Below are 57,154 nucleotides of genomic sequence, written 5' to 3' on the forward strand. Positions count from 1 at the left end.
CCCCCCTTACCCCGTTAGTCTCACTGCGCAGGAACCTTATCCAGAAACCCGGTGATGCTCTTCAGGCGGCCGTTCTCGATGATGCCGATATCGGTGCCTTCGATGACGGAAGGCGTGCCTTCCGGGCCGAGATTCCAGGAAAAGCGGATCTTGTCGGCAAACCCGTCCGGTGTGCCTTTCAGCGAAAAGCGGAAGCCGGCAAAGCGCTGCTGCACGCCGTCGATCAGCGCCGCCACGCCTTCATGGCCATCGCCTTGCATGATGGGATCGCGATAGCTGACGTCTTCGGTGAAAGTCGCCTTGAGCAGGGCCTGGCGGCGCGCGACGTCGCTCTCGTTCCAGGCGGCGATGTAGCTTTCGGCGATCTTGTTGAGATCGGTCATGATCTGTCTCCTTCGTTGGCTTTGACATGACCTTTTTCGCCCAATGGAAGAACGGAACCAATTACGCCTGAGGTAATCGGGCGGAACCATTTCGAAGAGGAAGGAAACCATGAGCAGCGGCTTTTTCGGCGACATCCAGAAGATCAAATATGAGGGGCCGGATTCGATCAATCCGCTGGCTTACCGGTTCTACAACCCGGACGAGCTGGTGGCCGGCAAACGGCTGGAAGACCATCTGCGCTTCGCCGTGGCCTACTGGCATTCCTTCGCCTGGCCGGGTGGTGATCCGTTCGGCGGCCAGACCTTCGATCGGCCGTGGTTCCCCAAGGCCGGCGGCGTCGATACGATGGAACTGGCAAAACTGAAAGCAGATGTAGCCTTCGAGATGTTCTCGCTGCTCGGCGCGCCCTATTTCTGCTTCCACGACGCCGACGTGCGGCCCGAGGGCAAGGATTTTTCAGAAAGTTCCGCCCGCCTCGACGAAATCGCGGACTATTTCGCCACCAAGATGAAGCAGACCGGCGTCAAGCTCCTGTGGGGCACGGCGAACCTGTTCTCCCACCGCCGCTTCATGTCGGGTGCCGCGACAAACCCCGATCCGGATGTGTTTGCCTATGCGGCGGCGACGGTGAAGAGCTGCATCGACGTCACCAAGCGGCTGAAGGGCGAGAATTATGTGCTTTGGGGCGGACGCGAGGGCTACGAGACGCTGCTCAACACCGACCTTGCCCGCGAGCAGGAGCAGGCCGGCCGTTTCCTCAACCTCGTCGTCGACTACAAGCATAAGATCGGCTTCAAGGGCACCATCCTGATCGAGCCGAAGCCGCAGGAGCCGACAAAACACCAGTATGACTACGATGTCGCGACCGTTTATGGTTTCCTCAAGCGCTTCGGCCTGGAGAAGGAGGTCAAGCTCAATATCGAGCAGGGCCACGCCATCCTGGCCGGCCATTCCTTCGAGCACGAGCTGGCGTTGGCCAACGCGCTCGGCATCTTCGGCTCGATCGACATGAACCGCAACGACTACCAGTCGGGCTGGGACACCGACCAGTTCCCCAACAACGTGCCGGAGATGGCGCTGGCCTATTACCAGGTCCTGCAGGCGGGCGGCTTCAAGACCGGCGGCACCAATTTCGACGCCAAGCTGCGCCGCCAGTCGCTCGATCCGCAGGATCTGCTGATCGGCCATATCGGCGGCATGGATGCCTGCGCGCGCGGCCTGAAAGCGGCCGCCAAGATGGTCGAAGACAAGGCGCTGTCGGCTCCGCTCGCCGAGCGCTACGCGGGCTGGAACAGCGCCGAGGCCAAAGCGATGCTTGCCGGCAAGCGCACGCTGGAGGACATCGCCGAGCGCGTCGTGAAGAAGAAGATCGAACCGCAGCCGCGCTCCGGCCGCCAGGAACTGCTGGAGAACATCGTCAACCGCTATGTGTGAGAAACGATTCGCCGGAAATCCTCACTGACAGCCGGATTTGATGCCTGGAATCGTTTGCGCTCGGGGCCAAGACCAACAGCAAGGTTTTGCCCCGCATCGCCCCTCAATAGCCTCGCTCTTGCCTTCAAACGGCCGTCACGAATCTCCTATAAGAAGGGCTCGTGGCGGGAGAGGAAGAAGGAGGCGAAACGATATGCAGCACGAACGTGAAATCGACGCCCTGCTCTCACATAGCGAGGCGGGATCGATCATCGACCGGCTGATGGCAATGCCGCATCCGAAACAGGGCACGCGCAGCACCAACGAATGGGATCGCGCCGTCGCCAGCCGTTTCGAGACTCATCTTGCAAGACAGATGCGCTCGCAGATCGATGGCGGCAGCGACCGCCAGAGCGCAGCCTGATTCGTATTGTTTGCGCATCCCTGACTGTTGCGCGATACACAGCTAACCCCGGCGCAGCCTGACCGGCGCCTCGCCGAAAGCTCTTGAAAACGCTCTCGAAAATGCCGCGGCGGACGAAAATCCCGTCCGCCCGGCAATGTCGGCCATCGCCACCCTGGTATCGACCACCAGCCGGCGTGCCGCGCCCAGGCGCAATCTGAGATAATAGGCGCCCGGCGTCTCGCCGATCGACTTGCGGAAGATGCTCTCCAGTGTCCGCGCCGTAACCCCGGCGCGCTTTGCCACCGCTTCTACGGTCAGCGGCTGGTCGACATGCGCTTCCATCAGTCGGATGGCTTGCGCCAGGCGCGGGTCATAGCCGTCGAGCCGGCCAAGCGAGACCAGCGGCTGTGCGTCGGTGGCCGCACGGGCCTGGTCGTAAATGAAGACGCTCGCCACATCGAGCGCCACGGCCATGCCAAGGCGGGTGCGAACGAGGTGCAGCATCAGGTCGAAGGTCGGCGAGGCGCCGCCCGAGGTGAAGACCGGCCCGTCGATGACGTAACGGTCCGGGCGGACGTCGACGCCCGGAAAGGCCGACGAGAAATCTTCCATGTCTTCCCAATGGGTGGTGGCGCTGCGGCCTTCGAGCAAGCCGGCTCGCGCGACCAGCCATGTACCGGCCTCGACGCCGCCGCACGCGCGGGCCATCCGCGCCGCACGGCGCAGGCCCGAGAGCAGAGCCGACGTCGCATAATTCTGCGTGCCGAAACCGGCGACGACGACAAGAACGTCGGTCGGCTCGGCCGCATCGAAGCGGCCGCTGACCGCCACCGGCAGGCCGCAAGTGGTGACCGGCGCCTCGCCGGTTACGGAAACCAGCTTGAAATCGAACAATGTCTCGCCGGATATGCGGTTGGCGGCGCGCAGCGGGTCGACCGCCGAGGCCACGCACATGATGGACGAGCCGGAAAACACCAGCAACGTCACCTTGAGCGGCGAGCGCTCGGCGCGAAAGATCGTCAATTTTTCGCCTTTAGTCATGGAAGCTTCGTAAAACGCAAAGCAGTTTTCGGCAAGCCGGGCGATGCTTGGCGCCTGTTTCGATTGGGAGGAGAGTTCCATGCCGCTTGCGATGAACCGTGAGGTCTTCATTACCTGTGCCGTGACCGGGTCCGGCGGCACGCAGGACCGCAGCCCGCATGTGCCGCGCTCGCCCAAAGAGATCGCCGATTCTGCCATCGACGCGGCCAAGGCGGGTGCGGCAATCGTCCACTGCCATGTCCGCGACCCCGAAACCGGCAAGCCCCGGCGCGACGTTCATCTCTACCGCGAAGTGACCGAGCGCATCCGCGAGGCAAATGTCGACGTGGTGCTGAACCTCACCGCCGGCATGGGTGGCGACATGGTGTTCGGCTCGCCCGAGGCGCCGCTGCCGCTGAATGAAAAGGGCACCGACATGGGCGGCGCCACCAACCGCATGGAGCATGTGCGCCAGTGCCTGCCGGAGATCTGCACGCTCGACTGCGGCACCATGAACTTCGCCGAGGCCGACTATGTCATGACCAACACGCCCGGCATGCTGCGCGCCATGGGCGGCATGATGACCGCGCTCGGCGTCAAGCCGGAGATCGAGGCCTTCGACACCGGCCATCTGTGGTTCGCCAAGCAGTTGGTCGAGGAAAAGGTGCTGAAGCCGGATGCGCTGGTGCAGCTTTGCATGGGCGTGCCGTGGGGGGCGCCTGACGACCTCAACACCTTCATGGCCATGGTCAACAACGTGCCCTCAAGCTGGAATTGGTCGGCCTTCTCGATCGGCCGCAACCAGATGGCCTATGCCGCGGCCGCGGTGCTGGCCGGCGGCAATGTCCGCGTCGGTCTCGAAGACAATCTCTGGCTCGACAAGGGCGTGCTGGCGACCAATGCGCAGCTGGTCGAGCGCGCCGCCAGCATCGTCACCAATCTCGGCGCCAGGATCCTCGGCCCGGAAGATGTGCGCAAGAAGCTGAACCTGACGAAGCGGGCGCCGCTGGCGGCATAAATTATTCGCAGGGAGGGTCGATGGCTACGGTAAAATTCACGGCGATGAAGGATGGCGACAGGGAAGACTACGAATTCCTGACCGCGCACGAGATCGACTATGCCGCCAGGACCGGCGAGCGGCTGCTCGACGCGCTGGTGCAGCTCGACGAGGGCCTGTCGGGCTACAAGATCACCCGGCTCGGCCATTCGCTGCAGGCGGCGACGCGGGCCTGGCGTGATGGCGCCGACACCGACTGGATCGCCTGCGCCTTGCTGCATGACATCGGCGATATCTACGCGCCCTACAATCACGACGAATATGCCGCCTCGATCCTGAAACCCTTCGTGCGCGAGCAATGCACCTGGGTGGTGGAAAAGCACGGCGACTTCCAGCGCCTCTATTATGCCCATCATCTCGGCGGCAACCGCCACGCGCGCGACCGCTTCGCCGGCCATGCCTATTTCGACGACTGCGACCAGTTTTGCGAGCGCTGGGACCAGTCGAGCTTCGATCCGGACTACGAGACGCTGCCGATCGAGTTCTTCCGGCCTTTCGTGCTCGAAGTCTTCGCCCGCAAGGCCTACGACCCATCGGTGATCCGTGCGGGCGAGCGCGTGCCCCTGATGGATCCACAGACAGCCAGCAAAAGAACCGGAGCCTGACAATGAGCATCATCAACAAGGCGGCCGCCATCGGCGGCGGTGTCATCGGCGCCGGATGGGTGGCGCGGCTGCTCCTCAATGGCATCGACGTGTCGATCTTCGATCCCGATCCCGAAGCCTCGCGCAAGGTCTCGGAAGTGATGAAGGGCGCGCGCCGCGCCTATAAGCAGATGGTTCCAGGCGGCCTGCCGAAGGAGGGCAGACTGACCTTCGCCAAGACCATCGCCGAGGCGGTCGCCGACGCCGATTTCATCCAGGAAAGCGTGCCGGAACGGCTCGACCTCAAGCACAAGGTGCTGGCCGAGATCGACACCCATGCGCCGGCCAACGCCATCGTTGGCTCGTCCACATCAGGCATCAAGCCGACCGATATGCAGGTGGCGATGAAGAAGCATCCGGAGCGGCTGGTCGTCGGCCACCCGTTCAACCCGGTCTATCTCCTGCCGTTGGTCGAGATCGTCGGCGGCGACCAGACCTTTCCCGAGGCGATCGAGGTCGCCAGGGAGATCTATGCCTCGATCGGCATGAAGCCTGTCGTCATTCGCAAGGAAATCGAGGCCTTCGTCGGCGATCGTCTGCTGGAAGCCGCCTGGCGCGAGGCGCTGTGGCTGATCAAGGACGGCATCTGCACCGTCGAGGAACTGGACGACATCATGCGCTATGGCTTCGGCCTGCGCTGGGCGCAGATGGGCATGTTCCAGGTCTATCGCGTCGCCGGGGGCGAAGCCGGGATGCGCCATTTCATGGCGCAGTTCGGCCCCTGCCTGAAATGGCCGTGGACCAAGCTGATGGACGTGCCGGAGTTCAACGACGAGTTGGTCGACCTGATCGCCACGCAGTCGGACGACCAGGCGCATGGCCTGTCGATTCGGGAACTGGAAAAGATCCGCGACGACAATCTGGTCGCCATCATGGATGCGCTCTCGAAGCAGAACAAGGGCAAGGGCTGGGGCGCCGGCGCACTGCATAAGGACTATACTAGGCAGTTGGCCAAGCTGGCGGCGAAAAAGCCGGCTGCGTCCAAGGCGGCCGAGAAGGCGAAGGCCTCCAAGCCGGTGAAGAAGGCGGAAAAGCCAAAGAAAAAGAAGAAAGGCTGAGACCATGGATTTCGGTCTGTCGGAGGAACAGAAGCTCATTGTCGAGACGACGCGCGCCTTCGTCGAGAATGAGCTTTACCCGCATGAGCGCGAGGTCGAGCGCACCGGCGTGCTGCGTCGCGAACTGATCGAGGAACTCAAGGCCAAGGCGATCGAAGCCGGGCTCTATGCCGCCAACATGCCGGCCGACGTCGGCGGCGCGGGGCTCGATACAGTGACCTGGCTGCTCTACGAGAAGGAACTCGGCCGCGCCAATTACGCGCTGCACTGGACCTGCGTCGCGCGCCCCTCCAACATCCTTTTGGCCGGCACGCCTGAGCAGCGCGAGAAATACCTGTTTCCCTGCATCCGCGGCGAGAAATGGGACTGCCTGGCGATGACCGAACCGGGCGCCGGGTCGGACCTGCGCGGAATGAAAGCGACCGCCGTTCAGGATGGCGGCGATTGGGTGCTGAACGGCACCAAGCATTTCATCAGCCACGCCGATCTCGCCGACTTCGCCATCGTCTTCATGGCTTCAGGCGAAGAGGATTCGCCGCGCGGCAAACGCAAAAAGATCACCGCCTTCTTCGTCGACAAGGGCACCAAGGGGTTCACGGTGCGCGACGGCTACCGCAACGTCTCGCACCGCGGCTACACCAACGCCATCCTCGAATTCGACGATTGCCGCCTTCCGGCAAGCCAGGTGTTGGGCGAAGTCCACAAGGGTTTCGATGTTGCCAATTCCTGGCTCGGCGCCACCCGCCTGCAGGTCGGCGCCACCTGTCTCGGCCGCGCGGAGCGGGCGCTTGGCCACGCGGTCGAATACGCCGCGCAGCGGCAGCAATTCGGCCAGCAGATCGGCAAGTTCCAGGGCGTGTCGTTCAAGCTCGCCGACATGGCGACGGAGCTCAACGCCGCCGACCTGATGGTGTTCGAAGCCGGCTGGAAGTACGATCAGGGCACCGTCACCGACCAGGACATGGCCATGGCCAAGCTGAAGGCCACCGAAATGCTTGCCTTCGTCGCCGACGAAGCCATCCAGATCCATGGCGGCATGGGGCTGATGGACGACCTGCCGCTGGAGCGCATCTGGCGCGATGCGCGCGTCGAGCGCATCTGGGAAGGCACGTCGGAGATCCAGCGCCACATCATTTCGCGGGCGCTGCTGCGCCCGTTCGGAGCCTGATCCATGCACAAGCTTGAACGCCTTCTGCGCCCTAAATCGATCGCCGTATTCGGCGGCGCACAGGCCGCCGCGGTCGTGGCACAGTCGATCAAGATGGGCTTTGCCGGCGAGATCTGGCCGGTGCACCCGAGCAAGGACGAGGTCGCCGGCCGCAGGGCGTATCGTTCGGTCGCCGACCTGCCCGGCGCACCGGACGCCGCCTTTGTCGGCGTCAACCGACACCTGACCATCGAAGTGATCAAGGCGCTGGCCGAACGCGGCGCCGGCGGCGCGGTCTGCTTTGCCGCCGGTTTCCTCGAAACCGAAGCCTATGACGCGGATGGCGAGCGGCTGCAGGCCGAGCTGGTTGCCGCCGCCGGCCAGATGCCGATCATCGGGCCGAACTGCTACGGTCTGATCAACTATGCCGACGGCGCGCTTTTGTGGCCCGACCAGCATGGCGGCATCAGGCTGGCCGACGGGGGCAAGGGGGTGGCCATCATCACCCAGTCGTCCAACATCGCAATCAACATGACGATGCAGAAGCGCGGCCTGCCGATCGCCTTCCTGATGACCGCCGGCAACCAGGCGCAGACCGGGCTCTCCGAAATGGCGCTCGGGCTGATCGAGGACGAGCGCGTCACCTCGCTCGGCCTGCACATCGAGGCTTTCGATTCGGTAGCCGGCTTCGAGCGGCTGGCGGCACGCGCGAGGGAATTGAAAAAGCCGATCATCGCCATGAAGGTAGGCCGCTCGGAACAGGCCAGGCAAGCGACCGTCTCGCACACCGCGTCACTCGCCGGCTCCGACGCAGCGTCCGGGGCCTTCCTGAAACGCCTGGGCATCGCGCGCGTCGATTCCATCCCCGCCTTCATCGAGGCGCTGAAGCTGCTGCATGTCACCGGCCCGCTGCCCGGCTACAGCCTTTCGTCGATGAGCTGTTCGGGCGGCGAGGCGTCGGTCATGGCCGACAGCGCCGAAGGCCGCTGGGTCAACTTCCCGGTGCTGACGGAAGAACACCGCGCCCATGTCAAGTCGACGCTCGGGCCACTGGTCGCGGTCGCCAATCCATTGGACTACCACACCTTCATCTGGAACAACGAACCGGCAATGACCGCCACCTTCACCGCCATGGTGTCGGGCGGCTTTGATTTGAACATGCTGGTGCTCGACTTTCCGCGCCCGGACCGCTGCTCGGTGACCGACTGGTGGGCGACGCTGCGCGCCTTCGAATCGGCGCTCAAGACCAACAAGGCGCATGGCGCGATCGTCTCGTCACTGCCCGAGAACCTGCCCGAGGAATACACCGCCGAGCTGATGGCGCGGGGCATGGTGCCGTTGTTCGGCATCTCCGAGGCGATGGATGCCGCCCAGGCGGCCGCCTTCATCGGCTGGGCCTGGCGCGAGCCGCAGGCGCAGCCGGTCGACACCTCCGCTTCCGGTGCTGCCGGCGGCGAGCATGTCACGCCCGACGAGGCGCAAGCCAAGGCGCGGCTGATCAAGGCCGGGCTGCCCGTGCCCAAGGGCGAGCGCGCCGGCAGTGCCGTCGAGGCGGTGATCTCGTCCATGGCGCTCGGCTTCCCCGTCGCACTGAAGGCGCTGGGTGTCACCCACAAATCCGAGGTCGGCGCTGTCAGGCTCAACCTCAGGGACGCCGAATCCGTCAGCACGGCGGCGCACGACCTTTTGCCGCTCGGCACGGGCCTCTATGTCGAGCGCATGGTGCGCGACGGCGTCGCCGAGCTGATCGTCGGCTTCACCCGCGATCCAATGTTCGGCGCTGTCATGACGCTGGGCACCGGCGGCGTCCTGGTCGAGCTCTTGCGCGACAGCGTGACGCTGATGCTGCCGGCGACGCGCGACGACATCGAGGCCGCACTTCGCGGCCTCAAACTGTTCCCGCTGCTCGAAGGCTACCGTGGCCGGCCCAAGGCCGATATCGCGGCCGCCATCGACGCCATCTCGGGCATTGCCGCCTTCGTGCAGACGAATGCCGGCGAGATCGAGGAACTCGACATCAATCCGCTGATCGTCTGCGCGGAAGGCAAGGGCGCCTGGATCGCCGACGCGCTTCTGGTGCTGGGAGAAAACAAGAATGCCTGACGTCATTTCGATCCGCCGTGAAGGTTCGATCCTCGAGGTCACGCTCGACCGGCCCAAGGCCAACGCCATCGACCTCAAGACCTCTCGGCTGATGGGGGAGACCTTCAAGGCGTTCCGCGACGATCCGGAACTGCGGGTCGCCATCGTCAAGACCGCAGGCGACAAGTTCTTCTGCGCCGGCTGGGACCTGAAGGCGGCCGCCGGCGGCGATGCGGTCGACGGCGATTATGGCGTCGGCGGCTTTGCCGGGCTGCAGGAACTGCGCGACTTGAACAAGCCGGTCATCGCCTGCGTCAACGGCATGGCGGTGGGCGGCGGCTTCGAACTGGCGCTGTCTTGCGACCTCATCTACGCCTCCGACCATTCCTCCTTCGCGCTGCCGGAGATCCGCGCCGGCACGCTTGCCGACGCCGCGACCATCAAACTGCCGAAGCGCATCCCCTACCATGTCGCCATGGACCTTTTGCTCACCGGCCGCTGGATGGACGTTGCCGAGGCGCATCGCTGGGGCTTGGTCAACGAGGTGCTGCCGAAGGAGAAGCTGGAAGACCGTGTCTGGGAGATCGCCCGCCTGCTCGCCAGCGGCCCACCGCTTGTCTTCGCCGCGATCAAGGAAACCGCGCGCGTGGCGGAAGCGCTCACCTTCCAGGACGCGATGAACAAAGTGACGCGCCGGCAGTTGGCGACGGTGGACGCGCTTTATGGTTCTGAGGACAACATGGAAGGTTTTCGGGCCTTCGCCGAAAAGCGCGACCCGGTTTGGAAGGGGAAGTGACTCTGCGGAGATGACAGCGCCAAGCACCCCCCTCTGCCCTGCCGGGCATCTCCCCCTCAAGGGGGGAGATTGGCAGCTTCAGGCTCGGCGCTTTTCCGGCGACGTAGAAGATTGGCGAAAGCCTTCGCGACATCCGATCTCCCCCCTTGAGGGGGAGATGGCCGGCAGGCCAGAGGGGGGCGCGCAGACTCGACGTTGGCAATTGGCCCAGTCAAGATGACCGATTACAAAATCCTCATCGACGCCGAGACCCGGGCCTTCATCGAGCGGACCAGTTCCTATTATCCGCCGGATACGATCGACTACACGATTGCCGAACAGCGCGAGATCTATGACCGCATGTGCCGGGAGTTCTTTGCCGGCTATCCCGAGGGGGTGACAGCGGAAACCACCGCTATTGCGGGGCCGGCGTGCAATATCCCGATCCGCATCTACCGCAGCGCATCGCAGGCCACGGCAACGGTGCTCTATTGCCACGGCGGCGGTTTCATCCTTGGCGGGCTCGACAGCCATGACGACGTCTGCGCCGAGCTTTGCGGCCGCACCGGCTATGAGGTGGTCTCGGTCGACTACAGGCTGGCCCCGGAGCATCTGCATCCGGCCGCCTTCGACGACGCGATGAACGCCTTCGAGTGGACGGCAGCTTCCTATGCGCAACCGGTCCTGCTGTGCGGCGACAGCGCCGGCGGCAATCTCTGCGCGGCGGTCAGCCATGCCACGCGCGGCCACGCGAAGAGGCCGATCGGGCAGGTGCTGATCTATCCAGGGCTCGGCGGCGACCATTCGCGCGGTTCCTATGTGAGGCACGCCGAAGCGCCGATGCTGACCACGCGCGACCTGGAATTCTATAAGCACATCCGTACCGGCGGCGTGGACCAGACCGGCGACATCACCTTGTATCCGCTCGCCGACGCCGATTTCGCCAACCTGCCGCCAACGGTGCTGATCACCGCCGAGTGCGACCCGCTGTCGTCGGACGGCGAGGCCTATCGCGACCGGATCGTTGCGGCCGGCGGGCGGGCCACTTGGTTGGAGGAGAAAGGGCTGGTGCACGGCTATCTCAGGGCGAGGCACACGGTCGGCCGCGCCCGCGCCAGCTTCACCCGCATCGTCGAGGCGGTGTCGGCGCTCGGCAAGGGCGAGTGGATCTGGTGAGAGCTCCTCGCATGGGAATTGCCAGAAGATGACCAAGCCAGCGAGTGCCGGAAATCCGTTTGGCCGGCCGGTCTGATCGCGCGGCTTATCCGCAACGCAATCCTGTCCCGAAATGCGGCTGTCCGGCGCTCAGGCCACCGAACGCGCCGCCGCCCGGCCGGCGCTGCGGCCGGAGAAGATGCAGCCTCCCAGGAACGTGCCTTCCAGCGCCGCATAGCCATGCACGCCACCGCCGCCGAAACCGGCGGCTTCGCCGACCGCATAGAGGCCCTGAACCGGCTCGCCATTGCTCCCCAGCACGCGGCTTTCGAGGTCGGTCTGCAGGCCGCCCAGCGTCTTGCGGGTCAGGATGTTGAGGCGGACCGCGATCAGCGGGCCGTTGGCGCGGTCGAGCATCTTGTGCGGCCTGGCGGTGCGGATCAGCCGGTCGCCGAGATAGGCCCGCGCACCCCGCAGCGCGGTGATCTGCATGTCCTTGGAGAAGGGATTGTCGAGCTGCCGGTCGCGGGCGCGGATCTCGCGCTCGACTTGCGCCACGTCGAGCAGCGGTTCGCCGCCGGCCAGCTTGTTCATGCGCGCCACCAGATCGGGCAGTTCGGCCTCGATGATGAAGTCCTCGCCCTTTTCCATGAACGCTTTGACCGGCCCCGGAATGCCTGATGTGGCGCGGCCGAGCACCTGGCGCCAGCTCTTGCCAGTCAGGTCCGGGTTCTGCTCGGAGCCCGACAATGCGAACTCCTTCTGGATGATTTTTTTGGTCAGGATGAACCAGGAATAATCGAAGCCGGTGCTCATGATGTGGCTGAGCGTGCCGAGCGTATCGAAACCGGGGTAAAGCGGCACCGGCAGGCGCTTGCCGCGCGCGTCGAGCCACAGTGAGGACGGACCGGGCAGGATGCGGATCGCATGGTCGGTCCAGATCGGCGCCCAGTTCCTGATGCCCTCGACATAGTGCCACATGCGATCGCGGTTGATGACGCTGCCGCCGGCGTTTTCCGTGATCGCCAGCATGCGGCCGTCGACATGGTCGGGCACGCCTGTGATCATGCGCTTCGGTGTCGCGCCCAGCCGTTTTGGCCAGTTTTCCCGGACCAACTGATGGTTGCCGCCGATGCCGCCGGAAGCGACGATCACCGCCTGCGCATGAAGCTCGAAATCACCTGATATCTCACGCGAGCTTTTGTGGCCGCGTTCCACGGTGCTCGGCTCGAGGATGTCACCTCGCACACCGGTCACGGCGTTGCCGGTCCGCGTCAGTTCGTTGACCCGATGGCGGAATTTGAAGCAGATCAATCCGCGCTTCTCGGCCTCGCGTACGCGCAGCACGAAGGGCTCGAGCACGCCGGGACCGGTGCCCCAGGTGATGTGGAAGCGCGGCACGGAATTGCCATGGCCGATGGCATTGCCGCCACCGCGCTCGGCCCAGCCGACCACCGGGAAGAATTTCATGCCGCGCTCGAGCAGCCAGGAGCGCTTCTCGCCGGCAGCGAAACCGACATAGGCTTCCGCCCATTGGCGCGGCCAGTGATCCTCCGGCCGGTCGAAAGCGGCGGTGCCCAGCCAGTCCTCGAGCGCCAGCTCGTGCGAATCGCGGATGCGCATGCGCCGCTGCTCGGGCGAATCGACGAGGAACAGGCCGCCGAACGACCAGAAGGCCTGGCCTCCCAGCGACTGTTCCGGCTCCTGGTCGACGATGACGACCTTCTTGCCGGCCTCGGCCAGCTCCGCGGCGGCAACCAGCCCGGCAAGGCCGGCGCCGACAATGATCACATCCGCGTCGTCAGCCAATTCCCCCTCCCCTTAGCTGGCTAATGTATGGGTCCCGAACCGGATTTATATCAATGCCGGTCAGACCGCCTCCCAACCGTCCTTGCCGCCGGCGCGGAAGATGGCGTCGATGACCTTCTGGTTGAGCACGGATTCCTCCAGCGTGAAGACGCGCTCCTTGCTGCCTTGGGCCGCGCGCGCAAAGGCCTCGACCTCCAGCCGGTACTGCTGCGTGCCGGGAAAGCGGAACACCTGCGCCTCGGTGTGGTTCTGATTGTGCAGCTCGATGCGGTGGTGATCGTAGAGCCCGGCATTGAAGGGCGAGAACACCTCGATGAACCCGTTCTCGCCATGGAACACCATCACCTGGCGCGCGGCCATCTGGGTCGAGAGATAGAAGGACAATTCAAAGTCGCCGAAATCGGCGCGGATCGAGGAATAGATGTCGGTGCCGAATTTTTTGTCGCGCTCGATCGTCGCTTGCACGCGCAGCGGTTCCTTGCCTGTGGAAAAGCGCGTCGACACGGTCGGGTAGACGCCGATGTCGGGCAGCGCGCCGCCGCCGAGATCGAGCTGGTTTCGCATGTTGTTGGGGTCGACATTGTAATAGGAAAACGCGCCTTGGACGTGGCGCAGCCGGCCGATGGCGCCGCTGGCGATGAGGTCGCGCACCTTGATCCATTGCGGGTGGTAGACGACCATGAAAGCTTCGCAGACCAGCACCTTCTTCTGGTCGCGCAGCTTGATCAGCGGCGGGATGTCCTTGGCGTCGAGCGCCAACGGCTTTTCGACCAGCACATGTTTTCCCGCCTGGATGGCCTTGGCCGTCCATTCGACATGCTGCGATGTCGGCAGCGGGATATACACGCCGTCGATCTCGTTCGAGGCGAGCAACTCCTCATAGGAACCGAAAGCATGCGGCGCGCCGAAGCGGTCGGCCAGCGCACGAGCCTTCGAGTGATCGCGGCTGGCGATGGCGGACAGCACGCCATTCTCCGCCTCCACGATCGCCGGCAAAAGCTGCTCGCGGCCGATCTTGGCCGTCGACAATACACCCCATCGGAACATCAGGCTTCTCCATGTCGATTATGTCGATGGAGGTGTGCCCTAATTCAGGGAAAAAGCCAATCTGCGCCGCCGTCATCTGCGCTGCATCGCTTCGTTTCTTGCTTCGCCTCGGCATGACCAACTCGCCAAGGCTAACTCCTCTTTCCCGTCAGCGTCATGTCGAAGTCGACGACATTGGAATAGAGCGGCGTGCCAACATCCATGCCGTAGCGCGACCGCAGCACCTTGCCGGTGACGTGGAATTTGATCGTGCCGGACTTGAGGCTGTCGAGTTCGGCGGTGAACTTTTCCGCAAACGTCTTGCCGCGCGCCGTCAGCCGGCCGGTGACCAGGGCCGTCTTATCGCCGGTGCGGGTCACGCTGGTCGAGCGGAACTGGATTTCAGGGCTGTTGGCCGCATCGAACACCGCGTCGGAGCGCAGGAAGGCGTCGATGCGGCCCTGGCCGGTGCCGACGCTTTCGGGAAAGATGGTGAGGTCGACCTTCGAGCGCCCGACATCGCTGTTGTCGATGCGGATCGTTCCCTTGAAGCGGGCGAAGTAGCCATCGAACCCGCCGCCGCCGGCCTTGCCGATGGTGAAGCGGATCGAGGAGGCAGCCTGGCTGATCATATAGCTGCCGGCGGCATCGCCAAGGACAACTGCTGCCCAGGCGGGCACGGCAAGGCAAGTGGCAAGGACCGCCGATCCGAGGATGCGCGCATACATGAGATTATTTCCTTTTTGGAGGCAACGCTCTTCGCGCCTCGCTTACAAACGAGGTCAAAACCCGTTCTATTCCCGGCCTGAGGAAGGCGTGACCATGCGCGCGAGCACATCGTCCTTCAGCCGGAAATGATGGCGCAATGCCGCTGCGACATGCAACGCCACGAGGGCGGCGGCGGCATAGGCGAGATACCAGTGCGCAGCCGCCCAGAAATTTTCGGCGGCATCGGATTCGGCAAGCGGCAGATTGGGCATCACGAACAGGTTGAACGGCATGCTGGGGATCTCCAGCGTCGAGACCGAGACCAGCGCCCAGCCGGACAGAGGCAGAGCAAGCTGGAAAGCGTAAAGCGCCAGATGAGCGAGCGGCGCCGCCCGGCGCTCCAAGGTTCCGACCGAGGAAGGCAAGGCCGGCGCCGCATTGCCGAGCCGCCAGGCGATGCGCAGGATGACAAGGCCGAGCAGCAGGAACCCCAGCGACTTGTGCAGTTGGATGAGCTCGAAAGCCGCGCGCTGGCTGCTGATGCGGACCATCACGAAACCGAGTGCGAACTGGCCGATGAAGACCAGCCCGATCAGCCAGTGAAGCAGGATTGCCGCCCAGCCGTAGCGGGTCGGGGTATTTATGATCGAAGCTCGCATGGAAGGCGAACGAATGCCGCGTCGGCTTTCTTCCACCCTCCCTACAAGGGAGAGGAGAGCCTATTCGCTCACCTTGAAGAAATCGACAAAAGCCCTGAGCGCCGGCCGCATCTGGCGGCGGCTCGGATAGTAGACGAAGAAACCGTCGAAGGATGGACACCAATCCTCCAGCACGCGAACGAGCCGGCCATCGCGGAGCGGCTCGCGGACATAATCCTCGAAGACGAAGGCAAGCCCGGTCCCGTCGACCGCCGCCTGGGCGATCAGTTGGTCTTCGTCGAGAATCAACGGTCCCTCGACCGCCAACTCGATCTCCTCGCCATCCTTGGCGAATTCCCAGCGATAGAGGATACCGCTCGAGAAGCGGAAGCGGATGCAGCGATGGTCGGACAAGTCACGCGGATGGCGCGGCCTGGGCATGGTGTCGAAATAGGAGGGAGCACCGACCACGGCGCCGCGGATATCGGGCCCGATGCGCACCGCGATCATGTCGCGTTGCAGGCTTTCGCCAAGCCGCACGCCGGCATCGAAACCGCCCTCCACCACGTCGGTGAAGCGGTCCTCGATGACGATCTCCAGCACGATATCGGGATAGGCTGATGCAAAGGCGCCGAGCCGTGGCGTCAGCACCAGGTGCGCTGCCGTGCGCGGCACGCTGAGCCGCAGATTGCCGGCCGGCCGGTCGCGCGCCTCGACCGCCGTCTCCAGGGCCAGGTCGATCTCCGACAGCGCCGGCCGCAATCGTTCCAGCAACCGCGCGCCCTCTTCGGTCGGGGCAACGCTGCGGGTGCTGCGTGCCAACAGCCGCACGCCAAGCCGCGCCTCAAGGCTGGATACGGCATGGCTGACCGCCGACGGCGCGATCGCCAGTTCCCTGGCCGCGCCGCGAAAGCTGCCGCATTGGGCAACAGTTGCCAGCACCGCAAGCTGTGAAAGATGTGCTCGGTTCATTGATCTATTTTCTAGAATGCCCCGTGCACATATGAGCCGATTATCGAACATAAGGCAAGGCGCTATCTCCTGAGCATCGCAACAAGGAGACGCGTGATGAAAACCCGCAAACTCGGTACTGAACTGGAAGTGTTCCCGGTCGGCCTCGGCTGCATGGGCATGAGCTTTGGCTATGGCGGCCAGCCGGAAGCCGAGGCGATCGCCACCTTGCATCGCGCCGTCGAGATCGGCGTCAATTTCTTCGACACGGCGGAGGTCTACGGGCCCTACGAGAACGAGATCCTGCTCGGCAAGGCACTGAAGCCGGTGCGCGAGAAGGTGACGATCGCCACCAAATTCGGTTTCAAGATCCTGGAGGAAGGCACCGGCACCGATCGGATGGCGGGCGTCGACAGCCGCCCCGAACACGTCAAGGCCGTCGCCGAGGCGTCGCTGAAGCGGCTGGGCACCGATGTCATCGATCTCTACTACCAGCACCGCGTCGATCCGAACGTGCCGATCGAGGATACGGTCGGCGCCATGGCCGAGCTGGTGCGCGAGGGCAAGGTGCGCGCGCTCGGCCTTTCGGAAGCGAGTGCCGCCACCATCCGCCGGGCGCATGCCGTGCATCCGATCGCGGCCGTCCAGAGCGAGTATTCGTTGTGGAGCCGTGACCCCGAGGACGATGTGTTCGCCGTCTGCCGCGAACTCGGCATCGGCTTCGTTCCCTACAGCCCGCTCGGCCGTGGCCTGCTCACCGGCACGATCGCCAAGCCGGAAACGCTTGATGACGACGACTGGCGCCGTGGCCTGCCGCGCTTCCAGGCCGATGCCATGGAAGCCAATGCCAAAGTCGTGGCCACGCTGGAGAAGATGGCGGCTGAAAAAGGCGTCACCTCGGCGCAGCTGGCACTCGCCTGGGTGCTGCACCAGGGCGATTTCATTGTTCCGATCCCCGGCGCGCGGAAAATCCGCCATCTGGAGCAGAACACGGCGGCGGCTGATATCGAGCTGAGTGCTGCCGAGGTTGCGGCTATCGGCGATGCCCTGTCGCCCGACAAGGTCATGGGCAAGCGCTACACCGAGGAATTGCTGGCATTGGTGAATGGGTAGCCAAAGAGAGGAAACGGGCGGCGCTTATGTTGAGAGGTCTGCGCGAGGCGCCCCCCCTCTGCCCTGCCGGGCATCTCCCCCTCCAGGGGGGAGATGGGCTATCATCGGCGATTTCGCCAATTGTCGACGTTGTGGGAATGAGCGAAAGGCCGAAACTGCCAATCTCCCCCCACGTGGGGGAGATGTCCGGCAGGACAGAGAGGGGCGCCTCGCGCAGACATTCTTGATCTATGCGCCCCTACCACGGCACTACCGTGATCTCCGGCCAGTTCGCCTTGGCTCGTGCCCCCTTCACCTCATGCGTTTGCTGATTGTCCATCGCCCGGTTCGGCGTGATGCGGAACGAGAAGACGTCGTCGAGACCGAACGGCGCCACAAGTTCCAGTTGACCATCCGCGTCGTATCGCAGCCCGACCGCATGCGTCTTCGACGCAAAGAACCGGACCGACTCGCTCGAACTCGTGTAGCGCGGACAGCGCCGCCCGAACTTCTGCGGGTACCACAAATGCACCCGCGCCTGGTTGCGCACCTCGACCGGCAGGGGCAGCCCCTGGAAATGCTTCGCCGCCCGGCGGATGACGGCGTCTTCGGCCTCGTAGGACAGGTCGCTGTCGTCGAAATAGAACAGGTCGACATCCTTGATGCCATAACCCGACGGCTTCCCCGTCAGATGGTTCCAGACCGAGTTGTAAAGCACGCCGGAGACCACCAGCCAGTCGGGCAGAGCAAGGCGACGTGCCCGAGCCAGAGCGTCATGGAGCAAGGCGTCCTTCGACACGACATCGAGAAACGCAGCACGCTGTGTTTCGAACGGGAGCCCGGAATAGCGCAGATGGTCCATCGCCCTTTGGAGGGCGATTCGCCACGTTCCCGCAATCCCGGAAAGAGGCTATGCCCTGAGCACGCCTCCGGTCTGCTTGCCGACATTCTCGACGATGCGCTTGGCCAGAGCCTCGAAATCCTCGTCGGTCAGCGTCTTCTCGACCGGCTGGATCGACACTTCGATGGCGATGGACTTCTTGCCCTCGCCCAGTGACGCACCCTCGAAAACATCAAAGACCGAGACGCCGGTGACCAGCTTCTTGTCCGCGGCGAGCGCCGCGCGTACCAGCGTGCCGGCCTCGACCGCCTTGTCGACGACGAAGGCGAAGTCGCGCTTCACCGCCTGGAAGGCGGAGAGATCCAGCCTGGGCTTCGTTTTCGTCGGCTTTGCCTTGGGCTCGGGCACGGCATCGACATACACTTCGAAGCCGCAGAGCGGGCCGGAGACGTCGAGGCCCTCCAGCGTTTTGGGATGAAATTCACCGAACGTGCCGAGCACCGTCTTCGGTCCGAGCTTGATCGTTCCGGAGCGACCAGGATGGTACCAGGACGGGCTGCCGGCCTCGATCTGCAGCCGCTCGACCGGCGCGCCGCAGGCTTCCAGTGCGGCGATGGCATCAGCCTTGGCGTCGAACACGCCGACCGGACCGGAATTGCCAGCCCAGTTGCGGCCGGAACCGTCGAGCTTGGCGGTGCCGCGCCGCACGCCGGCGGCGACGCGCCGTTGCTGGTCGGCGACGTCGCCCTCATAGGTGCCGGAGACCTCGAACAACGCCACGTCGCCAATGCCCTTGTCGGCATTGCGCTGGGCGGCTGCGATCAGGCCGGGCAGCAGCGAGGGCCGCATGTCGGACATGTCGGCGGCGATCGGGTTGGCGAGCTTGAGCGACGCCTGCCCGCCGCCGAACAGTTCGGCGTGCCTGGCGGGGATGAACGACCAGGTGACCGCCTCCATCATGCCGCGCACGGCCAGCGCCCGCTTGGCCGCGCGAGTGCGGATCTGCAGCGTCGTCAGGATCTTGCCGTTGACCGCGTCATGCGCACCGAGCGGCTGCGAAGCGATGTTGTCGACGCCGTGGATGCGCATTACCTCCTCGACCAGGTCGGCCTTGCCGTCGACATCGGGGCGCCAGGACGGCACGGCGATATCGACGACATCGCCCGAGCCCTCAGGCTTGAAGCCGAGACGCGTGAGAATATCGAGGCTTTCCGCCGTCGGCACTTCTATGCCGGTCAGCCGCTTCACTTCCGACAGGGGGAAGGAGACGATCTTGGGCTGATGGCCGGCATAGCCGGCCACCTCGATTTCCGTCGGCGTGCCGCCGCAGAAATCGAGCACCAGCCGGGTCGCGAGCTCAACGCCCGGCACCATGAATTCGGGGTCGACCCCGCGCTCGAAACGATAGCGGGCATCGGTGATGATGCCGAGCGCACGCCCGGTGCGGGCCGTGGTGATCGGGTCCCAGAGTGCGGATTCGATCAGCACGTCGGTCGTGTTATCGTCGCAGCCGGAACGCTCGCCGCCCATGATGCCTGCGATCGATTCCACGCCATTGTCATCGGCGATGACGCACATCTCCGGCGTCAACGTGTATTCGCGCCCGTCGAGCGCCAGCACCTTTTCGCCGTCCCTGGCACGGCGCACGACGAGGTTGCCGGCGACCTTGCCGGCATCGAAGACATGCAGCGGCCGGCCACGATCGAAGGTGACGTAGTTGGTGATGTCGACCAGCGCGCTGATGGGCCTGAGACCAATGGCGATCAGCCGCTGCTGCAGCCATTTCGGCGACGGGCCGTTCTTGACGCCCTTGACCAGGTTGAGCGCGAAGCCGGGGCACAGTTCCGGCGCCTCGATCGTCACCTTGACCGGGCACATTCCATTGCCGACATGCGGCATGATGGCGCCGCCGACAAGGCGGCCGAGACCGCTCGCTGCCAGGTCCCGGGCGATGCCGTAGACGCTGGTGGCATCCGGTCGGTTGGGCGTCAGATTGATCTCGATGACCGGATCGTCGAGATGGGCATAAGCGGCGAAGCTGGTGCCGACCGGCGCATCCTCGGGCAGGTCGATGATGCCGTCGTGCTCGTCGGAAAGCTCCAGCTCGCGCTCGGAACACATCATGCCGTGGCTTTCGACGCCCCGGATTTTGCCGACCGTCAGCGTCACGTCGATGCCGGGCACATAAGTGCCGGGCGCAGCGAAGGCGCCGATCATGCCCGCGCGTGCATTGGGTGCGCCGCAGACGACCTGCACGGGCGGCTTGCCGTCGCCGGTGTCGACGGTCAGCACCCGCAGCCGGTCGGCGTCGGGATGCTGCACCGCCGTCAACACCCTGGCGATGACAAAGGGCTTCAGGCTCGCCTTGTCGTCGACATGCTCGACCTCGAGGCCGATCGAGGTCAGCCGCTCGACGATCTCATCGAGCGAAGCATCGGTCTCGAGGTGATCCTTGAGCCAGGAGAGGGTGAATTTCATGATGCTGTTCCGTAATGTATCGCAGCAGGAAGGGTCTTGGCTCTCACGCGCTCAAGCCTCCGAACAAGGTCGGCATGTCGAGCGGCCGGAAACCGTAATGCGACAGCCAGCGCACATCGGCATCGAAGAAGGCGCGCAGGTCCGGCATGCCGTATTTCAGCATGGCGATGCGGTCGATGCCCATGCCCCAGGCAAAGCCCTGGTACTCGTCCGGATCGAGCCCACCGGCCCTCAGCACGTTGGGGTGCACCATGCCGCAGCCGAGGATCTCCATCCAGTCGGAGCCTTCGCCGAAGCGCACCTCGCCGGGCCGCGAGCGGTCGCATTGGATATCGACCTCGAGGCTTGGCTCGGTGAACGGGAAGAAGGACGGCCGGAAGCGCATTTTGACCGACGGCACCTCGAAGAAGGCCTTGCAGAACTCTTCCAGCACCCATTTCATGTTGGCGACGTTGGCCGATTTGTCGATCACCAGCCCTTCGACCTGATGGAACATCGGCGAGTGGGTGGCGTCGGAATCCTGCCGATAGGTCTTGCCCGGAATGACGATGCGGATCGGCGGCTTCTGCTTCTCCATGGTGCGGATCTGCACCGGCGAGGTGTGGGTACGCAACAGCTTGCGCTCGCCCTTCTCGTCCGGCTGGAAGAAGAAGGTGTCGTGCATCTCGCGCGCCGGATGGCCTTCCGGGAAATTCAACGCGGTGAAATTGTAATAGTCGGTCTCGATGTCGGGGCCTTCGGCGATCGCGAAGCCGAGATCGCCGAAGATCGCCGCGATTTCGTCGATGACCTGGCTGATCGGATGGATGCGGCCGCGCTCGGCCGGCGACTGCCGCACCGGCAGTGTCACGTCGACCTTTTCGGCGGCGAGCCGCGCGGTGATGGCGATATCCCTGAGTTCCGCCTTGCGCGCGGTGAGCGCCTCGGTGACACGGTTCTTGAGGCCGTTGATGGCGGGGCCTTTGACCTGGCGCTCCTCGGCGCTCATCGAGCCGAGCGTCTTCAGCATTTCCGAGATCGATCCCTTCTTGCCCAGCGCCGCGACGCGCACGGCTTCTATCGCGGCCTCATCAGCAGCCGACGCTATGTCGGCGAGCAGCGAAGCTTCCAGGGTTTCAAGATTTCCAGCGGTGGCGTTCACGGCGAAACTCTCTCGATCGGGCAACCCACCATCACCGGGCGTGTCACCAATTTGGTTACATCAGGCATAAGAAAAACCCGCGCCAGCCGTGCCAGCGCGGGTTCCCCAAATCAGAATTTCGAATGCTTGGGAAGCGCTGGTCCTAGGCGACAGCGCTTTCAAAAGCGTTCGGGGTGGTGTTCTTGAGATACTCAAGAGCAACCTTGGCCTTGGCGACGAGCGCGGCGAAAGCCTGCGGCTCGTGGATGGCCATATCCGACAGAATCTTGCGATCGATCTCGATGCCAGCCTTGTTGAGGCCGTCGATGAAACGGCCATAGGTCAGGCCGTGCTCGTGGGTCGCGGCGTTGATGCGCTGGATCCACAGGGCGCGGAACGAGCGCTTGCGGTTCTTGCGGTCGCGGTAAGCGTATTGCAGCGACTTTTCCACCGCCTGCTTGGCGATGCGGATGGTGTTCTTGCGGCGGCCGTAGAAGCCTTTCGCGGCTTTCAGGACCTTCTTGTGCTTGGCGTGCGAGGTGACGCCTCTTTTTACGCGTGCCATGTCATGATCTCCTTAAAAGCAATTCCAGGAAAAGTGCCTTGCGGTTTTCCGTTCGGAATTGCGTAAAACAAATTCGTGTTCGGCCGAATGCTCAGAGGCCGTTCGGCAGAAAATTCTTGATGACCTTCTTGCCATCCGGTTCAGCCAGAACCATCGTGCCGCGGGCATTTCGAATGAACTTGTTGGAACGCTTGATCATGCCGTGACGCTTGCCGGCCGCAGCCGACAGGACTTTACCCGTACCGGTGATCTTGAACCGCTTCTTGGCGGCCGATTTGGTCTTCATCTTGGGCATTTTGCTACTCCGTTTCTATGAGGTCCCTGTCGTGCCTGCGGCACTTCACGCCTCTTGTTTTGTTCGCTTCGGGCCGACCAAAGCCCGAAAAGCAAATGAAACCGCCACGGCATGCCCTGCCGGGCGGTTTTCTTGGAACGGCGGTCCTATACGTCAAAGCAGGCGGCTGTGCAACACCCTCCGCACCACACCCCGCGCTCGGTCCTCGATCAGGGGAGCGTAAACAACACCGGCAGCATACCCGACTGCTGAGCGCCGTCGATCAGTTCGAAGGCTGGCAGCGCGATGAGGAACACCAGGCCGTCGAGAAGTGTGGTCAACAGCAGACGCGGCTTGAAGTTGCCGGTGTCGCCCTCCTGGTAGAGGGAAAGCTTCGGGAAAAAGCGCGGCACTCTTGCCAGATAGGCCTGATAGGGCGCGCCGAGCGCTTCTTTGAGGAATTTCTCCTCGCGCAGGATGACGATATGGAAGGCGCCTGCACACAGGACAGCGAACAGAATGATGCCGGAAAACGAGCCGATCTGCGCGCCGACGCCGGCCGCGGCCACGGTCGAGAACACATAGAGCGGGTTGCGGGTGATCGAATAGGGCCCGCCCGTCACAACTTCGGAAGATTTGCGCCCACCTATGTAGAGTGTTGACCAAAGGCGCCCGACGATGCCCAGGAAAATCAGCAGCACGCCGAACATCTCGATCGTTTCATGCATCGCCGTGTCGGGCGGGAAGGTCGATTGCCCGAACAGCAGGGCTGCGAAGAGCACCACCACGAGCACGGCAAGCACCAGCCTGCGGGTGCGCTGGTAGCTACCCAGCCCGTATTTGAGTTTTTTGTCCAAGGGAGGAATCCGATCGTCGAAGAGCTTTGCCGGCGATCGCAGCTTTGAGCCAAGAAATAAGGCGTCCCGCCGATCGCCGGGACGCCCTGTAGCACAATTCAGGCGGATTTAGAGCGCGATGTCCGAGCCTGACGTCATCGTGATCTAGCGCGGCGCCAGCACCATCATCATCTGGCGGCCTTCGAGCTTCGGCTCCGCTTCCACCTTGGCGATGGTAGCCACTTCCTCGCGCACCTTGTTCAGAAGCTGCATGCCGAGTTCCATATGCGCCATCTCGCGGCCGCGGAAGCGCAATGTCAGCTTGACCTTGTCGCCTTCCTCGAAGAAGCGGCGCACCGCCTTCATCTTGGTCTCATAGTCATGGCTGTCGATGTTGGGGCGCATCTTGATCTCCTTGATCTCGATGACCTTCTGGTTCTTGCGCGCCTCGGCCGCCTTCTTCTGGTTGGCGTATTTCAACTTGCCGAGATCGAGGATTTTTACGACGGGCGGCTGCGCGTTGGGCGATATCTCGACGAGATCGAGCCCTGCCTCTTCGGCGAGCAGCAATGCGTCGTTGATGGAAACATCGCCACGGTTCTGGCCTTCGGCGTCGATAAGCTGGACCCGGGGAACCCGGATGTCACGATTGGAGCGCGGCCCATCCTTGGTCGGCGCCGCTGCTTTGAAAGGTCTGCGAATGGTCGTGGTCTCCTTGGCCGTTTCGTTCTGGATTTGCAGGTCTTGATATGTGGACGCGCCAATGTGGGGAGCGCGCGGGCGGAGTCAATAGCACAGCATTGACAGAAAATCACCTGATCGCTGCCTGCACCAAACAAAGAAAGATCGCGAGCACTTTTCGCCACGCCACAGGCTGTGTCACAAGACCCTGCGCCGAACGACGGCGCGAGGAAAAAAGCCATGACTGCCCCTGTCTTTCTGGATGTCGACGGATCGAGCATCGCGGTGCGCCATATCGCGGGCGCGACGCCTGGCGTCGTCTGGCTCGGCGGCTACAAGTCGGACATGCTGGGCACGAAGGCTGAAACGCTATCGGATTGGGCGGCAAAAGAAGGCCGCGCCTTCCTGCGTCATGACTATTCCGGACACGGCGAATCCGGCGGCGCCTTTGCCGACGGCACGATCTCGAAATGGCTTTCGCAAAGCCTGGCCGTGTTCCGGCATTTCGCCAGCGGCAGCCAGATCCTGGTCGGCTCGTCGATGGGCGCCTGGATCGCGCTGCGCATGGTGCAGGAATTGCGCAAGGCAGGCGACGCAAGCGTCGTCGGCCTGGTGCTTCTGGCGCCGGCGCCGGATTTTACCGCGGAACTGGTCGAACCGGTGCTGACCAAGGCGCAGAAGCGCGACCTTGCCAAAAAAGGCTTCTTCGAGGAGCCGTCGGACTATTCCACCGAGCCTTACATCTACACGCGCGCCCTGATCGAGGATGGGCGCGACAACCTGGTCATGACCGGCCCGCTCGACACGCATTGCCCCGTCCACATCGTGCAGGGGCTGGCCGATCGGGACGTACCGTCGAGCCATGCGCTGAAGCTGGTCAGCCTGCTGCCGGCCGACGATGTGACGCTGTCGCTGATCCCCGACGGCGACCACCGGCTGTCGCGGCCGCAGGATCTCGACATGCTGGTGCGGGCGGTCGGCGACATGGCCGGGCGGGGCAGGTGACGATGCGCCTTTCCATCCCGGTCTCAGCTTTTGTCGCGGCCATCGTCGGTTTCGGCGGCACGCTGGCCATCGTCATTGCCGCCGCCCACGCGGTCGGCGCGACGCAAATTCAGACGGCGAGCTGGGTGACCACCATCTGCCTGGCCATGGCGGTCGAAAGCCTGTGGCTGTCCTGGCGAACGAAGATGCCCGTCATCACCGCCTGGTCGACGCCGGGCCTGGCGCTGATGGCGGCGTCGAGCGGCTTTTCGATCGGCGAGGCCGTCGCCGCCTTCATCGTTACCGCCATTCTTTTGGTCGCCACCGGGCTGTTTCGGCCGTTGACGAAACTGATCTCGGGGATACCGCCCTCGGTCGCTTCAGGAATGCTGGCCGGCATTGTCGTCACCTTCGCCCTCAACGCGGTCAAGACTGTTCCCGTCGACCCCTGGCTGATCCTGCCGTTGATCGCTGCCTTCTTCGTCATCCGCCTGTTCAATCCGGCGCTGTCGGTGCTGGCAGTGCTGGTCGGCGGCGGGCTCGCCGCGTTTCTCACCGGCCGCGTCGGCGGTTTGCCCACTCCTGAACTGTCGACGCTCACTGTGATTGCGCCTGTGTTCACCGCCAAGGCGATAATCGGCCTGGCAGTGCCGCTCTACCTGGTCACCATGGCTTCGCAGAACCTGTCGGGCCTCGCCGTGCTGCGCGCCGCCGGCTACCTTCCGGAACCCGGTCCGCTGATCGGCATCACCGGCCTGTTTTCGCTGCTTTCGGCGCCGTTCGGCGGTTCGACCACCAATCTGGCGGCAATTTCGGCGGCTATCTGCACCGGGCCCGATGTTCATCCCGATCCCGCCGAGCGCTGGAAGACCGGGCCGTTCTATGCGCTTGCCTACCTGATCTTCGCGATTTTCGGCGCTTCTCTGGTGGCGATCTTCGCCGTCCTGCCGCAGAGCCTGATCGTGCTGGTTGCGGGTCTTGCGCTGATGGCCTCGCTGGCCAACGCGCTGGCGATCGCGCTCAAGGACGAAAGCGAGCGCATGGCCGCCACCGTCACTTTCGTCGTCACCGCTTCGGGGCTGACCTTGTTCGGCGTCGGCGCCGCCTTCTGGGGACTGATTGCTGGGCTGGTCGTGCTTTTCCTCGATATGCTCAAAAAGCGATAATCATTTCAGCAGCTTGTCCGGTTTTAGCCGACATTGTCTTGAATCGCCGTTTTTGCCTTCCCATTTCGATTCCACGCAGCCGGTCCTGGCTGTCTCCAACCGAAGGAATGGGAGAAAATGAACACATCTGCATTGATCCGCCCGGCCTGGACGCCGGCAACCATCGCGTTGATGGTGATCGGCTTCATGGTGTTCTGGCCGCTCGGCTTCGCCATGCTCGCCTACATCATCTGGGGCGACCGGCTCGAGGGCTTCAAGCGTGACGTCAACCGCGCGACCGACGGCATCTTCGCCGGCTGCCGCCGCGGTTCCGACAAAGCCGCGCGCTGGGGCCACGGCTCCGCCCGCACCGGCAACGTCGCGTTCGACGACTGGCGCGAAAAGGAGCTTGAGCGCCTGGCAGAGGAACGCCGCAAGCTCGACGAGATGCTGGCCGAGTTCGACGACTACGCCCGCGAATTGCGTCGCGCCAAGGATCAGGACGAGTTCGATCGCTTCATGGCCAACCGCAACAAGTCGACCGCGCCGGCGAAATCCGACCCAAGCACCGGCACGGCCCCCACCAAGCGCGGCAAGGGCTCGAACCTGCTTGACGACTAAAGCCCGGCGCATGCCTCCGAAAACCGGAACCGATTTTCGGCAAGGGTCACGCGCCACTTTTAAGTGCTACACTGTCGCTTGTGCGTCCCACAGGACGCGTGGCGCGGTAGGGCAGACCTGATTGTAAAAAAAACGGCGCCGCGCGAGCGGCGCCGTTGCTTTTTTGTTCTATTCGTTTTTCTCGAATCGCGTATCGTCCGGCCATGACCCTCGGATTCTTCCGCAATCTGACGAAGCCCAAGCCTGTCGTGGAGCGCGAATATTGCGTCGCCGGCCGCACGCTGCCGCTCAAGATCGTGGAGAGCGACAGGGCGCGCCGTCTGACGTTGCGCATCGATTCCGGCGGCCAGGGCCTGCGTATCACCGTGCCGCCGGGCCTGCGCCGCGGCGAGGTGGAGCGGTTCCTCGACCGTCATCAGGACTGGCTGGAGCAGCGGCTGGCCAAGGTGCCGACGCGGCCGCAGGTACGGCCGGGCATCAAGATACCCATACGCGGCGTGCCGCACCGCATCGTGCATGAACCGTCAAGGCGCGGCACCGTCACCGTGTCGCGCGACGAACGCGGTCCGCTGCTGATCGTGCATGGCGAGCGCATCCACCTGCCGCGCCGCATCGCCGATTTTTTGAAGCGCGAGGCCAAGAAGGAGATCGAGAAGCTGGTGGCCAGGCACACCGAGGCGCTTGGCAAGCGCGCCAAGGCGATCCGCTACAAGGACACGTCCAGCCGCTGGGGCTCGTGCACTTCCGAAGGCAATTTGTCCTTTTCCTGGCGCATCATGATGGCGCCGCCGCCCGTCATCAACTACCTCGTCGCGCATGAAGTGGCGCATCTGAAAGAGATGAACCACGGACCGAAATTCTGGAAATTGTGCGAAAAGCTCTGCCCCGACACCGATCGCTGCAAGGACTGGCTGAAGCGCAATGGCGGCGCCCTGCAGGCGATTGTGTTTGAATAGAATAACGCGGCCGCTTAGAGGCGGCGTGAATCAAATGGTAGGTAGCGTTCCTTCGCGGTCCCCTCTGCCCCGCCGGCATCTACCAGGGCGCAAATCGCTCAATCGTCATTCGCCGCATTCAGCTCCTCCGGCCGCAGCCCCTCTTCGGCGTGATGCGGCCAGGGCAAAAAATTCCGGTCGAATGCGTCGCCGCCGAAATAGTCGAGCGCCCGATGCGCCTCGGCGCCGTTGAAGGCGGCCTTGTCCATCAGATGCGCAATCACTTCGCGCGCCTGCGCGATCTTCTGCTTGAGTTCGGCAACGGTTCTGTCGGCCATGATGTTCTCCCGCCTTGCATGCTTCCCATGGATAGGTAGCGCCGTTGGCCTTGCCGGCAAACAGCATGCTTTTTCTCGACTCTGCCTCGATTTCATGCCAATTCCCGCGCCATGGCACTCGACATCAAGATCTGCGGCTTGAAGACCGACCAGGCAATGGCCGCGGCGCTGGCCGGCGGCGCCAGCAATGTCGGCTTCATTTTCTTTGCCAAGAGCCCGCGTTACGTCGAACCCGCCGAAGCCGGGCGGCTGCGCGAAGCCGCCCGCGGCAAGGCTTTGGCGGTTGCCGTTACCGTCGACGCCAATGATGCCTTCCTGGACGAGATCATCGACCGCATGCGCCCGGACATGCTGCAGCTCCATGGTTCGGAAACGCCAGAGCGCGTGGCCGAACTGAAAGCCCGCTATGGCCTGCCGGTCATGAAGGCGCTGCCGCTCAGCGAAGCCGCCGATCTCGAGCGTATCAAACCGTTTGTCGGGGTCGCGGACCGGTTCCTGTTCGACGCCAAGCCGCCGAAGGGGTCCGAACTGCCGGGCGGCAATGGCGTTGCGTTCGACTGGCGCATCCTGGCCGGCCTTGACGCCGGGCTCGATTACATGCTTTCCGGTGGGCTCAACGCCGCCAATATCGGCGATGCCCTTCGGCTTGCCAGCCCGCCCGGAATTGATATTTCCTCCGGCGTGGAAAGCGCGCCGGGCGTCAAGGATCCGGCGCTGATCGAGCAGTTTTTCCGGGCCGTCAAGGCAGCGCGAGACGACCGCGCCGCCTGACCGGCTCAAACCCGAGCATGTCCCGGAAAAGTGGAAACCGGTTTTCGACAGGACATGCTTAAGAAAATCGAGATGCCAGGAGATCGGCGATGAACAAGCCGGCGACACCCAATTCCTTCCGCACGGGACCCGACGAACAGGGCATGTTCGGCATTTTCGGCGGTCGTTTCGTTGCCGAAACGCTGATGCCGCTGATCCTCGACCTCGAACGGCACTGGAACGAGGTCAAGAACGATCCAGATTTCAGGGCTGAGCTCACCGATCTTTCGACCCATTATGCTGGACGGCCCTCGAAGCTTTATTTCGCCGAGGGCCTGACGAAACATCTTCGTGAGGTTTCCTCGGCAAAGGGCCTCGGGGGCGGCGCAAAGGTTTATTTCAAGCGCGAGGACCTGAACCATACCGGTTCGCACAAGATCAACAATTGCCTCGGCCAGATCCTGCTGGCCAAGCGCATGGGCAAGACGCGCATCATCGCCGAGACCGGAGCCGGCCAGCACGGCGTGGCGTCGGCCACCGTCGCTGCCCGTTTCGGCTTTCCCTGCGTCGTCTATATGGGTGCCACCGACGTTGCCCGCCAAAGCCCCAACGTGTTCCGCATGAAGCTGCTCGGCGCCGAAGTGCGGCCGGTGACCGCCGGCCACGGCACGCTGAAGGACGCCATGAACGAAGCCCTTCGTGACTGGGTGACCAATGTCGAGGACACTTATTACCTGATCGGCACTGCGGCCGGCCCGCACCCCTATCCGGAGCTGGTGCGGGACTTCCAGTCGGTGATCGGTTCGGAGGCGCGCGCGCAGATCCTCGAGCAGGAGGGCCGGCTGCCCGACACCATCATTGCCGCCGTCGGCGGCGGTTCCAACGCTATCGGCCTGTTCCATCCGTTCCTCGACGACAAGGATGTCCGCATCATCGGCATCGAGGCTGGCGGGCGTGGCCTCGACGGCGTCGAACACTGCGCCTCGATGAATGCCGGCGCGCCGGGCGTGCTGCACGGCAACCGCACCTATCTCCTGCAAAATGCCGACGGCCAGATCATGGACGGCCATTCGATCTCGGCCGGCCTGGATTATCCCGGCGTCGGGCCCGAGCATTCCTGGCTGCGCGATTCTGGCCGCGTCGAATACGTGCCGATCCTCGACGACGAGGCGCTGGAGGCCTTCAAGCTGACCACGCGCGTCGAAGGCATCATCCCGGCGCTCGAATCGGCGCACGCCATCGCCCATGCGGTGAAGATCGTGCCCGCCATGGACAAGGACCAGATCGTCATCGTCAACCTGTCCGGCCGCGGCGACAAGGACGTGCATACGGTGGCTTCGATGCTGGGCATGGAGATCTAGGCCCGTTGGACAGTTCGACTTGGGAGTTGATTATGAGCAAAATTCGTCCAAAGGGCCAGACATGACCACCCGCATCGACCGCCGCATGGCGAAGCTCAGGAACGAAGGCCGCCCAGCGCTCGTCACCTATTTCATGGGCGGCGACCCGGACTATCAGACGTCGCTGTCGATCATGAAGGCGCTGCCAACGGCCGGCGCGGACATTATCGAACTCGGTATGCCGTTCTCCGATCCGATGGCCGATGGCCCGGCGATCCAGGCCGCGGGCTTGCGGGCGCTGAAAGGCGGCCAGACGCTGGTCAAGACGCTGAAGATGGCGGCTGACTTCCGCACCGGCGACAATGAGACGCCGATCGTCCTGATGGGCTACTACAACCCGATCTACATCTACGGCGTCGACCGCTTTCTCAAGGACGCATTAGCCAGCGGCATCGACGGGCTGATCGTTGTCGACCTGCCGCCTGAGATGGACGAGGAGCTGTGCATCCCGGCGCTGAAAGCCGGCATCAACTTCATCCGGCTGGCAACGCCGACCACCGACGACAAGCGCCTGCCCAAGGTGCTGCAGAACACGTCCGGCTTCGTCTATTACGTGTCCATGACCGGCATCACCGGTTCCGCGCTGGCCGACACCGGCAAGGTGGCTGCGGCGGTCAAGCGCATCAAGGGCCATACCGATCTGCCGGTCTGCGTCGGCTTCGGCGTCAAGACCGCCGAACAGGCGCGCGTCATCGGCGCCAATGCCGACGGTGTCGTCGTGGGCACCGCGATCGTCAATGCGGTCGCCAATGTGCTGGGGCCGAAGGGCGAAAAGACCGCCGACCCGGCCGAGGCCGTCGCCACGCTGGTCAGCGGCCTTGCACAGGGCGTGCGCTCGGCCCGCCTTGCTGCCGCCGAATAGTTTTCCTACCTCAGGTCTTGTGCACGTCGCCATCCCGGGCGGCATGCCCTGGATCGGTTTGCCGTTTCACGGAAACGCCGAACCGCTCTATCTTTTTGTTTTACCGCAATTCCGGACGGAAAACCGGTTCACACTTTTCCTGGAATTGCTCTAACTCTTCGTCAGGACAGGAGCCGAAGCGATGAACTGGATCACCAACTACGTTCGCCCGAAGATCAATTCGATGCTCGGCCGGCGCACCGACATGCCCGAGAACCTGTGGATCAAGGATCCCGAGACCGGGGAGATGGTGTTCCACAAGGATCTGGAATCCAACCAGTTCGTCATCCCGTCTTCGGGCCATCACATGAAGATCTCGGCCAAGGAGCGGCTGAAATACTTCCTCGACGACGGCAAATATGAGCAGCTCGAAAATCCCAAGGTCATGTTGGACCCGCTGAAGTTCCGTGACGAGAAGCGCTACACCGACCGGTTGAAGGACGCCAAGGCCAAGACCGGCCTGGAAGATGCCATCGTCAACGCGCTGGGCACCGTGGAAGGCCTGCCGGTGGTGGTGACGGTGCAGGATTTCGCCTTCATGGGCGGTTCGCTCGGCATGGCCGCGGGCGACGCCATCGTTCATGCCTTCGAGGTGGCCGTGCAGCGCAAGCGGCCGCTGATCCTGTTTGCCGCTTCCGGCGGCGCGCGCATGCAGGAAGGCATCCTGTCGCTGATGCAATTGCCGCGCACCACGGTCGGCGTCGACCGGCTGAAGGAGGCCGGCCTTCCCTACATCGTCGTGCTGACCAATCCGACCACCGGCGGCGTCACTGCCTCCTACGCCATGCTGGGCGACGTGCACATCGCCGAGCCAGGCGCGCTGATCGGCTTCGCCGGACCGCGCGTCATCGAGCAGACCATCCGGGAAAAACTGCCGGACGGCTTCCAGCGCTCCGAATATCTGATGGAGCACGGCATGGTCGACATGGTGGTGTCGCGACTGGAGATGCGCCAGACCATCGCGCGGCTCTTGAAGATGCTGCTCAAGATGCCGGAAGAGCACAAGCCCCTGGAACCGGAAATCCTGCCGCCGGCGGTGGTCGCCACGGAAGCACGGCCGCAGGCCTGACGCGACACTCTTTGCCGCGAACCGCGATTGCGCGCGATCCATCGCGCGCTTAGGACTCTTACATGACCACGCTTGCCGCCGACCGTGAAATCGACGCGCTGATGGCGCTTCACCCGAAAGGCTTCGACCTTTCGCTCGACCGCATTTCACGGCTGCTGGAGCGCCTGGGCAATCCTCAGGACTTGCTGCCGCCGGTGATCCATATCGCCGGCACCAACGGCAAGGGCTCCTGCGCCGCCTTCTCGCGGGCGCTTCTGGAAGCGTCCGGCCGGCTCGTGCACGTGCACACCTCGCCGCATCTGGTCAGCTGGCACGAGCGCTACCGGCTGGCGGCTGATGGCGGCGGCAGGCTGGTCGAGGACGATATCTTCGCCGAGGCTATCGCCCGCGTCGCCAAGGCCAATGGCGGCGAGAAGATCACCGTTTTCGAGATCCTCACCGCCGTCACCTTCATCCTGTTTTCGGAGCATCCGGCCGACGCCGCCATCATCGAGGTCGGGCTCGGCGGCCGCTTCGACGCCACCAATGTCATCGCCAGGCCGGCTGTCTCGGTGATCATGCCGGTGTCGATGGACCACGAAGCCTATCTCGGCGACCGCGTCGAACTGATCGCCGCCGAGAAGGCCGGCATCATCAAGCCCGGCTGCCCGGTGGTCATCGGGGCGCAGGAAACCGAGGCGGCGCAGCAGGTGCTGATCGAAACCGCCGAGCGGCTCGGCTGCCCGACCCTGGTCTATGGACAGGATTTCCTCGCCTTCGAGGAGAACGGCCGCATGGTCTATCAGGACGATGACGGCTTGATGGATCTGCCGCCGCCGCGGCTGCCCGGGCGCCACCAGTTCGCCAATGCCGCCGCCGCGATCGCTGCCGTCAAGGCAGCCGGCTTCGAGATCAGCCACCGTGCCGCCGAGAAGGCGATGACCACTGTCGCCTGGCCGGGGCGGATGCAGAAGCTGTCGCAAGGCAGGCTGACGGAACTGGCGCCCAAGGGCGCCGACATCTGGCTCGACGGCGGCCACAATCCGGGCGCCGGCGTGGTCGTCGCCGAGGCGCTCGCCGAACAGGAAGAGAAGAACCCCAGGCCGCTTTTTCTCATCTCCGGCATGATCAACACCAAGGACCAGAGCGGCTATTTCCGCGCCTTCAATGGCCTCGCCCGGCACGTCTATACGGTGCCGGTGAGCCTAAGCGACGCCAGCGTGCCGAACGACGAACTGGCGGCCCGCGCCACGGAGGCCGGGCTGACGGCCGAGCCGGTGAGTTCCGTCGCCAGCGCGCTGATGTTGCTGCGCGACACCTGGGACGGCCCGCCGCCGCGCATCCTGATCGGCGGGTCGCTCTATCTGGCTGGAGCGGTGTTGGCGGAGAACGGCACGCCGCCGACGTGACATACCGATAATCAGAAATCTATCCTACCCGGCGCCTAAAGCGATCTCGGCTCGCGTGCCTTTGCGCTACGGACTGAGAGCTGGGGTTCGGCCATTTCAAACTCCTTGTTGAAAAGACACGTATCCCGGCTTGTATCTGCCATCAAGATGGCAATTGATGGCTCGTCACTCGCCATGAATCTCCGCTGCCGTATTCGAGGCGAACGCCGCTATTTCAGCTCGATCTCGATGAAGGCATATTCGCCTTCATTGGCGCTGATGACGTCGTGCTCGACGCCTTCCCTGCGGAAATAGGGCGCGCCTTTCTTCATTTCGGCGAAGGATTCGCCGTCCTTGGTCAGAAGCTTCACCTTGCCGTCCATCAACGGCACGACCACATAGTCGTGGCCATGGCGATGCCAGCCGGTGTTGTCGCCCGGCTGAAAGCGGTATTCCGTGACAATAACGCGCTCATTGTCGATGAAGACGGTGGCCTTGGCGGATCCGGTCATTTTTTCTCTCCCTGCTTCTGCTGTCAGCAGAAAACATGGAGGCTCCGCATGTCAGGGCCAGAACGGGCGACCGATGACGCCAACAAAAAGCCCGGCGCGATTGGCCGGGCTTGATATCGGGAATTTCGAATGGATCAGGCGAGATTACCGTTGATCCAGTGCGACAGCGCGGTCTTGGGCGCGGCGCCAACCTTCACATCGGCTCTTTCGCCGCCCTTGAAGATCATCAGCGTCGGGATCGAGCGCACGCCGAATTCCGCTGCGAGTTCGGGATTCTCGTCGATGTTGAGCTTGGCGATCTTCACCTTGCTGCCGAGTTCATTGGCGATGTCTTCCAGCGCCGGCGCGATCATCTTGCAGGGACCGCACCATTCCGCCCAGAAATCCACCACGACCGGCTCCTTGGCGTCGAGCACAGCGGTCTGGAAATTGTTCTTGTCGACCTTGACGGTAGCCATGCGGAAATCCTTTCGAAATTTTTTCGTCGCACCAAATGTGGTGGTTGCCGCGCCCTTCTTCAAGCAGTTCTTGTGTCACGCTCGCGTGAGTCGGGCAAGTGCGTCATCCATGGCCCGAGCCGGCAGCTCGATCAGCCGTGGCGCCTCCGTGAACAGCAAGGCCGCCGTGACTTCGCGGCCGGGATAGAGCGGCCGCAGCAGGGCGCGATAGAGCGCGAGCTGCAGCAGATAGGCGGGCGGAACCTCTCCCAGCGAAGCGGGCGCCGGCCGGTTGGTCTTGTAGTCGACGATGGATACGCGGTCCGGCGTCACCGCCAACCTGTCGATCTTGCCGGAAATCGAGCGTTTCGTGCCCCTGACGTCGAGGCTGCCCATGACCGCCACTTCGGCGCGCGAAGAGGGCCCGAAAAGCGGCGCGAAGCGCTGATCGGCAAGGATCGCCATCACCGAGGCGACGGCCTTTTCGCGCTCGCCGGCCGGCCATTGCGCGCCGGCGCGGGCGAGATAAATTTCGGCCGCGCCCTGGCGTTCGTCCTGCGCCACGCCGGGCAGCATCTGCAGCAGCTTGTGCAGGGCCAGGCCTCGCATGACGGCGAAGCCGGGTTCGGCGCCGCCATCCAGCACCGGCGAGCCGGTGTCGATGACGCTTTCCTTGCCCTCGTCGATCAGGGCCGAGGCTCCGGATGGCGACAGCGGGCGCGGCAGGTCCTCGTATGGCGGCAGCGACCTGAACAAGATTTCGGGCGGCGGCCCGAAGTCCCGCGTCTGCCTGGCCTCGCTTTCGGCGACCGGCGCAAAGGGCGGCAGCCCGGTCACCTGGAAGCGATGCACTGAAACGCCGCCGGCCGGGTGCGGATACTCGGTGCTCTCCGGCGCCCCGACCAGGGCACGGCTGACGAGCGAATGCCAGGTGCCTGTGTTCGGCGCGCGCTTGCCGTGATAGCCGCAGACGATCAGCCTGTCCTCGGCCCGGGTCATGCCGACATAGAGCAGCCGCCGGTACTCGTCATCGGCGAGATCGCGCGCCCTGGCCGCGGCAGCCTTCGAAATGCCGTTGGCGACGTCGCTGGCCGAGCGCCAGAGAAAGCCCTTACCGCTCCAGTTCAGCCCCGAACCCTCGAACGGCATCAGGCGCGGCAGATGCTGATCGCTGAACGGAGCCGAACCGCCATCGACCAGGAAGACGACAGGCGCTTCGAGCCCCTTGGCTGCATGCACGGTCATGACGCGGACCTCGTCGCGGGTCTGGTCCATCTCGCGCTTGATTTCGGGGCCGGCGCTCTCCAGCGTCGACAGGAAGGCTTCCAGCCCGGGCAGGCCGGTCCGCTCCTCGGCAAGGCAGAAACTCAGGAATTCGTCGAGAATGTCGCCCGCTTCCGGCCCGAGCCGTGCGATCATCTTCCTGCGCACGCCACCGTGCGCCAGCATGCCGGCATAGAATTCGAACACCGGCTTGAAGGCGGCCTCGTTGGCCCAGATGTCGAGTTGAGTGGCGACCGCCGCGAGCGCTACGCTTCGGCTGGCATGCTGGCGCAGGGATGCGGCCAGCGACAGGCCGGACGGTCTTTGCGCGGCCAGTGTGAAAAGCGCCTCTTCCGACAGATCGAAGATCGGGCTCCGCAGCACGGCGGCGAGCGACAGATCGTCCTGCGGCTGGATCAGGAAATGGCCGAGCGCGATCAGGTCCTTGACCGCGATGTGGCCGGGCAGGCTCAAGCGGTCGGCGCCGGCCACCGGAATGTCGCGACGCTTCAAGGCACGCGTCAGGGCATGGACGAAGCGATCGCGCTTGCGCACCAGCACCAGCACGTCGCCGGGGCGCAGCCTCTTGCCGCGGCCTTCGATGACCTCACCATTGCCGATCCAGCCGGCAATGGTGGCGGCGACGTTTTCGGCAACCCGAACCGCCGGCGCGCGGGCATGGTCGACTGCCTGCGTCCAGTCGTCCGGCTCGTCGACGACATCGGCGCCGATGGATGGCCAGACCTCGACATAGCCCGGCGCATCGGTGCGTATCGCCTTGTGGCTCAGCGGGTCGCGGTCATGGCTGATGCCGCGCCGCACGACCGGATCGGCGAAGACACGGTCGACGGCGGCCAGAACATCGTCGGTCGAGCGGAACGACCAGGTGAGCTTCAGGTCGGCGAAGGGCGCATCGGCGTCGCGCACCTTGGCCGCAAACAGGAGCCTGCTGTCGGCGAAGGAATCCGGTGCCGCGCCCTGGAAGGAATAGATCGACTGTTTTTCGTCGCCGACGGCGAAGATCGTCCGATGCGCGTTGTCGCGGGCGCCGATGCCGGCGAAGAATTCCTCGGCCAGCCGCTTCACCACCTCCCATTGGTCGGGGCTGGTGTCCTGCGCCTCGTCGAGCAGGATGTGGTCGATGCCCTGGTCGAGCTTGTATTGCACCCACGGGCCGGCATCGGGCCTGGCCAGGAGACTGACGGTGCGGGTGATCAGGTCGTTGAAGTCGAGGAACCCGCGGCCACGCTTCAGCTGCTCGTAGCGGGCGATCAGCCAGTCGGCCAGCGTCAGCGCGGCGCCCGTGCCCTCCAGCATCCGGAACAGGGCGAGCCGGTCGACCGTCTCGACGATTGCGGCGGTCGCCGAGAGATAGCGATCCGCCAGGTCCGGCAGCCGGTCGAGCAGCGCCTTTTTGAAGGCCTTGGCTGGATCGTAGACGTCGCCGTCGGCCTTCAGGAAAGCCCGCGAAAGCAGTTGCAGGCGGCGCACGGGGTCGGTTTCCGCGAAAGCCAGGCGCGCATGAGGCAAGATGTTGTTGAGCACCGTCCTGGCGTCGGCGGTTTCCGCCGCCTGGGCGAAGCCGGCAAAATAATCCGGCAGGAAGCCGGGCAGAGGCCAGAGAGAGGCCGCTATGCCTTCGGCGGTCTGGCCGGGGCGGAAATGGAATTCGTCGAACAGCGTCTGGAAGTTCGGGCCGCCTCGATCGATTTCGCCGATGAAGGCGCCCAGTTCGTCGCGCTTGCGGACGATCTCGGCGAGCAGGGCGTCGAGCCCGGCCTCGCCACCGCGCTCGAGCACGGCGGCGAAGGCATCGGCGAGGTCCGGCCGATCCGCCGCACTGCCCGAAATCATCTCACGGCGCGCGGCGGCGAACAACGAGGCCTCCATCTGCGGGTCGAGCATTTCGAAATGCGCGGGGATGTTGGCTTCCAGCGGGAACTGGTGCAGCACCGATTCGCAGAAGGCATGGATGGTCTGGATCTTCAGCCCGCCGGGCGTTTCCAGCGCTTCGGCAAACAGGCGGCGGGCGCGGCGCATGGTTTCGCGGTCGGGCCGGCGGCCATCGAGCGCCTCGACCCTCACCGCCAGTTCGGCATCGCCGAGCGCGGTCCATTCCGACAGGGTCGAGAACACCCGGTTCGACATGTTGGCGGCGGCGGCACGCGTATAGGTCAGGCACAGTATCTTCGACGGATCGGTGCCGCGAAGCAGGAGCCGGATGACGCGCTGGGCCAGCACATGGGTCTTGCCGGACCCGGCATTGGCCGACACCCAGGCGGAATTCCTCGGATCCGAGGCGCTGGCCTGCCTGGAGGCGGTTTCGCCGGGGATGGGGTAGGCTTTCTTCATGCCTCCCCTCCCTCCTCATCCGCATCGCCGCCCGCCGACCATTCGAGCACGCGGGCGAGATGGTCGTAGTCGCCGTCGGTCTCGCCTTCGCGGAACGGCAGTGCCCGCGACAGATAGCCGGCCGCCGGATCGGCATAGTGGACGAGCAATTTCTCCAGCCGCGCCCAGGCCTCCTCGGCGAGGTCCGTGGCGGTGCGTGGCTGCCGGTTGTATTCGAGGATCGATTCCTCGAAAACTTCGCCATTCGGCTTCAGCCTGACGAAGGCCAATTGCGAGGGCTCGCGCGCGCCGAGTTCCTGGAAAGCGCCGCGCCTGAGCAACGCGCCCTCCAGCGCCAGTTGCGGCGCCAGCAGCGTGTGCGCCTGCGCCTTGGAAGGCGAAGAGCCGGTCTTGTAGTCCAATATGTCGGCCATGCCGCCATGGAGAAGATCGACCCGGTCGGCATAGCCCGACAGGGTGATGCCGGATTGGCCGACCATGGTCTTGCCCGCTCGCGCCTCGGCGTGGCGCCGGGCCACGGCCCCAGCGCGGCCGCGTTCCCATTCGATGATGCTGGCGGCGAGCTTTTCGAAACGCGGCCACCACACCGCCTCGACATCGGCGGGAAGTGCTGCCTCGGCAAAGCAGGTCCGGCCGGCGGCGAGCAGGCCGGCCAGCGCATCGGGAGCACGCGGATCGGCCACGCTGCCCGAGAACAGATGCAGGATGGCATGGAACAGCGTGCCGCGCTCGGCCGCACCCGGGTCGCGGATGACCGGGTCGAGCGGCAGCAGGCCGAGGATGCGCCTGGCATAGATGGCGTAGGGATCGCGACGCAGCGTCTCGATCTCGGTGACCGAGAAATGGGTTGGACGCAGCGCGACCGGCGGCTTCGGCTGCGGGCGCGGCGCGAAGTCCCGCCGCGGGCTGGTATCGAGCGCGCGCGCCCAGGCGATGAGTTCCTCGCCACGTTCGGTAAGCCTGGCTGCCTGGTCCTTCCCGATATAAGTGAGAATGCGCTGCAGCCAGCGCGAGGGCACGGCGGGCGCGTCGCCGGCGCGTGCGGAGCGCGACAGCACCACCTTCGCCGCCCCCATGGCCATCTGGAAATCATGCGCGGCAAGGCCAATGCGCCGTTCGGGCGGCTCCAGGTCGATGCCGGTCTTCATCAGCCGCGACATGAAGCGGTCGCTTTCGGGTTTGCGCGGCCACACACCTTCGTTCATGCCGCCGATGACCAGCGTGTCGACATTCTGCAAGCGGGCTTCCAGGGCCCCCCAGATGGCAATGTTCCTGTCTGTGCCTTGCGCCGGCTTGACCGTCTCGGGCGCGATCAGCGCCGCCATGACGTCTGGCCATTCGTCGGCGGCAAACGACAGCGACACCGACGCCGCGACCAGTCTACGCAACAGGTCGGCCAGTTTCTCGCCGGCATCGCCGGCATAGAGTGCGCCAAGCCCGCCATCGGCCGCACGGCCGAGATTTTCCAGCACCACGACGCTGGACCCGACGAGCGCCACAAGACCGGCGTCGGCTTGACCCCGAAAGGCGGCAAGCGGCGCCACGGCTTCCATCAGCCGCCGCAGCAGATCGCGCGCGTCCTCGATAGCGCGCACGGTCAGCCGGGCAAACCAGAAAGGCCGCCTGCTGTCGCCGCCGAGGTCAACCAGGCGGGCTTCGAACAGGTCGGGCAGCGATGCGATGTCGGGACGGCCGGTGCCGCCGCGCAACGCCACCAGCTCGATCAATTCCGCCGCGTGGCGAACGCTCGTCCGAGCCAGGCCAAGGGCAAGCAGGGGATGCTTGAGCAGCGACAGCAGGCCGACCGGGTCACCGGGACGGAACACCGCCTGCAACGCCAGCCCCAGCAGGCCGGCGGCGGGCGTGTTGGAAAGCGGCACACCGCCGGAATCGTCGGCGACGACGCCGAAGCGCCCGAGTTCGACCGAGACGCGGCGCGCCAGCGCACGATCACCGGTAACGAGGGCCGCTCTTTGGCCGGGCTGCTCGACCGCGCGCTTGAGCGCGACGGCGATCGCCACGGCTTCATCGCGTTCGCTGGCCGCTTCCAGCAGACTCACGCCGGCGAACGCCTGCTCGATGTCGAAGACGGAAAAGCCGCTGCGCGTCTCGGCCCACAATTCGGTGGTCTCGGCCGGCCGCAGCGCTTCGCCGACGAGGGCGGCGCGAAGCGCGAGTTCATGTCCGGCCGCGCCGATCTCCTCGACATCGCCCCGCAGCACACCCATGGTGCCGATCAGCTTGGCGAGGCCGTATTGCGGATGGCCGAGCACGGCCGGACGTGCGCCCGGCGCCGTGATGGCCTGGAAGGACGGCTCATCCATCGTCCGGTCGAGGCCTGGCAGCACGATGGCTCCGCCCGCCAAGCGGGCAATGGCGGCCAGCAGCTCTGCCGTGGCGGGGATGGAGCCGGTGGAACCGGCGGCGATAACCGGCCCGGCGGGCGGATTGCGTCGCAACCGCGCCGCTTCCAGCCGGATCAAGGCGCTGCGATGCGCGGCCGGGTTGGAGAGATTCCGTTCCCCAAGGAATTTCGGCCAGGCTTCGGTGACGATGCCGAGGAAATCGAGCGTGACCTGCCACCATCCCGCGAGATTGCCGCTCACCAGATCGGCGAGCCGCGTCCAGTCCGTGCCTTCCGTCTCGATCTCATCCATAAGCCGGGCGAGGTCGCGCGCCAGCCAGATCGCATCGGCGGAGGAGGCAGGAATGACGATCTCCTCGTCGAAAAGCGCCGCCACATGCGCCGGCAAGCGGCGTTTCCAGGCACGCACCAGCGGCGCCAGCAGCAACAGGCGTTCGGTTGCCGCGATCGGCGGCGCGAGGTCGATGGCCGCCGACGCTTCCGTCTCGAACGCGGCCTCGTCCTCGTCGAATTCGCCGAGCGGTCGGATGACCGGCAGAATCGCCGAACCGCCGCCGCCTCTCGCCGCGAGACTGTCGACGAAGACGCCGCGCAAGGCGCGCGCGGCGCGGCGCGTCGGCACATAGATGGTGACATCGGCCAAGGCGAGCGGGTCGCCATCGAAGCGAAAGCCCGGAACAAGACGCCCGGCCAGCAGCGCCTCGGCAAGCGTCGGCAGAAACGGCGCACCGGGAGGAATGGAGAAAACGCGGCCCGGGCCGCTCATTGCGACTCGGCTAGCGCGTCGGCGACCGCCGCTTCCGCGCTCGCAATGGCGTCGGGGGTGCCGACGGTGATCCAATGGCCATGCATTGGCGTGCCGAACAGCCGGCCGGCGGCGATCGCCTTGTCGAAGTAGGCGTTAAGCGAATGCGGTTCCGGCAGGGCACCCTTGAAGATGCGCGGATGGACGATCGCCGCCCCGGCATAGATCAGGCCCGCCGGATCGCCCTTGGAACGCCGCAGGGTGCCGTCCGGCGCCACCAGGAAATCGGTGCTACCGCAGTGTCCGGTCGCCTGATGGAGATCCGCCAGCATCAGCAGAATATCCATTCTCGCGGCGTCCCATGCAAGGGCGAGGCGGTTGAGATTGAGCGTCCCGTGGTCGATCCAGAAGGTGTCGGCGTTGAGGACATAGAAGGGCTGGTCGCCGAGCTCCGGCAGCGCCTTGACGATGCCGCCGGCGGAATCGAGCAACCGCTCGCTCTCGTCCGAAATGACGATCCGTGGCGCATGGCGCGCGACGAGATGGGCGATGATCTGTTCGGGAAGGTAGTGCACGTTGACGACCGCCTTGTCGATGCCGGCCGCGACAAGACTGTCGAGGCCCCAGTCGAGCAGCGTCTTGCCGGCGATCCTGACCAGCGGCTTGGGGATCGTGTCGGTGATCGGCCGCATGCGCTTGCCGAGCCCCGCGGCAAGCATGATCGCAGTTTTGGGCACGATCGCAGTTTTGGGCTCGCCGTCCGGTATCGTTGTCACGGCGTTTGCTCCTCCAGCAGACCGTGGGCGGTATAGAACTCGCGAAGGCCGGCCAGGGCAGGATGAGACAGCGCCCGGCGCAGATAGTCGCGGATACGCGGCAGGTGCTTCAGATAATAGGGCTTGCCATCGCGTTTTTCGAGCCGGACGAAGATGCCGAGGATCTTGGAATTGCGCTGCGCCGCCATGATCGCATAGGCCTCGAGGAACGTCGCCTCGTCAAATGGGCCGGCCGCGTGGCGGGCGGCGATATAGGCATCGAGCGTGCGTTTCTCGATGGCTGGCGGGATGGTGACGCGCGCGTCCATGGCCAGAGAGGCGACGTCGTAAGCGGCGGGGCCGATCAGCGCGTCCTGGATGTCGACGATGCCGAGCCGGTCATGGCCGGAGCGCTCAGCGCGCCAGATGATGTTCGGCGAATGAAAGTCACGCAGCATCAGCGTGTATTGGCTGTCCGCGAGGCGGTCGAGAACCGCATTCCACTCCTTGTGGTAGCCGACGCGCAAGGCATCGCCCGCCGGAGCGCCCGTCAGCATCGGCACGTACCAATCGACCAGCAGGTCCGCCTCGATCAGCATGGCGTCGCGATCGAAGGGCGGCACATCGTGAAACACGCCGGGCGCGGCCTCCATCCGGTGGGGCCAGGTCTTGTCATGCATCATGGCGAGCAGTTCGGCCGCCGCTTCATAACGCCCGGCGACCGGCCTGCCATGCCCGTCCAGGAACCCTTCGGAACCCAGATGTTCGAGCAGCAGGAACCCCTGGTCGAGATCCTGCGCATGGATTTTGGGGACGCTGACCCCGGCGGCGAGCAGCGCGCGGTCGATGGCGGCGAAGGCGGACACCGACTGGGCGGTGTGGGCGATGACGCCATAGGGCTTGCCGTCGCGCACCGGCGGGCCCAGCACCAACCGCGGCGAGTTCATCAGCACCCTCGCGGCATGGCCTGGAAGCGAGACAATTTCGTAGGAGCGGGCAGAGGCATCGCCGATGAAATGGCGGCGGCTGGCCTCGCCCCATCCAGCGCTTTCGAGGAACCCGCGCATGGCGAGCGAGCGCGCCACGCGATCGTAGGCAGCGCCTTGCCCGGACAGTTTCGCCAATCGGCCATCACCATGCTGGACCAATTCGATCAGCACGGCGGTCCCAGGCAAATAACCCTCAGCCCGTTCCGGCCATTCGACGAGGGCCGCGCCTTGCGCCAACGCCTCGTCGAAGCCCAGTTCATCGAGCTCGGCTGCCGAGGACAGGCGGTAGAGGTCGAAATGATGGACCGGGATGCGCGTGTCGTAGCTTTGCACCAGGGTAAAGGTCGGGCTCGGCACGTCGAGGCCGGCATCGTCGGCCAAGGCCCTGATCAGCGCCCGCGCCAGCGTCGATTTGCCGGCGCCGAGATCGCCCTTCAGCGCCAGGACATCGCCGGCGCGCAACGCCAGCGCCAGATCCTCACCCAGCCGCGCCGTCTGTGTTTCGTCGGCGAGTAAACGCTCGAGCATCAATGCGGCCATCGAGTGCGCTACTCGGCCGCGGCGCGGATGCCCGGCATGTCGGGAAAGGTGCAGATGACGGTCGTGCCCTTGTCCTTGCCGGTTTCGATGCGGACGCTGCCGCCATGCAGCTCAACGAAGCTCTTGACGATCGAGAGGCCGAGTCCGGCGCCGCGCCGACGGCCGCCATTGGCGCGCGGCTCGAAGCGGCGGAACACCGAATCAAGCACGTCGGGCGGCATGCCGGGTCCATCGTCGTGGACCGAGAATTCCACACCGTCCGCCAACTGACGGCAGGCGAGCCGGATGGCGCTGGCCTCCGGCGCGTAGTTGGCGGCGTTGCTGAGCAGGTTATAGAGGATCTGGCGGATGCGGATTTCGTCGCCGTGGAAGGTCTTCGGCGCCGCCGCGGCATCGACCTCGAGCCTGATTGAATGCTCTTCCAGCCGGTCGGCAACCAGCTCGGCGGCGGCGGCGATGGTGCGGTCGACATGGACCTCGGAAATGTCGAGCTGCATGATGCCGGCATCGACCGTGGCTAAGTCGAGTATGTCGTTGACGATGGTCAAAAGCACCGAAGACGACGAGCCGACATGCTCGACATATTCGCGCTGCTTCTGCGTCAGCGGACCGGTGGCCGGCAGCGACAGCAGTTCGGTGAATCCGATGATGTTGGTCAGCGGCGAACGCAGTTCGTAGGACACGTGCTGGACGAATTCGTTCTTGAGCTGGTCGGATTTCTCCAGCGCCTCGTTCTTGTCCTTGAGCGCGCGTTCGACACGGACGCTGTCGGTGACGTCGACGAAGGTCATCATCACCTGCCCGTTGGGCAGGGGGATCACGGCGTAGCGCAGCACGGTGCCGCTCTTGAGCTCGGTCTGCCCGTGGCGGTCGCGGCGCTCGTCGTCGAAGCCGGTGATGGCTGCGACGAAGCCGCCCCACGGGCTGTCGATCGCTTGCCGGTCGCAAAGTTCACGGATTGCGGAAACATGGACATTGGGCCTGGCGGTTTCGGCGTCCAGGCCCCACAAAGTAGCAAATGCCGGGTTCGATAGGCGCAGCCTGCCGTCGGGGCCGAACACCGCCACGCCTTCGGCGAGGTTGTCGAGTGTCTCGCCCTGGACCCGCACTGCGGTGCGGTAGCGGCTTTCGAGGTCCATCTTCTCGGTCAGGTTCTCGAACACCCAGGTGACGCCGCCCTTGGGCTGCGGGTTGGCGACGACGCGGATTGTCTTGCCGTCGGGCAGGTGCCACCAATGCTCCTGCGATTCCACCGCGCGGTAGGCGCCGAGCAGGCCTTCCTTCCAGCGGCGCCACTCCGGCTGCTCGGCGATCTTGCCCTCGCTGCGCAGCCGATCCAGCAGCAAAGCATTATCGGGCGCGCTGTGCAGGAAGCCTGCATCGAGGCCCCAGAGTTTCTGGAAAGCCTGGTTGAAGAAGCGCAGCTTCTCGTCGGTGTCGAAGATCGCGACCGCCGTGTTGAGCTGGTCGAGCGTGTCGGCGTGGCTGCGCACGGTGCGCTCATATTCGCTGCGGATGGTTTCGATTGCACTGGTGTCGCAGGCAAGCCCGGCCGAACCGTCGGCGCCGGCGAAATCGGTCACCGCGAAAACGCGGCGGTCGCCTTCGATCACCGTGGAAAGCGTCTGTTCGAAGACCGGATGGGACTTGTGCTGGGCAGCGATCGCTTCGCGCGCCTGGCCGCCGAGGAATTCCTTGGCGTCGCGGACAGCCATCTCCGCGCTTTCGGCCTCGACCGCTTTGGCGTAGGCCCGGTTCACCCATCTCAGGCGGCCGTCCTCGCCGCGCAGCCATGCCGGCATCTTCAGCGCCTCGAGCAGGCCGATCATCGTATCGTGGTCGGCGGCCAGCCGCTGGTTCTCGATCTTCAGCCGGGCCTGGCTGCGTTGCGTCTCGGAAAGGGAAACGAACCGCACCAGCACATGCGCCGCACTCTTGCGGCCATGCACTTCCAGCGGAGCGCCGGTCTGCGTTTCGATGACGAGGTCGAAGGACACGGCCTTTTCGCGCAGCCCCGCGACAGCATGCTCGAGTGCCGCCGCCGAGCGCGGCATCAGCCAACGGCCGAAGGCAAGGAAGGCGGCCCGCTCCTCGGGCGCGCCGCTTTCGACCGGCAGCGTGCCGATGATCTCGGGTTTCTTGTTCTCCGAGGCCCAGACGACGACACGCTGGTCGCGCAGGTTGAGCAGCGCCTCCGAACGGCGCAGCGCCGCGTTGATGTCCGCGATGCGGCTCCTGAGCTCGACATTTTCGGCCGAGGTACGCGCTCTCTCCCGGATCAGAACGATGGCCGACAGGAATGCCGCTCCCATCACTCCGACAAAGACGGCAAGCTGCACGACCTCGACCGTGGTCACCGACAGGCTGGCGGCCTCCGCACCAGCAGCCCGGGCGTGGGCCACCGTGCCGGCCAAAGGCCAGCCAAGTGCGGAGCCGGCAAGGAACAGCCCGGCGCGCGCGCGCAATGAAAGGCGCTCGCCTCGCGTGGCGGTGCCGGTAATCCTCGAATCGTCATGGCCGCCGGAAACGGCCCGTCCCGCGTGAAGCGGGTTATCCCCCGGCATGTCTTGGTCCTCTTCGCCGCCTGAATGCAAGACCGCCCTGATGCGTACGCCGGTCCTCGTCCCCGGACCGCGAATCACAACAATAGCGCCTGCTGGAATCGGCGTGAAGAATCATTCGGCGCAAAAATAAAGCCGGCGAAAAGTCAATCGCCCGGCGTCAATATCTGGTAGTAAATTCAGCTTTGGTTAATAGCGGTAGTGTTCCGGCTTGAACGGACCTTGCGGGGTCACGCCGATATACGCTGCCTGTTCGCCCGACAGTTCGGTCAGGCGGGCGCCGAGCTTGTCGAGATGCAGGCGCGCGACCTTCTCGTCGAGATGCTTGGGCAGCACGTAGACCTGGTTCTGATACTGCTCGCCCTTGGTGAACAGCTCGATCTGCGCCAGCACCTGGTTGGTGAAGGACGCCGACATGACGAAGCTCGGATGGCCTGTGGCGTTGCCGAGGTTGAGCAGGCGGCCTTCCGACAGCAAGATCATGCGCTTGCCATCGGGGAAGGTGATCATGTCGACCTGAGGCTTGACGTTGGTCCATTTCAGGTTGCGCAGCGATGCCACCTGGATCTCGTTGTCGAAGTGGCCGATGTTGCCGACGATCACCATGTCCTTCATCGAACGCATGTGGTCGAGGGTGACGACATCCTTGTTGCCGGTGGTGGTGATGACGATGTCGGCGGTGGGTGCGGCATCTTCGAGCGTGACGACCTCGAAGCCGTCCATCGCCGCCTGCAGGGCGCAGATCGGATCGACCTCGGTGACCTTGACGCGGGCGCCAGCGCCCTTCAGCGAGGCGGACGAGCCCTTGCCGACGTCGCCATAGCCGCAGACGACGGCGACCTTGCCGGCCATCATGGTGTCGGTGCCGCGGCGGATGCCGTCGACCAGCGATTCCTTGCAGCCATATTTATTGTCGAATTTCGACTTGGTGACCGAGTCGTTGACATTGATGGCCGGGAAAGGCAGCAAGCCCTTCTTCTGCAGCTGGTAGAGCCTGTTGACGCCGGTGGTCGTCTCTTCGGTGACGCCCCGGATCGCTTCCTTCTGCTTGGTGAAGAAGCCGGGCGAAGCCTTCATGCGCTTCTTGACCTGGGCATAGAAATATTCCTCCTCCTCGCTATGCGGATTGGACAGCACGTCCTCGCCGGCCTCGGCGCGCGCGCCGATCAGGATGTACATGGTGGCGTCGCCGCCATCATCGAGGATCATGTTGGAGGTGCCGCCATCGGCCCACTGGAAAATCCTGTCGGTGTAGTCCCAGTACTGCTCCAGCGTCTCGCCTTTGACGGCGAAGACCGGGATGCCGGCCTCGGCGATGGCCGCGGCCGCATGGTCCTGGGTCGAGAAGATGTTGCAGGAAGCCCAGCGTATATCGGCGCCGAGCGCCTTCAGCGTCTCGATCAGCACAGCGGTCTGGATGGTCATGTGCAGCGAGCCGGTGATACGCGCGCCCTTGAGCGGCTTCTTGGAGCCGAATTCCTCGCGGCAGGCCATCAGGCCCGGCATTTCGGTTTCGGCGATCTCGATTTCCTTGCGGCCCCAGCCGGCAAGCGAGATGTCGGCGACCACATAGTCCTTGCTACCCGTCATGGCAGTGCTCCGATGCGAATTGTTACGCTATTGAATTGGTTGCGGATGCGCCCGCGCCGGCAGGCGCGTCGAAGGGCGCGAATTGCCCGCCTGACTAGCAGATCGGCGTCAACACGACAATGGGATATAAAGAAATCTTTATCCCTGCATGTCTTCCGTATGGAGGTAAGCGATCAGCATTCCTCGCCAAAGCGGGACGCCACCAGCTGTTCCAGCGCATTCATGACCTCGAGCGCTTCGGGGCCGCTGGCGGTGACGCGAATCGAATAGCCCGGACTTGCCGCTAGCATCATCAGGCCCATGATCGAGGTGCCGCCGACCTTGACGCCGTCCTTCTCGACATGGACCGACGCGTTGTAGCCGCTGGCGAGCTGTACGAACTTGGCCGAGGCGCGCGCGTGCAGGCCGCGCTGGTTGACGATCGGAAATTCGCGGACGATCTGGTCCTTTTCCGACGACATCGTGCTCATTTGCTGCTCAGGAGCTGGCTGGCGACATTGATGTATTTGCGCCCCGCCGCCTGCGCCTCGTCGAGAGCCGCCGCCATGTTGTCGCCCTTGCGGATCGAGGAGAGCTTGATCAGCATCGGCAAATTCATGCCGGCGATGACTTCGGTGCGGCCGGACTCCATCACGGAAATGGCAAGGTTCGAAGGCGTGCCGCCGAACATGTCGGTCAACACTATGACGCCCGCCCCGGTGTCGACACGGGCAACGGCGTCGACGATGTCGCGCCGGCGCTGCTCCATATCGTCGTCAGCCCCGATCGCCACGGTTTCGAAATTGTCTTGTGGCCCGACGACATGTTCCACGGCATGTCGGAACTCGGTGGCCAGTTGACCGTGCGTTACAAGCACGAGTCCGATCATTCTTTGGTGGCTCCCGTCATCGCCGCTTCACAGGCGTATTTTATGCTCGCCAGCCATTCCAGGCGGCGGGAGCGCTATCTTGTCGACGCGCGGCTCGTTGACAAGCCCAAAATTGCGCCGGCCCATGCCATTTTGACGCATTGCAGCAAAAAACCCCGGGCACATCATAGAAAAGGCGCGACCGACAGCCGCGCCACCACGGCGGGCAAGGCAGCGGCAATGTTGCGCTCCGCAAGGTCGATGCGCGGCACTGGGCAGCCCGCGACCGGCTCGCTGATTTCCTCTTGAAAGCGAGCCATTTCTGTCTTCGCCACCAACCGCACATGCAGGTCGATCACGCCGCCCGACTCGAATGGCAGCGGGCGTGGCATGAACCCTGGCACCTCGGCGAGACCGGCGATGGTCGCTGGCACGCGGCAGACCAGCCGCCCGGCGTGGGCCGAGGCAAGCAGCCTGTCGTCGCCGATCAGCCGCGAGAACAGGCCGCGCGCCCGGCAATGGTCCAGGAGCGTCAGCGCCAGCGTCGTCTTGCCGGCGCCGGACGGCCCGGTGATGAGGACGCCGCGATCGCCGATCAGGATCGCGGTTCCGTGGATGTTTTCAGGCTGCATGACCAGACCGGGTCATGCCCCCGTCATCCTCGGACTTGTCCCGAGGATGACGACCGTAAAGCTGCGATATCCGCGTCATGCTTTTTAGCACGATTTGATCCGAAAATCGGTTCCCACTTTCGGGATCATGCTTCGGCCGGCAGCGTAACGACGAAGCGGGCGCCCTTGATCTCGCCTGGCTTGGTGCCGGGGATGTTCTCGGCGGTCAGCGTGCCGCCATGGGCCTCGACGATCTGCCTGGATATCGACAGGCCAAGGCCCGAATTCTGGCCGAACGCCTCGCCGGCGGGCCGGTCGGTGTAGAAGCGCTCGAAGATGCGGTCGATGTTGTCGGCGCGGATACCGGGACCATTGTCGTCGATGGTGAGGATGTTGAACTTGCCGGTGCGCGCCAGCGACAGGATGATGTGGCCGCGCTCCTCTGGCACGAAGGAGCGGGCATTCTCGATCAGGTTGGTGATGACCTGGCCGATGCGCAGGTCGTGGCCGACGACGAAATAGCCCTTGACGCCCTGCGGCAGCTTGGCGACCCTGAGCTCGATCTCGACCGCCTTCTTGTTGCGCGTCGTTTCACGCGAGACGGCGACGAGGTCGGTGATGAACTTCTTGAGGTCGACGGTTCCCGCGTCATCCCGCGCCAGCTCGGCGTCGAGACGGGAGGCGTCCGAAATGTCGGTGATGAGGCGGTCCAGCCGCCTGACGTCGTGCTGGATGATCTCCATCAGCCGGCTGCGCGAATTGTCGTTCTTGGCGAGCGGCAAGGTTTCCACCGCGCTGCGCAGCGAGGTCAGCGGGTTCTTCAATTCATGGGAAACATCGGCGGCGAAGCTCTCGATCGCCTCGATGCGGGCATAGAGCGCGTTGGTCATGTCGCGCACGGCAATCGACAGATTGCCGATCTCGTCCTGCCGGTCGGAGAAATCAGGGATTTCCTCGCGGCTCTTGACGCCGCGCCGTACCCGCACGGCCGCCGCAGACAGCCGGCGCAGCGGATTGGCGATGGTGGAGGCCAGAAGCATCGACAGGATGGCAGTGACGAGCGCCGCGATGCCGAAGACGCGCAGGATCGCCTTGCGTTCGGCGGCGACGATCTTGTCGATGTCGCCGCCTTCGGTCGACAGCATCAACACGCCGAGAACGGCGCGGAAGCGCTGGATCGGCACCGCGACGGAAACGATCTGCTCGCCCTGTTCGCTGATCCGGACGATGGTCGACGGGCTGCCGGTCAGCGCCTTGACCACTTCCGGGAAGGCGGCGCCGTTGCCGCCCGGCTGCTCGTGATAGACTGGCAGATCGGTGTTGCGGAAGAAGTCGAAGATGAACTTCTGGATGCGTTCGACAAGGTCGGGCTCTTCCTCGTCGACCGGGGGCAGATCGTAGCGAAGGATCTGGCCGCGTGAATAGAGATGGCGCGAATCGAGCAGCAAATTGGCGTCGCGGTCGTAGATGCGGGCGCGGGTGCGGGTCGGCGAGATCAGCCGGCGCAGCACCGGGGCGACGCGTTCAGGATTGATCGGGAAATCCAGATTGTCGAGCTGGTCCGAGCCCGGTCCCAGGCTTTCGCCGGCCTGCAGCTCAAGCAGCTTTTCCGGATCGATGCTGATCGAATCGGTTTCGACCGTCGCCGAGGCGGCGATCGCGCCGGCGATGATCTCGCCCTGGGTCATCAGGCTTTCGACGCGGGCATCGATCAGCCCGTCGCGGAAGGTGTTGAGATAGAGAATGCCAGTGACCAGGACTGCGAGGCCGGCGAGATTGAGGAAGAGGATACGCCGCGTCAGGCTGGAAAAGATGTGATGGCCGAGGAAGCGGCGCATGGGCACGGTGAGCTTCGACAGGAACGCGGGCATGATCCGAGCCGGCCGCCTTGCAACGCCCGCCGATCTGCTCCGCTGTGCTTCCACTGCCATCGAACAGCAGTTCCCTGCTTAGTAATTGGTGAGTAGCGGGTAGCGAATAGAGAAATGGTTGGCTGAGATCGCGGCGAATGCACGGGTGGCCGCTCGCACCATTCAAAACTGACTACCGACTACTCTCTATTGTCTACTGCCTATTCACGCCTCGCGGAACCGGTATCCGACTCCGTAAAGGGTTTCGATCATCTCGAAGTCGTCGTCGACGGCCTTGAACTTCTTGCGCAGCCGCTTGATGTGGCTGTCGATGGTACGGTCGTCGACATAGACCTGCTCATCATAAGCCGAATCCATCAGCGCATCACGACTTTTTACGACGCCGGGGCGCTGTGCCAGCGAATGCAGGATCAGGAATTCGGTAACGGTGAGCGTCACCGGTTCGCCCTTCCAGGTGCAGGTATGGCGTTCCTGGTCCATGACGAGCTGGCCGCGCTCGAGCGAGCGCGCCTGCTGGCTGGGCGCTTTTGCCGCGGCCTCGCGGGCGCTGGCACGGCGCAACACCGCGCGCACCCGCTCGACCAGCAAACGCTGCGAGAAGGGTTTGCGGATGAAGTCGTCGGCCCCCATCTTGAGGCCGAACAGCTCATCGATCTCGTCGTCCTTGGAGGTCAGGAAGATGACCGGCAGATCTGATTTCTGGCGCATCCGGCGCAAGAGTTCCATGCCGTCCATGCGCGGCATCTTGATGTCGAGGATGGCGAGATTCGGCGGGCGCGCCGCCAGGCCTTCCAGCGCGGACGCACCATCCGTGTAGGTCTCGACGCGATATCCCTCGGACTCGAGAGCAATCGACACCGAGGTCAGAATGTTGCGGTCGTCATCGACAAGCGCGATTGTTGCCATTTCAAGCGGCTCCCTCATGAGCTGTCCCTTCTTTCGTAGAGAAGGGGCTTTTGCAGGACAAATTAGGTACAAAATGTGGCATAGGCCTTCACCGCTGTCACGCGCGGCATGCCGGCGGCCACGATCGCACCTCGACATGGATTGGACGAACGAGCATCGCCAATCCTTTGGGCAACCGCGAAACTCTTCGCATATATAAACGATTTAAACAACTTTCAAAATATTTAAATCGATTAATGATTTGATATCATTCGGCTTTTCTGGTTCTGACCATCTAAGCTCGCGGAGTGGGCGTGCCGGAAACGCGCCGGCAAAGATGCGGCAAATCGGAGAAGGGTCACCCATGTCGGAAGTCGGCAAACGCAATCCTGCCTGCGCGATCGATCGTATCGGTCTCAGAACCTCTGGCTTGGTGCGCTACAATTTCGGTGCGGCCGCCCTCTACGAGGAATCGATCAGGCGGGGAGAAGCCCGGCTGACCGCGCACGGCGCGCTGGTCGCCGAGACAGGCCAGCACACCGGCCGTTCGCCCAAGGACAAGTTCGTCGTCCGCGACGGCGCCACCGAGCCTGAAGTCTGGTGGGACAACAACAAGGCGATCTCGCCGGAGCAGTTCGAGACGCTGCTCGAAGAGTTCCGGGCGCACGCCGCAGACAAGGATCTTTACGTGCAGGACCTGGTCGGCGGCGCAGACCATGAGCTAAAGCTGCCCACCAGGGTCGTCACCGAGTTTGCCTGGCATTCGCTGTTCATCCGCAACCTGCTGATCCGTCCGGAAGCCGCGGAGCTCGACCATTTCATGCCCGAGATGACGATCATCGACCTGCCCTCCTTCCGCGCCGACCCCGCCCGCCACGGCACCCGCACCGAAACCGTGATCGCCGTCGACCTCACCCGCAAGATCGTGCTGATCGGCGGCACCTCCTATGTCGGCGAGATGAAGAAATCGGTGTTCACGATGCTGAACTACCTGCTGCCGGCCAAGGGCGTGATGCCGATGCACTGCTCGGCCAATGAGGGCCCTGGCGGCGACGCCGCGATTTTCTTCGGCCTGTCGGGCACCGGCAAGACGACGCTGTCGGCCGATCCGTCGCGCACGCTGATCGGAGACGACGAGCACGGCTGGGGACCGCACGGCATCTTCAATTTCGAAGGCGGCTGCTACGCCAAGACCATCAAGCTGTCGGCGGAGGCGGAGCCGGAGATCTTCGCCACCACGCAGCGCTTCGGCACGGTGCTGGAGAACGTCGTTCTCGACGCCCACGGCGTGCCGGACTTCGACGACGGCCGGCTCACCGAGAACACGCGCTGTGCCTACCCGCTCGACTTCATACCCAATGCCAGCAAGACGGGGCGCGCCGGCCATCCCCGGAACATCATCATGCTGACCGCTGACGCGTTCGGCGTGATGCCGCCGATAGCACGTCTGACCCCGGCGCAGGCGATGTATCATTTCCTGTCCGGCTACACGGCCAAGGTGGCCGGAACGGAGAAGGGCGTGACCGAGCCCGAGGCGACGTTCTCGACCTGTTTCGGCGCGCCGTTCATGCCGCGCCATCCCTCGGAATACGGCAATCTGCTGCGCGAGTTGATCGCGCAGCACGGTGCCGACTGCTGGCTGGTCAACACCGGCTGGACCGGCGGCGCCTACGGCACAGGCAGGCGGATGCCGATCAAGGCGACGCGCGCGCTGCTTGCCGCGGCCCTCGACGGCTCGCTGAAGACGGCTGGTTTCCGCACCGACGCCAATTTCGGCTTCGAGGTGCCGGTGGCGGTCCCGGGCGTCGACGGCGCCATCCTCGACCCGCGATCGACCTGGGCCGACAAATCGGCCTATGACCGGCAAGCGGCAAGGCTGGTCGGCATGTTCGCCGTCAATTTCGAGAAGTTCGAAAGCCATGTCGACGCCTCCGTCCTCGGCGCGGCGCCGCACATGCAGGAAGCGGCGGAATAGTCGCCCACCACGCTCAGCCGTCCTCACAAGGCCCGGTCCCCGATCGGGCCTTTCCTTTTTTCGTCCGCCGCGCCATGACTGCGGCATGACGAGCGACGACACAATCATCATTGCCGACGATGCCGTGATCCATCCGGGCGATCTGCACGAGGATTTCATCCGCTCGTCCGGCCCCGGCGGGCAGAACGTCAACAAGGTGGCGACGGCGGTGCAGCTGCGCTTCGATGCACGCAACGCGCGCGGCCTGTCTGAACGCGTGCGCGAACGCACGATCAGGCTTGCCGGCCAGCGCGCCACCAAGGACGGCGTCATCGTCATCGAGGCCGGACGCTTCCGCACGCAGGAACAGAACCGCGCGGACGCACGGGCGCGGCTGGCGGCGCTGGTCGCCAAGGCGGCCGAGCCACCACCGCCGCCGCGCAAGAAGACGAGGCCGTCGAAAGGCGCGGTCGAACGGCGGCTGAAGAGCAAGGCCGGACGCGGCACCATCAAGAAACTGCGCGGCCGGGTAGAGAACGATTAAGCAACACACCAGGCGCGTGTATAAAACGGCTTCCCATTTCGGATCGTAGATGCAAGGTTTACTCTTTGCCACAGCAAGGAGACCTGGAAATGGGTATGTTCGATTTCGTCAAGAGCGTCGGCAAAAAGCTCGGCATAGGCGGTGACGAGGAAGCGGCGCCCAACGCCGATACGCTCAAGAAAGAGCTCGATTCGCACAAGCTCGGCACCGACGGCGTGCAGGTCGTCGTTCAGGGCGACACGGCGGTGCTGAAGGGCGTGGTCAAGGACCAGTCGGTTTTCGAAAAGGCGGTCATCGCCGTTGGCAACACGCTTGGCGTCTCCAAGGTGCAGGCGGACGAGTTGCAGGTCGCACCGGCTTCCGGTTCGGCGGCGGCCGCGGCCAAGGAACCGACCTTCTACACCGTCCAGAAGGGCGACAATCTCTGGAAGATCGCCGAAAAGAGCTATGGCAAGGGCAAGGGCGCCAAGAACACGGTCATCTTCGAGGCCAACAAGCCGATGCTGACCCATCCCGACAAGATCTATCCGGGGCAGGTCCTTCGCATCCCAGACCTCACCTGATCAAGGGAAACGCGAATCTGTCGGGAACGGCGGCTTTCGGGTCGCCGTTTTCGGTTTCAGATGGCATGGTTGAACCGACGAAACGGAGCTAGCGACCGACCTCATGCTCGTTCTGCCCAAGGGCGTCCGCCACATGCCGGCCTATCTGTCCCGCGACGTGCAGGAGGCGTTGGTGGAGGATGTGAGAGGCATCGTCCAGCAGGCACCGCTGTTCGTGCCGGCCATGCCGCGCACCGGCAAGGAAATGAGCGTGCGCATGACCAATTGCGGCTCGCTCGGCTGGGTCACCGACAAGGAACGCGGCTACCGCTACCAGCCGACGCACCCGGTGACGGGGGCGCCGTGGCCGCCGATCCCGGACGTGCTGATGCGGCTGTGGCGAGAGGTCTCGGCCTACCCGCATCCGCCGCAGGCATGCCTGGTCAATTTCTACGCGCCGGATGCAAAGATGGGCCTGCACCAGGACCGCGACGAAGAGGATTTCTCAGCACCCGTCGTGTCGGTCTCGCTGGGCGACGACTGCCTGTTCAGGGTCGGCCAGGCGACGCGCGAGGGGGCGACCCGGTCGTTCAGGCTGAAGAGCGGCGACGTGGTCGTGCTCGGCGGCGAAGGGCGCCTCTGCTTCCACGGCGTCGACCGCATCTATCCCTCGACCTCGGCGCTGCTGAAAAATGGCGGCAGGATCAATCTGACGCTGCGGCGGGTGACGAAGCCGGAGCGCCAGGCATAAGCCGATCTTAACGCCCGCGCGCTATTAAGGCCGGCAAGGTCGTGGATCCGCAGAAAATGATCGCAATGGCACCGGCCAATGAGACTGCCCCCAGCCGATCCGATGTGCGTTTCGCCGCGCTAGTGCTGTGCACCGGAATCCTGATCGGGTTGCGCTACCATCTTGCCTTGTGGACGTTCGATGCGCACGGCTTTTCCGAGCTTAGCGATAGACTGCCCTATTGGGACTTTACCAATCTGTGGGCCGGCGGCCGCATGGCGCTCGACGGTCATGTGGCATTCCTGTTCGATGTCGATAGCTATCGCGCGGCCCTGCGGCGGATGTTCTCGCCCGATCTTCCCAACCAGGAATGGAGTTATCCGCCAAGCATCCTGGTATTCGGCGCACCGCTCGCCCTGCTGCCCATCTTCCCGGCGTATTTCGTCTGGACGTTGGGCACAATTGTTTGCCTGTGGTTGGCGGTGCGGCCATTGAAGCTGGGTGCGGCTGCCGAGTTGGCCATCCTTGTATGTCCGGCCGTCTTCATCAACGCGATCTTCGGCCAGAACGGTGCCCTGACAACCGCCTTGCTCATCGGCGGGCTGGTCGCGGCGCCGAAACGGCCGATCCTGGCCGGATTTTTGTTCGGCCTGCTCACAGTCAAGCCGCATCTCGGCATACTACTCCCGTTCTGCCTGCTGGCGAGCGGCAACTGGCGCGCGATTGCCGCCGCCGCCCTGTCATCGGTCGCGCTGTTCGTTGTGACCGGCGCTTGGCTCGGCTTCGACGTCTGGCGGTTGTTCTGGACCGAAACCCGCCCGCTAATGACGGCGATCCTGGAGGCGCCCTATCCTCAGCCCTATCAGTCCAACGCGGCGACGATGTTCTTCCTGGCCCGCGCATGCGGTTCGGGACTGACGGTGGCATATGCAGCGCAGGCAGTGGCGACAATCGCCGCCATCGCCGCCGCCATCTGGATTTGGCTGCCCTGGCGCCGGATCGAGCATCGCGAGCGGGTCGTGCTGACCACCGTGCTGACGACGGTGGCGACGCCCTATGGCTACAGCTACGACACTATCGGGCTGGCCGTTGCGGTCGCCTATCTGTTCTCGACGCGCAGCACTATCCCGCGACTTTTTCTGGCGCTGATCTGGCTCTATCCAGGCATCGCCCATCTGGTGAACAATGCCGGGCTTGGTATCGGCGTGCTGGTGCCGTTGTGCCTGTCATCGTGGATGCTGGTGGACATAGGGCGCCGCGAACGCGAGGGCCTTGGCCCGGGCGGGTCGGGCCAAGGTACGGCGTAGGTCCTACTCGCGCGCAGCGATATCTGCGCGGATGAACACCGTCACCGAAGCATCTTGATGCAACAGACGGTAGTTGCGCAGCAC

53 protein-coding genes (1 of these 53 cut by a window edge) are annotated in these 57,154 nt (G+C 64.4%); 24 read left to right on the forward strand and 29 right to left on the reverse strand.

The window, feature by feature from the left end:
• Nucleotides 1-20: 20 nt before the first annotated feature.
• On the reverse strand, nt 21-383 hold the full coding sequence (locus LB566_RS19915) for a nuclear transport factor 2 family protein (RefSeq protein WP_224625935.1): 363 nt from the start codon (nt 381-383) through the stop codon (nt 21-23).
• A 109-nt stretch (nt 384-492) separates the two neighbouring features.
• Between LB566_RS19915 and xylA the strand changes: the two genes are divergently transcribed.
• Nucleotides 493-1,818, forward strand: a complete 1,326-nt coding sequence (gene xylA, locus LB566_RS19920) for a xylose isomerase (protein ID WP_224625938.1) — start codon at nt 493-495, stop codon at nt 1,816-1,818.
• 193 nt (nt 1,819-2,011) lie between these two features.
• Nucleotides 2,012-2,221 carry a hypothetical protein gene (locus tag LB566_RS19925; protein WP_224625940.1) on the forward strand — a complete coding sequence of 70 codons (210 nt, stop codon included), beginning with the start codon at nt 2,012-2,014 and terminating at the stop codon, nt 2,219-2,221.
• 42 nt (nt 2,222-2,263) lie between these two features.
• On the opposite strand, the gene LB566_RS19930 is transcribed toward LB566_RS19925, so the two are convergent.
• Complete coding sequence (locus LB566_RS19930) at nt 2,264-3,244, reverse strand: GlxA family transcriptional regulator (protein ID WP_224625942.1); 981 nt, start codon at nt 3,242-3,244, stop codon at nt 2,264-2,266.
• Between the two features lie 79 nt (nt 3,245-3,323).
• Between LB566_RS19930 and LB566_RS19935 the strand changes: the two genes are divergently transcribed.
• The 7 genes from LB566_RS19935 to LB566_RS19965 all read left to right on the forward strand — a co-directional run bounded on the left by LB566_RS19935 (nt 3,324) and on the right by LB566_RS19965 (nt 11,162).
• Nucleotides 3,324-4,241: a 3-keto-5-aminohexanoate cleavage protein gene (locus LB566_RS19935; protein ID WP_224625953.1), complete on the forward strand. Its 918-nt coding sequence runs from the start codon at nt 3,324-3,326 to the stop codon at nt 4,239-4,241.
• A gap of 20 nt (nt 4,242-4,261) precedes the next feature.
• Nucleotides 4,262-4,885: an HD domain-containing protein gene (locus LB566_RS19940; RefSeq protein WP_224625955.1), complete on the forward strand. Its 624-nt coding sequence runs from the start codon at nt 4,262-4,264 to the stop codon at nt 4,883-4,885.
• Between the two features lie 2 nt (nt 4,886-4,887).
• Nucleotides 4,888-5,982 carry a carnitine 3-dehydrogenase gene (locus LB566_RS19945; protein ID WP_224625958.1) on the forward strand — a complete coding sequence of 365 codons (1,095 nt, stop codon included), beginning with the start codon at nt 4,888-4,890 and terminating at the stop codon, nt 5,980-5,982.
• A 4-nt stretch (nt 5,983-5,986) separates the two neighbouring features.
• Nucleotides 5,987-7,150, forward strand: coding sequence for an acyl-CoA dehydrogenase family protein (locus LB566_RS19950; RefSeq protein WP_224625960.1), 1,164 nt, complete (start codon nt 5,987-5,989; stop codon nt 7,148-7,150).
• A gap of 3 nt (nt 7,151-7,153) precedes the next feature.
• On the forward strand, nt 7,154-9,232 hold the full coding sequence (locus LB566_RS19955) for an acetate--CoA ligase family protein (RefSeq protein WP_224625962.1): 2,079 nt from the start codon (nt 7,154-7,156) through the stop codon (nt 9,230-9,232).
• Nucleotides 9,225-10,007 carry a carnitinyl-CoA dehydratase gene (locus tag LB566_RS19960; protein ID WP_224625964.1) on the forward strand — a complete coding sequence of 261 codons (783 nt, stop codon included), beginning with the start codon at nt 9,225-9,227 and terminating at the stop codon, nt 10,005-10,007. The genes LB566_RS19955 and LB566_RS19960 overlap by 8 nt, the downstream gene beginning before the upstream one ends.
• Before the next feature lie 216 nt (nt 10,008-10,223).
• A complete protein-coding gene (locus LB566_RS19965) occupies nt 10,224-11,162 on the forward strand; it encodes an alpha/beta hydrolase (RefSeq protein ID WP_224625966.1) in 939 nt (312 codons plus the stop codon).
• Between the two features lie 129 nt (nt 11,163-11,291).
• Here the strand turns inward: LB566_RS19965 and LB566_RS19970 are convergent, their stop codons facing one another.
• The 5 genes from LB566_RS19970 to LB566_RS19990 all read right to left on the reverse strand — a co-directional run bounded on the left by LB566_RS19970 (nt 11,292) and on the right by LB566_RS19990 (nt 16,294).
• On the reverse strand, nt 11,292-12,950 hold the full coding sequence (locus LB566_RS19970; RefSeq protein WP_224625969.1) for an FAD-binding dehydrogenase: 1,659 nt from the start codon (nt 12,948-12,950) through the stop codon (nt 11,292-11,294).
• A gap of 60 nt (nt 12,951-13,010) precedes the next feature.
• Nucleotides 13,011-13,997, reverse strand: a complete 987-nt coding sequence (locus tag LB566_RS19975; protein ID WP_224625980.1) for a Gfo/Idh/MocA family protein — start codon at nt 13,995-13,997, stop codon at nt 13,011-13,013.
• Nucleotides 13,998-14,128: 131 nt separating this feature from the next.
• A complete protein-coding gene (locus LB566_RS19980; protein ID WP_224625982.1) occupies nt 14,129-14,704 on the reverse strand; it encodes a YceI family protein in 576 nt (191 codons plus the stop codon).
• Nucleotides 14,705-14,770: 66 nt separating this feature from the next.
• Nucleotides 14,771-15,343: a cytochrome b gene (locus LB566_RS19985; RefSeq protein ID WP_224625984.1), complete on the reverse strand. Its 573-nt coding sequence runs from the start codon at nt 15,341-15,343 to the stop codon at nt 14,771-14,773.
• 60 nt (nt 15,344-15,403) lie between these two features.
• Nucleotides 15,404-16,294 carry a LysR family transcriptional regulator gene (locus tag LB566_RS19990; protein WP_224625986.1) on the reverse strand — a complete coding sequence of 297 codons (891 nt, stop codon included), beginning with the start codon at nt 16,292-16,294 and terminating at the stop codon, nt 15,404-15,406.
• Nucleotides 16,295-16,390: 96 nt separating this feature from the next.
• On the opposite strand from LB566_RS19990, the gene LB566_RS19995 reads away from it, so the two are divergent.
• A complete protein-coding gene (locus LB566_RS19995; protein ID WP_224625988.1) occupies nt 16,391-17,386 on the forward strand; it encodes an aldo/keto reductase in 996 nt (331 codons plus the stop codon).
• A gap of 238 nt (nt 17,387-17,624) precedes the next feature.
• On the opposite strand, the gene LB566_RS20000 is transcribed toward LB566_RS19995, so the two are convergent.
• The 7 genes from LB566_RS20000 to infC all read right to left on the reverse strand — a co-directional run bounded on the left by LB566_RS20000 (nt 17,625) and on the right by infC (nt 24,181).
• Entirely contained in the window at nt 17,625-18,227 is a 603-nt protein-coding gene (locus tag LB566_RS20000) for a nucleotidyltransferase family protein (RefSeq protein WP_224626000.1), read from the reverse strand.
• Between the two features lie 48 nt (nt 18,228-18,275).
• Nucleotides 18,276-20,684: a phenylalanine--tRNA ligase subunit beta gene (gene pheT / locus LB566_RS20005; protein ID WP_224626002.1), complete on the reverse strand. Its 2,409-nt coding sequence runs from the start codon at nt 20,682-20,684 to the stop codon at nt 18,276-18,278.
• A 43-nt stretch (nt 20,685-20,727) separates the two neighbouring features.
• A complete protein-coding gene (gene pheS, locus LB566_RS20010; protein ID WP_140550406.1) occupies nt 20,728-21,825 on the reverse strand; it encodes a phenylalanine--tRNA ligase subunit alpha in 1,098 nt (365 codons plus the stop codon).
• 142 nt (nt 21,826-21,967) lie between these two features.
• Complete coding sequence (rplT, locus tag LB566_RS20015) at nt 21,968-22,369, reverse strand: 50S ribosomal protein L20 (RefSeq protein WP_006201247.1); 402 nt, start codon at nt 22,367-22,369, stop codon at nt 21,968-21,970.
• Nucleotides 22,370-22,460: 91 nt separating this feature from the next.
• Nucleotides 22,461-22,664, reverse strand: coding sequence for a 50S ribosomal protein L35 (gene rpmI / locus LB566_RS20020; RefSeq protein ID WP_006201248.1), 204 nt, complete (start codon nt 22,662-22,664; stop codon nt 22,461-22,463).
• Nucleotides 22,665-22,873: 209 nt separating this feature from the next.
• Nucleotides 22,874-23,500 carry a methyltransferase family protein gene (locus LB566_RS20025; RefSeq protein ID WP_224626004.1) on the reverse strand — a complete coding sequence of 209 codons (627 nt, stop codon included), beginning with the start codon at nt 23,498-23,500 and terminating at the stop codon, nt 22,874-22,876.
• A 144-nt stretch (nt 23,501-23,644) separates the two neighbouring features.
• The gene (gene infC / locus LB566_RS20030; protein WP_140491142.1) at nt 23,645-24,181 is read right to left on the reverse strand and encodes a translation initiation factor IF-3; all 537 of its coding nucleotides are present in this window, start codon (nt 24,179-24,181) and stop codon (nt 23,645-23,647) included.
• A 219-nt stretch (nt 24,182-24,400) separates the two neighbouring features.
• On the opposite strand from infC, the gene LB566_RS20035 reads away from it, so the two are divergent.
• From LB566_RS20035 to LB566_RS20050, 4 genes are all read left to right on the forward strand, one after another.
• The gene (locus tag LB566_RS20035) at nt 24,401-25,165 is read left to right on the forward strand and encodes an alpha/beta hydrolase (RefSeq protein WP_224626006.1); all 765 of its coding nucleotides are present in this window, start codon (nt 24,401-24,403) and stop codon (nt 25,163-25,165) included.
• 2 nt (nt 25,166-25,167) lie between these two features.
• The gene (locus tag LB566_RS20040) at nt 25,168-26,310 is read left to right on the forward strand and encodes a benzoate/H(+) symporter BenE family transporter (RefSeq protein ID WP_224626009.1); all 1,143 of its coding nucleotides are present in this window, start codon (nt 25,168-25,170) and stop codon (nt 26,308-26,310) included.
• A gap of 117 nt (nt 26,311-26,427) precedes the next feature.
• On the forward strand, nt 26,428-26,910 hold the full coding sequence (locus LB566_RS20045) for a DUF2852 domain-containing protein (protein ID WP_224626010.1): 483 nt from the start codon (nt 26,428-26,430) through the stop codon (nt 26,908-26,910).
• Between the two features lie 203 nt (nt 26,911-27,113).
• Nucleotides 27,114-27,866 (forward strand): M48 family metallopeptidase, encoded by a 753-nt coding sequence (locus LB566_RS20050; protein WP_140643796.1) that lies wholly within the window; start codon nt 27,114-27,116, stop codon nt 27,864-27,866.
• Between the two features lie 98 nt (nt 27,867-27,964).
• Here LB566_RS20050 and LB566_RS20055 read toward each other — a convergent pair whose 3' ends face one another.
• Nucleotides 27,965-28,183 (reverse strand): hypothetical protein, encoded by a 219-nt coding sequence (locus tag LB566_RS20055; protein ID WP_224626012.1) that lies wholly within the window; start codon nt 28,181-28,183, stop codon nt 27,965-27,967.
• A gap of 111 nt (nt 28,184-28,294) precedes the next feature.
• Here LB566_RS20055 and LB566_RS20060 point away from each other — a divergent pair, with 111 nt between their 5' ends.
• The 5 genes from LB566_RS20060 (at nt 28,295) to LB566_RS20080 (ending at nt 33,691) form a co-directional block, all read left to right on the forward strand.
• On the forward strand, nt 28,295-28,954 hold the full coding sequence (locus LB566_RS20060) for a phosphoribosylanthranilate isomerase (RefSeq protein WP_224626014.1): 660 nt from the start codon (nt 28,295-28,297) through the stop codon (nt 28,952-28,954).
• A gap of 89 nt (nt 28,955-29,043) precedes the next feature.
• Nucleotides 29,044-30,294, forward strand: a complete 1,251-nt coding sequence (gene trpB, locus LB566_RS20065; RefSeq protein ID WP_140550414.1) for a tryptophan synthase subunit beta — start codon at nt 29,044-29,046, stop codon at nt 30,292-30,294.
• Nucleotides 30,295-30,355: 61 nt separating this feature from the next.
• Nucleotides 30,356-31,195, forward strand: coding sequence for a tryptophan synthase subunit alpha (trpA, locus tag LB566_RS20070; protein WP_140550415.1), 840 nt, complete (start codon nt 30,356-30,358; stop codon nt 31,193-31,195).
• A gap of 181 nt (nt 31,196-31,376) precedes the next feature.
• Nucleotides 31,377-32,303 carry an acetyl-CoA carboxylase, carboxyltransferase subunit beta gene (accD, locus tag LB566_RS20075; protein ID WP_140643805.1) on the forward strand — a complete coding sequence of 309 codons (927 nt, stop codon included), beginning with the start codon at nt 31,377-31,379 and terminating at the stop codon, nt 32,301-32,303.
• Nucleotides 32,304-32,365: 62 nt separating this feature from the next.
• The gene (locus tag LB566_RS20080) at nt 32,366-33,691 is read left to right on the forward strand and encodes a bifunctional folylpolyglutamate synthase/dihydrofolate synthase (protein ID WP_224626016.1); all 1,326 of its coding nucleotides are present in this window, start codon (nt 32,366-32,368) and stop codon (nt 33,689-33,691) included.
• A 209-nt stretch (nt 33,692-33,900) separates the two neighbouring features.
• On the opposite strand, the gene LB566_RS20085 is transcribed toward LB566_RS20080, so the two are convergent.
• From LB566_RS20085 to LB566_RS20145, 13 genes are all read right to left on the reverse strand, one after another.
• Nucleotides 33,901-34,182, reverse strand: coding sequence for a cupin domain-containing protein (locus LB566_RS20085; RefSeq protein WP_140524093.1), 282 nt, complete (start codon nt 34,180-34,182; stop codon nt 33,901-33,903).
• Between the two features lie 134 nt (nt 34,183-34,316).
• On the reverse strand, nt 34,317-34,703 hold the full coding sequence (gene trxA / locus LB566_RS20090) for a thioredoxin (RefSeq protein ID WP_411910494.1): 387 nt from the start codon (nt 34,701-34,703) through the stop codon (nt 34,317-34,319).
• Between the two features lie 12 nt (nt 34,704-34,715).
• The gene (gene addA / locus LB566_RS20095) at nt 34,716-38,234 is read right to left on the reverse strand and encodes a double-strand break repair helicase AddA (protein ID WP_224626018.1); all 3,519 of its coding nucleotides are present in this window, start codon (nt 38,232-38,234) and stop codon (nt 34,716-34,718) included.
• The gene (gene addB, locus LB566_RS20100) at nt 38,231-41,365 is read right to left on the reverse strand and encodes a double-strand break repair protein AddB (RefSeq protein ID WP_224626028.1); all 3,135 of its coding nucleotides are present in this window, start codon (nt 41,363-41,365) and stop codon (nt 38,231-38,233) included. Before addB ends, addA begins: the two co-directional genes overlap by 4 nt.
• Nucleotides 41,362-42,063 carry a nucleotidyltransferase family protein gene (locus LB566_RS20105; protein ID WP_224626661.1) on the reverse strand — a complete coding sequence of 234 codons (702 nt, stop codon included), beginning with the start codon at nt 42,061-42,063 and terminating at the stop codon, nt 41,362-41,364. The genes addB and LB566_RS20105 overlap by 4 nt, the downstream gene beginning before the upstream one ends.
• Nucleotides 42,064-42,116: 53 nt before the next feature.
• On the reverse strand, nt 42,117-43,628 hold the full coding sequence (gene tsaE, locus LB566_RS20110) for a tRNA (adenosine(37)-N6)-threonylcarbamoyltransferase complex ATPase subunit type 1 TsaE (protein WP_224626039.1): 1,512 nt from the start codon (nt 43,626-43,628) through the stop codon (nt 42,117-42,119).
• Nucleotides 43,629-43,636: 8 nt separating this feature from the next.
• Nucleotides 43,637-46,192, reverse strand: a complete 2,556-nt coding sequence (locus LB566_RS20115) for a sensor histidine kinase (RefSeq protein ID WP_224626049.1) — start codon at nt 46,190-46,192, stop codon at nt 43,637-43,639.
• A 186-nt stretch (nt 46,193-46,378) separates the two neighbouring features.
• Nucleotides 46,379-47,779: an adenosylhomocysteinase gene (gene ahcY, locus LB566_RS20120; RefSeq protein ID WP_140517752.1), complete on the reverse strand. Its 1,401-nt coding sequence runs from the start codon at nt 47,777-47,779 to the stop codon at nt 46,379-46,381.
• Between the two features lie 173 nt (nt 47,780-47,952).
• A complete protein-coding gene (locus LB566_RS20125; protein WP_140491179.1) occupies nt 47,953-48,249 on the reverse strand; it encodes an HPr family phosphocarrier protein in 297 nt (98 codons plus the stop codon).
• Nucleotides 48,246-48,647, reverse strand: coding sequence for a PTS sugar transporter subunit IIA (locus LB566_RS20130; protein ID WP_010912939.1), 402 nt, complete (start codon nt 48,645-48,647; stop codon nt 48,246-48,248). Before LB566_RS20130 ends, LB566_RS20125 begins: the two co-directional genes overlap by 4 nt.
• Nucleotides 48,648-48,811: 164 nt before the next feature.
• Nucleotides 48,812-49,258 (reverse strand): HPr kinase/phosphorylase, encoded by a 447-nt coding sequence (locus tag LB566_RS20135; RefSeq protein WP_224626059.1) that lies wholly within the window; start codon nt 49,256-49,258, stop codon nt 48,812-48,814.
• Nucleotides 49,259-49,383: 125 nt separating this feature from the next.
• Nucleotides 49,384-51,168, reverse strand: a complete 1,785-nt coding sequence (locus LB566_RS20140) for a sensor histidine kinase (RefSeq protein WP_318012507.1) — start codon at nt 51,166-51,168, stop codon at nt 49,384-49,386.
• A 144-nt stretch (nt 51,169-51,312) separates the two neighbouring features.
• Entirely contained in the window at nt 51,313-52,014 is a 702-nt protein-coding gene (locus tag LB566_RS20145; protein ID WP_010912942.1) for a response regulator transcription factor, read from the reverse strand.
• A gap of 343 nt (nt 52,015-52,357) precedes the next feature.
• On the opposite strand from LB566_RS20145, the gene LB566_RS20150 reads away from it, so the two are divergent.
• The 5 genes from LB566_RS20150 (at nt 52,358) to LB566_RS20170 (ending at nt 57,070) form a co-directional block, all read left to right on the forward strand.
• Nucleotides 52,358-53,968 carry a phosphoenolpyruvate carboxykinase gene (locus tag LB566_RS20150; protein WP_224626064.1) on the forward strand — a complete coding sequence of 537 codons (1,611 nt, stop codon included), beginning with the start codon at nt 52,358-52,360 and terminating at the stop codon, nt 53,966-53,968.
• A gap of 85 nt (nt 53,969-54,053) precedes the next feature.
• Nucleotides 54,054-54,491, forward strand: a complete 438-nt coding sequence (arfB, locus tag LB566_RS20155; RefSeq protein ID WP_224626066.1) for an alternative ribosome rescue aminoacyl-tRNA hydrolase ArfB — start codon at nt 54,054-54,056, stop codon at nt 54,489-54,491.
• A gap of 89 nt (nt 54,492-54,580) precedes the next feature.
• Complete coding sequence (gene lysM / locus LB566_RS20160; protein ID WP_140550429.1) at nt 54,581-55,054, forward strand: peptidoglycan-binding protein LysM; 474 nt, start codon at nt 54,581-54,583, stop codon at nt 55,052-55,054.
• A gap of 103 nt (nt 55,055-55,157) precedes the next feature.
• Nucleotides 55,158-55,784 (forward strand): alpha-ketoglutarate-dependent dioxygenase AlkB family protein, encoded by a 627-nt coding sequence (locus LB566_RS20165; RefSeq protein ID WP_224626068.1) that lies wholly within the window; start codon nt 55,158-55,160, stop codon nt 55,782-55,784.
• Nucleotides 55,785-55,840: 56 nt separating this feature from the next.
• A complete protein-coding gene (locus LB566_RS20170) occupies nt 55,841-57,070 on the forward strand; it encodes a glycosyltransferase family 87 protein (RefSeq protein ID WP_224626070.1) in 1,230 nt (409 codons plus the stop codon).
• A gap of 3 nt (nt 57,071-57,073) precedes the next feature.
• Here LB566_RS20170 and LB566_RS20175 read toward each other — a convergent pair whose 3' ends face one another.
• Nucleotides 57,074-57,154, reverse strand: partial view of a hypothetical protein gene (locus LB566_RS20175; RefSeq protein ID WP_224626072.1) — the final stretch only. It continues 1,521 nt past the right edge of the window; only the last 81 of its 1,602 coding nucleotides appear in the window; its start codon lies beyond the right edge, outside the window — the gene reads right to left on this strand; the stop codon is at nt 57,074-57,076.

This window comes from Mesorhizobium sp. CA13 (assembly GCF_020165235.1).
Lineage (GTDB): Bacteria > Pseudomonadota > Alphaproteobacteria > Rhizobiales > Rhizobiaceae > Mesorhizobium.

Coding starts and splice junctions, on each gene's coding strand:
- LB566_RS19960 (WP_224625964.1), top strand. CDS start 9,225: ATGCCTGACGTCATTTCGATCCGCCGTGAAGGTTCGATCCTCGAGGTC.
- arfB (WP_224626066.1), top strand. CDS start 54,054: ATGACGAGCGACGACACAATCATCATTGCCGACGATGCCGTGATCCAT.
- LB566_RS19995 (WP_224625988.1), top strand. CDS start 16,391: ATGAAAACCCGCAAACTCGGTACTGAACTGGAAGTGTTCCCGGTCGGC.
- tsaE (WP_224626039.1), bottom strand. CDS start 43,628: ATGGCCGCATTGATGCTCGAGCGTTTACTCGCCGACGAAACACAGACG.
- pheT (WP_224626002.1), bottom strand. CDS start 20,684: ATGAAATTCACCCTCTCCTGGCTCAAGGATCACCTCGAGACCGATGCT.
- LB566_RS20035 (WP_224626006.1), top strand. CDS start 24,401: ATGACTGCCCCTGTCTTTCTGGATGTCGACGGATCGAGCATCGCGGTG.
- addB (WP_224626028.1), bottom strand. CDS start 41,365: ATGAGCGGCCCGGGCCGCGTTTTCTCCATTCCTCCCGGTGCGCCGTTT.
- LB566_RS19975 (WP_224625980.1), bottom strand. CDS start 13,997: ATGTTCCGATGGGGTGTATTGTCGACGGCCAAGATCGGCCGCGAGCAG.
- LB566_RS19985 (WP_224625984.1), bottom strand. CDS start 15,343: ATGCGAGCTTCGATCATAAATACCCCGACCCGCTACGGCTGGGCGGCA.
- LB566_RS19955 (WP_224625962.1), top strand. CDS start 7,154: ATGCACAAGCTTGAACGCCTTCTGCGCCCTAAATCGATCGCCGTATTC.
- LB566_RS20085 (WP_140524093.1), bottom strand. CDS start 34,182: ATGACCGGATCCGCCAAGGCCACCGTCTTCATCGACAATGAGCGCGTT.
- LB566_RS20045 (WP_224626010.1), top strand. CDS start 26,428: ATGAACACATCTGCATTGATCCGCCCGGCCTGGACGCCGGCAACCATC.
- LB566_RS20125 (WP_140491179.1), bottom strand. CDS start 48,249: ATGAGCACGATGTCGTCGGAAAAGGACCAGATCGTCCGCGAATTTCCG.
- LB566_RS20170 (WP_224626070.1), top strand. CDS start 55,841: ATGATCGCAATGGCACCGGCCAATGAGACTGCCCCCAGCCGATCCGAT.
- LB566_RS20165 (WP_224626068.1), top strand. CDS start 55,158: ATGCTCGTTCTGCCCAAGGGCGTCCGCCACATGCCGGCCTATCTGTCC.
- lysM (WP_140550429.1), top strand. CDS start 54,581: ATGGGTATGTTCGATTTCGTCAAGAGCGTCGGCAAAAAGCTCGGCATA.
- ahcY (WP_140517752.1), bottom strand. CDS start 47,779: ATGACGGGTAGCAAGGACTATGTGGTCGCCGACATCTCGCTTGCCGGC.
- LB566_RS20105 (WP_224626661.1), bottom strand. CDS start 42,063: ATGCTTGCCGCGGGGCTCGGCAAGCGCATGCGGCCGATCACCGACACG.
- LB566_RS19940 (WP_224625955.1), top strand. CDS start 4,262: ATGGCTACGGTAAAATTCACGGCGATGAAGGATGGCGACAGGGAAGAC.
- LB566_RS20115 (WP_224626049.1), bottom strand. CDS start 46,192: ATGCCGGGGGATAACCCGCTTCACGCGGGACGGGCCGTTTCCGGCGGC.
- LB566_RS20000 (WP_224626000.1), bottom strand. CDS start 18,227: ATGGACCATCTGCGCTATTCCGGGCTCCCGTTCGAAACACAGCGTGCT.
- LB566_RS20080 (WP_224626016.1), top strand. CDS start 32,366: ATGACCACGCTTGCCGCCGACCGTGAAATCGACGCGCTGATGGCGCTT.
- LB566_RS20040 (WP_224626009.1), top strand. CDS start 25,168: ATGCGCCTTTCCATCCCGGTCTCAGCTTTTGTCGCGGCCATCGTCGGT.
- trpB (WP_140550414.1), top strand. CDS start 29,044: ATGAACAAGCCGGCGACACCCAATTCCTTCCGCACGGGACCCGACGAA.
- LB566_RS20140 (WP_318012507.1), bottom strand. CDS start 51,168: ATGGCAGTGGAAGCACAGCGGAGCAGATCGGCGGGCGTTGCAAGGCGG.
- addA (WP_224626018.1), bottom strand. CDS start 38,234: ATGAAGAAAGCCTACCCCATCCCCGGCGAAACCGCCTCCAGGCAGGCC.
- LB566_RS20055 (WP_224626012.1), bottom strand. CDS start 28,183: ATGGCCGACAGAACCGTTGCCGAACTCAAGCAGAAGATCGCGCAGGCG.
- LB566_RS20130 (WP_010912939.1), bottom strand. CDS start 48,647: ATGATCGGACTCGTGCTTGTAACGCACGGTCAACTGGCCACCGAGTTC.
- LB566_RS19935 (WP_224625953.1), top strand. CDS start 3,324: ATGCCGCTTGCGATGAACCGTGAGGTCTTCATTACCTGTGCCGTGACC.
- LB566_RS20150 (WP_224626064.1), top strand. CDS start 52,358: ATGTCGGAAGTCGGCAAACGCAATCCTGCCTGCGCGATCGATCGTATC.
- LB566_RS19990 (WP_224625986.1), bottom strand. CDS start 16,294: ATGAACCGAGCACATCTTTCACAGCTTGCGGTGCTGGCAACTGTTGCC.
- LB566_RS19980 (WP_224625982.1), bottom strand. CDS start 14,704: ATGTATGCGCGCATCCTCGGATCGGCGGTCCTTGCCACTTGCCTTGCC.
- rpmI (WP_006201248.1), bottom strand. CDS start 22,664: ATGCCCAAGATGAAGACCAAATCGGCCGCCAAGAAGCGGTTCAAGATC.
- LB566_RS19925 (WP_224625940.1), top strand. CDS start 2,012: ATGCAGCACGAACGTGAAATCGACGCCCTGCTCTCACATAGCGAGGCG.
- LB566_RS19965 (WP_224625966.1), top strand. CDS start 10,224: ATGACCGATTACAAAATCCTCATCGACGCCGAGACCCGGGCCTTCATC.
- xylA (WP_224625938.1), top strand. CDS start 493: ATGAGCAGCGGCTTTTTCGGCGACATCCAGAAGATCAAATATGAGGGG.
- LB566_RS20135 (WP_224626059.1), bottom strand. CDS start 49,258: ATGCAGCCTGAAAACATCCACGGAACCGCGATCCTGATCGGCGATCGC.
- LB566_RS20060 (WP_224626014.1), top strand. CDS start 28,295: ATGGCACTCGACATCAAGATCTGCGGCTTGAAGACCGACCAGGCAATG.
- accD (WP_140643805.1), top strand. CDS start 31,377: ATGAACTGGATCACCAACTACGTTCGCCCGAAGATCAATTCGATGCTC.
- LB566_RS19930 (WP_224625942.1), bottom strand. CDS start 3,244: ATGACTAAAGGCGAAAAATTGACGATCTTTCGCGCCGAGCGCTCGCCG.
- LB566_RS19915 (WP_224625935.1), bottom strand. CDS start 383: ATGACCGATCTCAACAAGATCGCCGAAAGCTACATCGCCGCCTGGAAC.
- LB566_RS19950 (WP_224625960.1), top strand. CDS start 5,987: ATGGATTTCGGTCTGTCGGAGGAACAGAAGCTCATTGTCGAGACGACG.
- LB566_RS20145 (WP_010912942.1), bottom strand. CDS start 52,014: ATGGCAACAATCGCGCTTGTCGATGACGACCGCAACATTCTGACCTCG.
- LB566_RS20050 (WP_140643796.1), top strand. CDS start 27,114: ATGACCCTCGGATTCTTCCGCAATCTGACGAAGCCCAAGCCTGTCGTG.
- LB566_RS19945 (WP_224625958.1), top strand. CDS start 4,888: ATGAGCATCATCAACAAGGCGGCCGCCATCGGCGGCGGTGTCATCGGC.
- rplT (WP_006201247.1), bottom strand. CDS start 22,369: ATGGCACGCGTAAAAAGAGGCGTCACCTCGCACGCCAAGCACAAGAAG.
- trpA (WP_140550415.1), top strand. CDS start 30,356: ATGACCACCCGCATCGACCGCCGCATGGCGAAGCTCAGGAACGAAGGC.